The organism is Lacinutrix sp. Hel_I_90, from assembly GCF_000934685.1.
Classification (GTDB): Bacteria; Bacteroidota; Bacteroidia; order Flavobacteriales; family Flavobacteriaceae; genus Lacinutrix.
The window spans coordinates 1,215,515-1,273,185 of record NZ_JYNQ01000001.1 but is presented as its reverse complement, the minus strand read 5'-3'; the positions used below and the strand labels follow the sequence as shown (position 1 = coordinate 1,273,185).

The following is a 57,671-nucleotide window of genomic DNA, read 5'->3' as shown; positions in this document are numbered from 1 at the left end:
TGTCATCTCCTTTAAAAATTAAGCGACCATACCTATTGTATATGAGAAGTTCATGGTTCTCGAATATGGTATAAAGGCCTTGAATGTTGAAGAAGTCATTATAGCCATCATTATTTGGTGAAAAACCTTGTGGGATTTCTGGTGGACAATTTTTAGTGTTTAATTGAACGATAAAGATGTCAAAACAGATTGTTTTCTGTGCTTGAATATAAATATTATGAGGGGTTTGAGAAGACTGAAAGCTTTCAGGGTTTATAATTTCTGAAACACCTTGTTCCAAATCTTCTAAAGAAAGATAAAATGTAAAATTAGTATAGCGTGATGAATCAATAGTTGTTAGCACTTCAGTTAAATTAAAAACTGCAGTATTAGAGCCGATATCGCACTGTTCTAAACCTGGAAGATTTTGAGTTTCTGGTAATGGAATTAATGTAATGTTTTGTGTTGTTGTATTATTGTTTTCTAAAATTTCGGTTACTGAACTCATTCCAAAACCATCGTCGTCAACAGTAATATTTAAGGTGAAATTATCTGGAATGGTATTCGGTATTTCTACTGTAATTGTGCCGCTTTCAGAAGCATTAATTTCAATACTGTTTTGTGTTACCGCCTGGTCTATTAATACGCCATCAGCATAAAAAGCTATAGGTGTATTTGCAGGTAATGGATCTGTACTATTGAAATTGTTAACTGTATACTCTATGGTAAGATTTCTATTGCCGCAATTCAAGGGAATGTTGCCAACTGAAACTGTTGCATCTGGTAATTGACTGTTTAAAACAGTAATAATATTATTGATAAGGATTAAATCTGCCCTAAAGATTCCAGTATTGGGGTCTGTAGCGCCTGTTGTTAGCGTAATTTCTACTTGTGTATCTCCAATAGCAATATTATTTTCAATACTATACACATCTAAGTCGCCGTTGTAGAAATCAGTGGCATTAGTAAATGTATTGGTACCATTAAAAGCATTATCTGGTAAATTTAAAGGTGGATTTGAGATAACGTTTCCATTAATAGAAAGGCTCTCTCCATAATTTAAAGCATTGTCACCTTCCCAAGCTAAAAAACCGATTTTAGCATTATCGTTGTCTAAAACATTAACGTTATTAAGATAAATTGTTTTTTCTGGGATATTAGTATTAATTATTTCTAAACCTTGAAACAAATTAACCTGATTTAAAGGTAGTGTACTATTTTCGTAAATGACATATAAGCTCCAGCCGGCAAAATTAGTCCTTCTCTCACAATGCCCTGGATTGTTTATTAATGTTTCAGAAAGGTCTAAATCTGATAACTCGTAGATAGCATTTCCCTCAGTTAAAATTTGATTTGTGACGTTTGCATAACAGGCAAAATAATTTAACTCAGTAAAGTCATCTGCGATAAAAATGCTATTGTAGGTATCCTCAGCAACAATGGGTGTGCCATTAAAACTAACTTCAGTATCACCTAGACCAGATCCTGCCCAGTATAAATAAGCGGCAATTACCGTTGAAGAGGAATCTACATTTAATGTGGCTTGTGATGAGGGTAAAATTTCGCAGAAAGATTGGACGAGATTATTTTCTGCTGGATTAAGTGTGTTGCCAATAGCCAGATAATCATAACGTCCATTAAATTGTTGAAAAATTGAAATATCCTGACTTTGTACTTTAGAAGAAAGTAACATCATGGTGATGACAAAGACTGATAGTGTATTTCGCATGTTAAATTTTTAAAGACTTAAACTTACAAATATTTTGTGGTTTTACTTTGATAAAAAAAATCCCGAATATTAGTATTCGGGATTTTTTTATTCTATCGCTTCAAGGTAAAATGTGCTCTAAGTGCTTTCTTTTCATCTGTGTTGGGTTCTCTGTATTCTACAGTAAACCAGTAATCACTTGTTGGCATTGGGTTGTTGTTATAAGTTCCATCCCATCCTTCGCCTGTTGGACTAAGTTGTTTAAGTAACTTACCGTAACGGTCATAGATATAAATTACTGCGTCTGGTTGTGTGCCTATCGCATAAATATTCCAGGTATCGTTATAGCCATCACCGTTTGGTGTAAAGTACTGTGGGTAATCCATAACCATAATAATAATAGTACTCTCACCACAGCCATAAAGATCTCTTACGGTAATGCTATGCTCACCGGCGCCAACATCTGTAAAAGTATAGCTATTATTGTTTGGTACGTTAACCTCCCATGGACCGCCATCTAAACTAAACTCATATAAAGCAATCGTGTTTGCGGTGATGCTAGTCGTTGTAACCGCTATGTCATGCTGCTCTGCAAAGGCCTGACTAATTACCTCGGCGTTTACCACTGGTGGCTCACTCAGCTCTACCAGTGTGGTATCGCTACTGGCACACATCGTGTTTATACTCGTGCTAATATCGGTCACTACCACTGTGTAGTTCCCACCCTCGGTTGGTGTTATTGACGCTCCTGTTTCTCCTGGCATGGTGTTGCCTTCATAGAACCACTCAAACGTATAGCTAGCTGCACTCAGCCCTGTGTCTAATAATGGTGTGCTAATCACTTCTGTGCCATTGGTATTCAAACACAACACATAGGTGTCCTCCAAATTAAAGGCTGGTAAAGGGTTGACCTGTAAGGTTACTTCTGCTGTGTCATAACAATTTGAGCTATCTATCATACCTCCTGTACCTGTGCCATCATCCACCATCGTATCATTATCTACTCTTACAATGATTACTTGTGGGTTTATTGTATTGGTGTAATTTAATGGTAATGGATTCGTGGCTGCATCTGCATCCCCCTGATTGGCATAGTAGCTTACAGTGTAAATTGTTGGGTCTTGACCATCTAATACTAGTGGGTTTTGTGTAGCCAGATCAAACTGGACGGTATCGTTAGCCGGGTTAGTACCAAACACCATGTTGTCATCACAGACTTCATACACGATAGCAATACCATCTGGGTTGGCTTGTGCTGCTTCTTGGACTTCGATATTAAAGGAGAAGTTTGCCATATCACAGCCTGTTACCGTGTTGGTAATGTTTACATAAATGGGTTGTGGATTAGTCGTGTTGGTATAAGGGCTGTTAAGCGCATTCATTGCTGTTTCTGCCTCTGCTAATGTTTCGTGATAAGTCACTGCAAAAACTGCTGGATCCTGACCACTCAATATCTCAGGTGTCATACTCTCCAGATCAAAATCGTAAAACCCATCGGTGTTTAATTCACAAATGATATAATCATTATCTAATGGTATCATTTCTGGTAATGGATTAACGATCACATTAAAGCTCACCAAACTATAACAACCTGTACTGTTTAAACCTGTTGGGTCATCACCATTAGTCACCCGTACATAAATGGCTTGTGGTGTGATGCCTATTCCTGCATTATCTGGATCTTCATTAGTGTGCATCGCCGGATCTGCAATGGCATTGTTTGCTGTAATCGCATCCGTTTGACTCGTATAATAACTGGCGGTCACACCGGCTTCACCATTGATGATAAAGGCCTCGTTTTGCGTGAGATCAAAAGTCTCTATCAAATCGCCTGCATTCGTATCGTCACACAAAATCAAATCTGCTGGGGTTGGGCTTGGTGATGGATTTGGCAACACTCTTAAGGTTACTGTGGTGAAGGAAAAACAGCCTGTGTCGTTATCACTCACTCTTACGTAAAGCGTTTGTGAACCCATCACGCTATTAGTATAGGCTGTTGGGTCTGGTATCGCATTGGTGTCTGCCTGAGCATCAGCCTGAGTTTCATAGTACGTCACAATCCAACTGGAGTTGCCGTTCACAATCTCTGCATTTTCTACTGTTAGATCAAAGCTGGTAATCCCGTCATTGTTTTCCATATAATTAGCATCCAGATCATCACATTGTGAGAGCTCATTGTCATAGGTTGGATCCAGCACTGGTGGAAGGATTACTTCGATGTTAAATGTGCTGGTGGTTACACAGCCATTGGCATTACTGACCAAACGGATGTAAATGGTCTGTGGATTGCTTTGATTGGTATAGTTAGTGGTGTTCACTATTGGGGTATTGCCTGAATCGGCATCCACCTGTGTTGTGTGATAGCTTAAAGTGAAATTTGCTGCGGTTTGTGTGCCTGTAAATATTTGTGGTGTAATCTCTGCTTCAAAATCAAATAGATTGATGCCATCTTGATTATCATCACACACTTCCATTGGGGTAAGATCGGTAATCTGTGGCGTTGGGTTGACAATTAATTGCAGTTCTACAAAAGTGGCACAATCTGTGGCTATGGTTGTGCTTTCTACACGTACGTAAATGGTTTGGGTGTTAATCATCAAATTAGTGTACGGGCTGGTAAGCGGATTGACAGCATTCTCGGCATCAGCCATGGTTTCATGGTAACTCACTGTGAGTCCTGGTGCGCCGCCTGTAACCTCAGCATCGGCATCGGTTAAGGTGAAAACACCAAAACCATCATTGTCTGGATCACAAAATTCTAAGTCATTTGGCGTGAAGGCAATGGGTGTTTGTTCTACTACGAGATTAAGTGTTGTCGTGCTATAACATCCTGTTACATTATCTTCGACACGAACGAACAGTTGCTGCATATTTGGTATGTTATTCGTGTATGGTATCGCTAAAACATTGACTTCATTATCTGCATCAGCCTGTGTTTCGTAGTAGGTAACGGTATAATTCGTGTTATTTCCTGAAATTTCATCGTTTTTAATACTCAAATCAAAACTGGCCATTCCATCTATTATTGCATCATCACAGATTTCAAAATCTGTTGGTGTTACAGCTGTTGGATTTACATTAACTATGATATCAAAATTTATAGAACTAATAGAGCAAGCCGTTGTATTATCTTCTACTCTTACATAGAGTGTTTGCGGATTACTGATATTGTTATACGGACTTGTTAAGCTGTTATTCCCATTATCTGCATCAATCTGTGTTTCGTGATAGGTAATCGTAAAATCTGCTGCATTTTGTGTTCCTAATACTTCAGCGTCAAATTGCGTAAGGTCTATCGTGATTTCATCTGGCGTGTCGCTACAAGCAATAAAATTTGCAACCATATTATTTTGTGGTAACGGATCAACGACAATATCCATATTGGCAATACCAAAACAATCGTTGGCGTTTTCTACACGAATAAAAACAGTTTGAACAAAAGCTGTGGTATTGGTATAATTATCTGGTAATTGATTTATTTCTAATTGTGCATCATTAGCAGTTGCATAATAAGCAATGGTTAATCCAGGGGGCAAAGTGGCTAAAATCGTAGCATCTGCATCTGAAAGTGTAAACTCAGTAAAACCATCATAATCATCATCACAGGCATTTAAACCAGCATTGCCAATATCTGTTGCAGTCACATCGAGAACATACTCTGCCGTTCTGGTGCAGCCACTCGTAGTATTTTCGATACGCACATATATGGTTTGCGGATTGGTTGTGTTTGTAAAAGGAAATGGGTTTACTGCATTCATGTTAGTTTGAGCATCAGCTAAAGTAAGGTGATGTGTATAATTAAAACCAGTAGTGTCCCCACTAACCATTACATTTTCATTGGCTTCATTTAAGTTGTACTCTGTAAAGCCATCGGGAGTACCATCTTCGTCACATTGTACTAATGTAGCATTTTGCACTTCTGGTAATGGGTTAACAACAAGATTAAAACTTCCTGTTTGAACACAGTTAGTCATTGTATTTTCTAAACGAATATAGATCACTTGTGTATTGACTGTTATATTAGTGTAGGTTGTGGGATTTAGAATCACATTGGTATTGGCGTCTGCATCTGCTTGTGATTCAAAATATGCGATTGTCGTATCTGGCTGGCCGTTTATTATAAAAGTGTCCTGAGAGGTTAAATCAAATTCGGTAAAACCATTAGTGTCGTCTCCATCAGCAGCATCATCACAAACTTCGTAATCTGGAATCATAATAATTACAGGCAAAGCATTAACAACAAGATTTAAAGGCATAACGGAAAAACAACCGGTATTAGTATCGTCTAAACGAATGTGAATGGTCTGGAAATCTTGAACTGTATTAGTATACGTTGCAGGCACTGCAATGGCATTCATATTTGAATTTGCATCAGTAGGAGATTCAAAATAAGTTGCAGTTACATTGGCCTGACCATTTATAGCCGTTACACTTTGTGTGGTTAAATCGAATAACGCAAAACCATCATTATTCGTGTCACAAACTTCGTAGTTTGGAACAGGCGTGGTGGTGGGGTCTTGAGCCACTTGTATATTGAAAATTCCTGTGCTGTAGCATGACGTGTTATCATTATTTTCAATCCTTACAAAAATAGGTTCGGCAACATAAGCTGTTTGATTTGTATATGGACTTGTTAATGCATTAGTATCATTGTCTGCATTTACTTGATCAGAGTGGTACGTCACTGAATAATCGGTTGATGATTGAGTTCCTAAAGCGATTACATCATAATTGGTAAAATCAAACATCCAAAACCCATCATCATTGTCATCGCAAACCACTTGGTCTGGAATAGTATTTGTGGTAGGTACTTCATGAAAATCTATAATAAATTCTAGGGTAGAAATAACGGCGCCACCAGCATCAAGAGCTTCAGCAATATAAGTAGCATCGGGAGCTACAACATTATTCAATATTGGACCTGTTTCAGTTAAAGAAGCTCCATTCTGTGTCCAAAAGTAAGATGCAGCAGTGTTTGTGGTAGCGTCTAACGCTACTACTTCGCCATCACAATAATTAAATGTGTTTACAATAGAACAATCAGTTGATCCAGCAGTTGTTCCTCCTGTATTAACTTGTTCCAATTGAATAAATCCTGGCTGATTACTAAAATTTGTTATTAGGAGTACATATATTTCACCTGCCATGGCATTTGAAATCGTAAAATTCTCAACGAAATCAGGTGAGTAACTACAAGCGATTGTATTAGCTGCTGATAAATTTGAAGGATCACATACATTTGTGTTATTAAATGGGCCGTAGGTAATAAAATCCACATCAAGTCCAGTACCTGTGAAATCATCCTGAGTATTTTGTATAATATTAAAATCTAAATCACCTGATTGGTCAATTTGAATAAAATACCAAGCAGGATTAGGCTCGCTTCCTAAACAACCATAATCTGGACCAAATTCTGCATTTCCCGCGCCTGACGTATTTGGAAAAACTAAAGAGGTGTCTCCAGCACAAAATGGACTAGCGTCTGCACAGGTTGTTCCTTGTGCAAAGGTCAAACTAGTAAAAAAAAATAAAAGTATAAATAATAAATATTGTGATATGAATTTCATTTATGTCTTTTTTAGATTATTTAAACCTGAAGGTTAATTCTGGTTGATGTTCAGCAATTAATTTTAAGTATAAGGTGTATTTATTTTTTGATAATAAATCATAGACCTCAAGTGTTTGTGCCTTAAGATTAGCATTAAAAACACTAGCTTCTATGTCTTTTTTATTAAGTTTTTCGTGATAAGAGGTGAGTATGATACTTAGCTTTTTAGAATCATTACTATTGAGGTCTAACGCTGTAGTGTAAAGCGATAATAGTTCTTCAAAATTAGTTTTATTTTCTTGAGCAAAACTATTGAAACAGATAGTAAGAAAAATAATGATAAGAAGTCTTTTCATAATGCGGTGTTTTAATTTTAAATCCAGTAAAAAGAGCAAATATACAGTATATTAATTTTAGTTATTCTACTGCAATTAAACAGGAAATAATTTTAAAAACTCCTATGTATATAAAGTATTTTATAACACAGAAGCCCTTCCAAAAAAAAAGCGGACAGTACTTCTAATTTTTTTAGGGTCATGTTCATCTATCGTTTAAGCGTAAAGTGATCTTTAAACTGTCTACCATCATCTAGCGTCACAGAGAACCAATAATCACTTTGAGGTAAAGGGTTTCCATTAAAGGTGCCATCCCAACCTGGTCCATTTGGTTCTAATTGTTTGATGAGTTTACCGAAGCGATCATAAATATAGACAGTCGCATTAGATTGAGAACCGTTTGAAGCACCGTAAAAATGCCAACGATCATTTGTACCATCACCATTGGGTGTAAAATACAATGGGAAGCCAATAATTGAAATGGATGCTTCTGTTGTGCCACAATTATTTTTTATGTCTCTTACCAAAACGGTGTAAGTACCTGGGCGTAATGATGTAAATACATTACTTGATTGATAGGGTGTTGTAAAGCCTTCTTCATTTTGAAGTGCATATTGGTATACGCCTTCACCAGAAGTTATGATTAGAATACTATTATTTTGAAGTTCACCATCAGTAATAGTTATGGTTTCAATTGTGGCAATGTTAGACGCTTCGACGGTAATAATCCGTGTTTTACTACAACTAGTCGAGTTATTTGTTACTGTAACGGTATAATTTCCAATAGTATTAACCTCTATGTTTTCACTGGTTTCACCTGTATTCCAGATAAAACTAAAATTACTTGTATTGGTATTCAGTAAGCCAGGTTCTAAAGTCAATAATAATGACGTGTTATTAATACAGTATAAAACAGTTTCATCATTTTCTAAGTCTGGTAATGGATTAATAGTCAAAACAACTTCATTAATGCCGTAGCACACATTACCATTTTCAATTCTTGAATAAATAGTTTCGCTATAGGGTATTGTATTATTATAGGGTGATTGTAAACTGTTTTGTTCTAATAGCGCATCGTTGTAGGTTAAATAATAGGTAACGGTAAAGGTGTTTGGTAACCCTGTTAATATGTCTGGTGTGAAAGCCTCTAGGTTAAAAGCATTAATACCATCTTCAGAATCTGCTTCATCACATACTGCAGGAGCATTATAGTTCGCCACCTGAGAAGTACTTATCCCTATTGTTAATTCACTTAAACTGTAACAATTTGTTGTGTCATTAATAACACGCACATGAATGGTTTGTGGGTTAGTCAAATTGTTATACGACGAAGCACTAAGCATATTAGTGTTATTTTCAGCATCAGTTAATGACAGATAAAACTGAGTTGATAAATTCGTGTCTCCATTTGTAAGTTCGTTGTTGGCTTCATTCAGATTGAATGTCGAAAAATCTGAAGTTCCACATTGAAACAAACTAGCATCAAAAGCCAAAGGAGGTGAGGTATAAGCAACGATGGCTTGGCCATTTTGATCACCACAATTACTATTTGTTTCAATAAAAACCTCATAATTCCCAGGAGTATTTATAACCAATTCATAACTCGTTTCAGATAAAGGATTCCCGTCTTGCGTCCAGGTGTAAGTCGCTCCTAAAATATTTTCTGCAGTTAAAGTATAAACATCATCAGTACATAAAGTTAAATTCAATGTATCTGATCCATTTTGAATAATATCAATTTGTTGGGTAAAATAAGATTGTATAAAAGGGGGTAACCCTTGTCTGCCTGGATTCCCACCTAAACTAACATTTTGATGTTGGTAAGTACAGGCTGATCCAAGGTTGTTGGGATTAGCAATAGTACTTAAAAAAGGAATGCCTTCACTATAATTTAAGCTTAAAGAGCGGTATATTTTTCCGTTAGGACCTAATTGTAGACTGCTTCTGTAAAGCGGTCTTTGATCTATCGTGATTTTGCTTGCAGAAATATCGTTAGCAAAAATGTCGTATTGTAATAAGTAAGAAAAGTTTACCTGTGGGCCATTTGGATTATTTGGATCTGCTGCCGAAGTATAAGTCGAAGCATACAATAATTGGCTATTAGGAGAGAATTCGATACCGTAGGATAAATCTGAGGGGGATTGTGTGTCTAAAAATTCTGGATTAGTAACTAAACCTGTAGCGGCATCAAAATCGGCAATAAATAAGCCGTCCAAACCATTTGCACTGGCTAATTTTGAGCTGTCTGGCGAAAATTTTAAATTGCCACTAAAATCTGAAATCAACATTGAAAGCGAAGACTTTACAGCTACAGGATTAACACCAGTAGTGCTTACTTCAAAAGCATGGAACGTGTTCATGTTTGCTGCACTAGTACCTAATGCGTTAGAAAAGGCAATCACCCAAATAGAACCTGTTGTGCAATCTTTTAAAACAGCTGAAATTTTTTCGGAACAGTTTGTAAGTAAATTAGTGCTGCTACCAACAACCCTACCTAAGCCGCCATTAAAAGTTAAATCAATAGTATAAACGTTTAAACCAGTAGGGTTAGAGTTGGACCCTACTGTAAACACGTAATATATGTTTGGGTCGTTAGGTTTTGGAACAGTAATGGCAGATTGTGTACTGGACTCATCACCAAGAAGGTTACTCCCATTTTCCATAACAGCATGTGCTGCATTATAAATTGTTGATCCATCCGTGTATAATATCAAATTCCCATTGCTATCTGAAATACTCGTACAGCCTTCAGCAGTTGTTAACTGGCCATTGGATACAGAGGACACCGTATTATTTGCTAAGTCGAAAGTTATTCCTGCATTATTTCCAAAATACCAATTCGAAGCCTGTTGTTGAGCAACGGCATTAAAGGAGAAGGTCATAACACAGCTGAGCGCTATTATTTTTAAAAACGAATTCATTTATTAGCGTTTTAAAGTGAAATGATCTCTATAGGTTCGTCCATCTTGCAGTTTTACTGTAAACCAATAGTCATTTGTTGGCATGGGATTACCGTTAAACGTGCCGTCCCAACCTTGACCAGAAGGGTTTATTTGAGTTAACAATTTGCCATATCGGTCAAAAATTAAAATTTCAGAGTTTGCCTGAAAGGTTCTAGAAACACCATACACTTGCCAGGTGTCATTTTGGCCGTCATTATTGGGCGTGAAATATAAGGGAAAGCCAATAACGGAAACCATATCATTTGTAATGCCACAATTATTTTTAATATCTCTAACCACTATAGAATAGATCCCAGGCTGTAGTTGTGAAAATACATTACTTTCTTGAAATGAACTTTGGATGCCCTCCGCATCAATTAACGCATAGAGGTAGTTGCCCTCACCGCTCGTTAATACCGTAATTTGATTATTGTTTAAGCTACCGTCTATGACTTCAATATTTTCGACTGTAGCAATATTAGAAGGTTCAACGAGTATCGTTCTTGTTTTCTCACAGAGAGTATCATTGTTTGTTACTGTAACGGTGTAAGTTCCTGTTGTATTTATGGCTATTGTTTGAGAGACTTCAGATGTAGACCAATTCAAGCTGTAATTGCCAGAATTAGTATCATTTAATCCCGCATCTAAAGTTATGGTTTGAGGAAATTCGTTTAGACAATAAAAAATGGTTTCATCATCTTCTAAGTCGGGTAAAGGGGTAATTGTAAGTAGTACCTCATTTATACCATAACATGCATTGTCATTTTCAACTCTTACGTATATGATCTGAGAATAGGGTACAGTGTTTTCAAAAGCAGTTGACAATGCATTATTTTCTAATAAAGCATCATTAGGCGTTTCATAATAATTAATGGTTAGGCCAGCGGGTAATCCGTTTAAGATATCACTAGAAAAATCGTCCAGATTAAATGTGTTTATACCATCTTCACTGCCCAACTCATCACAAACAGGAGTAGCTATATAATCATTAATTTGAGTGTCGCTTGTTTCAAGAGTTAGGGTCGTAAAATTAAAACATCCTGTAATATCATTAGTCACGCGAACATAAAGTGTTTCTGGATTAGAAACGTTGTTGTATGCATTTCCGTTGATTGCGTTTGTATTATTTTGTGCATCATTTTGTGTTAAAAAAAACTGTGTGGATCTATCCGTTGCATTTCCTGTTAAATCGGAGTTCGCTTCAGTTAAATTAAATGTTGTAAAACCATCAATCATCTCCTGATCATCACATTGATATATGTCTGCATCAAAGACTTCAGGTATAGGATTTATAACAATATTGATACTGTCTGTAGTGTAACAAGTTGTATTAGCATTGTTTTCAATTCTAATAAAAATAGAATCTGTGAAAGCAGTTTGATTCGTGTAGTTGTTTTGAAGCGCCCCAGTTCCAGACTCGGCATCTGCACTTGTACCATGGTAAGTTACAGAAAATTGCATTGGGTCTTGACTACCTAGAATGACTGCACTATAATCTGAAAGAGTTAGAGTTGTAAAGCCGTCCATAGGATTAGCATCAGCGTCACAGCCAACAATATCAATAGTGTTATTTATAATTGGATTTACAAAAACAGTAATATCAAAACTTGTTATATCATAACATCGAATATTATTAACATTATCTATTTTAGCGTAAATAGTTTGGGGGTTACTTATATTTTGATAAGCTCCTAAAATAATATTTTGATTATCCATTAAATTTTGCAGCGACGGATAATATTTGACGCTAACCTCTGTTGGGTCTTGCACTCCAATAATAGCGGCTGTTTGGACAGTAAAATCAAATGTAGCAGTTTCATCATCACTACAAACGTTTATATCGCTAGGTTGATTGGCAACAGGAATGTCATAATAAATAACATTAGCTTCGCCTTCCAAGGAGCCACAACCCTCTCCAATCAATTCAATAAAAACTTCATAAAAACCAGGAGCTGTGATGTCTAAGTCAAAATCAGATTCTGATAAGAGCACACCGTCCATATACCAGGTGTAAACGGCATCAGTAATATCTTCTGCCATTAAGGTATAAACATCCCCTGTACATAAAGCAAGATTTATGCTACTAGTACCATTTTGAATTATGTCGATATTTTCACTAAAAAAAGAGGTAATAAAAGGAGGGAGCCCCTGCCTACTATCTCCAGTTAATGCAATGGCATTATGTTGGTAATTACAATTAACACCTATGCCATTAGGATTATTAACTACCGATAAAAAAGGAGAGCCGTCACTATAGGACTCGCTCATGGCACGATATAATTTTCCATCAGGACCTAGTTGTAATCCACCGCGGTACGTTTGTCTTTCATCTATAACAATTTCAGAAGCATCAATATTTGTAGCATTTAAATTGTACTGTAAAAGCGCGCCATATTGACTGTTTGGGTCGTTATTATTTCCGCCAGTTGTAAAATAGGTAGAAATATATAACAATTGATTATTAGGTGAGAACTCCACACCATAGGCTAGTTGTGGAGAACCATTTGGCGACGTTAAGTTTGGTGTAATGGTATTTAAATTAGAAGCAATTCCAGTCTCTAGATCAAAATCTAAAAGTAATATGCCTTGCCCTACGTTTGCGCAAGCTATTTGAGTGCCAGATGGAGAAAATTTTAAATAACCTCTAATTTCATTAATATTAAGATTAAAAGTTGATCTAACTGGCGTTGGATTAACACCGGTATCTGTAACTCTGTAAGCAAAAAAAGTATTGTTATTTTCACCACCGCTGATATCACCAAAAGTAATTACCCATATATCTTGAGATTCACAATCTTTTAAAACGGCACTTAATTTTTCGGATGTATTTTGCAAAAGATTCGTTCCATTATTATTTACAACCCCGCCTAAACCACCATCAAGCGTCATGTCAACTTCAAAATAATTAAACCCTGTATCAATATTGTCTAGAGCAGGAGTGTCTACGGTAAAAATATAATAGATAGTATCATCATTTGGCTTAGGGACAATAAGTGCAGATTGTGTGCTGGAAGCATCACCTTTTAATCCGGAACCATTGAGCATTATATTATGAAATGAATTGTAAACGGTTCGACCATCAGTATAAAATAACAGGTTTCCATCTGTATCCGAGATGCTTGTGCAGCCTTCCTCGGTAGATAAAGAACCATTATTTAATGGTGTGACAGTACCAGCATCAGTGTCAAAATAGACACCAGCGTTATTTCCAAAATACCAATTAGAGGCTTCTTTTTGGGCATTAACAACAACCGTAAAAAGCACACAACATGTGAAGAGTAAGTTTTTCATTCGTAATAGCATAGCTCTCAAAGATATTATAAATAGACAACTTTCCTGTCGAAAAACTGTTAAAAAGTCAATGCTAACAGACTTTGTCTACTTTTATTACAAATCGCGTTTAAGTAGCAGCCTGTAAGAGAAAAAGATAAATAGCGAAGACCAGGCTAAGACTATAACAACGTCATACCAGTGCACAGCATAATCAAAATCAAATTTTTCTCCAACTTGACTCGCTACTTCTTTAACGGCACCAAGTCTAGAAAATGGCTGTTTAATTAAATTGGACATAGAGTTTAAAGGTAAGAATTGAGTGATCGTATCGGCATATTCTTTAGTGCTTTCTACCACGTTTAATACAATTCTAATCAAGCCTTCAAACATATACCATACCAATAGAAAGCCTAAAGCAAAAGCTGATCGTTTGATAAGCATTCCTGCAAATAAACAGAACGAGAAGAAACCTAGTAGCTTTATAAAAAAGGCAAACAGATATTCTAAATCTGAAAAAACGATATAAGATTCAGTGAAACTTGAAAAAGCAAATCCTAATATTAGAGATAAAACAAATATAAAAAGTGTAGATATAAATGAAAACACTACAACCATATAAACCTTAGATAAAATAAATTCTTTTTTGCTCAAGCCGTCAATTAAATTCTGTTTTATGGTTTTGTTGCTGTATTCATTGGCAACCATAGATACGATGACAATGGATAGGAAAAATTTCAGACCTGCAGCTACGTAGGTATTAAAATGCCAGATGTATGGAAAATTGAAAATCCCTAATTCTGCTAAATGAAATTTTATGGGGCCAATATTAAATTTTATAGCTGCAATTAATGCGATAAAAGCTAAAAGAATAAAATAAGCAAGAATTAAAACTTTACTCGCTCTATTATTCCAAAGTTTAATGAATTCTATATTTAAAAGTCTTAACATGATGGGTTGGTTTTTTGTACTGAAATGAATCAGATTATTTTTGGATTGATGAGTTTTAGTTGTCTGTAAGTTGAAGAAATTGCTCTTCCAGGCTTTCTTTTCGCATCACTAAATGTGACAATGAAATTCCTTTGTCGAATAGCTGTTGGTTAAAGTCTGAAGCAGAAATAGGAGCCTTTAAAAAAGCCGTTATTAAATCCCCATTTTTCGTAGTCCTTTCAATATTAGTATGCGATTCTAAAAAAGTTAATAATGCGTTAGAATCCTCACTTTTGAGCTCGAAAAAACCATTACTTGAAATCATTTCATCTACCCGACCTGAATACAGTTTTTTACCTTTTCGAAGCACGACCACATGACTGCATACTTTTTCAACTTCATCCAATAGGTGAGAGGCTAATAAAATGGTAGTACCTTGACTTGCGATAAATCTTATAATGTCTCGTATTTTATGAATGCCTTGAGGATCTAAACCATTGGTAGGCTCATCTAGGATTAAAATCTCAGGATCATTTAATAATGCTGAAGCAATAGCCAGACGTTGTTTCATACCCAAAGAAAAGGTGCTGAACTTACTGTCTTTTCTTTCTAGTAAGCCTACGACTTCTAGTTTTTCTTCAATTTTAGAATAATCAATGTCTTTAATTTTACAAACCAGCTTTAGATTTTTATAAGCAGACATATAGGGGTAGAAATTAGGACGCTCGATAATAGCGCCAACTTTCTTTAAAGCATTATGTGTGGACACAGTTCCGTCGAACCAACTAAACGTACCACTAGTCTTATTAACAACATTTAAAACAATGCCTAGCGTGGTGGATTTACCACTACCATTTGGGCCTAAGATGCCATATACATTGCCTTTGTTTATGGTAAAAGATAAATCGTCAACAGCTGTTAAATAGCCAAATTTTTTAGTAAGATTACTTATTTTGAGAATAGTTTCCAATAGTCTGTGAATTTATGGTTGGTTTAAAAGTAAGACGATGTGTATCGATTTTTGTTACACTGTGAAAATAAAGTTTTAAATTTGGATGACATATCATGTTATGAAAGATTTAAAGATTTCCAAGAAAAAACCGTCTTACCCTGTAAATGAGAAATTGCATAAATATCTAACGGAGTACAATAGAAATACCAGAATATCAGTATTATACGATGATTTATTACGGTTTCAAGGCTCAGTTACTGTTTATGATAAGGACGATAAAGATACCTTATGGATTCGTGTCTATTATAACGATTATGAACGAGACGAAATTGACTTAAGTTTAAAACGGGTATATAATAATTTACATTCAGACGGGAATGAGAAAATCATCCCTTTTTTAAATGTCGATGCGGTAGATTACTGTACGTTTGGGAATTCAAAACCGTTTCGAGTAAAAGTGAGAAATGTTTTAAATGACAATTATACTTATTTTTATGTAAAAAAAGCAGATGCCTCTAGAATTTATGGATTAGAATTAGAGCATATGCTATCGCCATACAATTTAAATTTTATGGTCTATAAGGATACGTTAATAGAGGAGCATATTGCTGGGATTCCAGGTGATGAATTTATTGATAATATGCTTGAGGATTGTTCTGATTCTGAAAAATCTCAAATCGCTAAGGAATTTGTAAAGTTTAATGAGCGTTGTATGATTCGGCTTTTGGGAGACATGCGAAGCTATAACTACGTTATTGTACCTACGCATGATTTTGACCATGTTGTTTTTAAAATTAGAGCGATAGATTTCGATCAACAATCTTACGAAGGAAAATTTAATGTGTATAGGCCACAATTTTTTAAGGAAAATGCAACGATGGTTAATTTAGTGGCAAAGAAATTTCAAAAAGAATCTATTGATCAATATAAAGTTGAGGAACGCTCTATTATTGCTAAACGGATGATTAGTTATCACGACCGAATTTCAGCCTTATTAAATTGTATGATAAATGACACTATCTCACAACCAGAGAATATCAAATTATTGAAATCTAAAATCTACGATTACACCTTGGATTTAAAATTTAAGCGAAGTAAGAACATGGGAGAAATATTAAAAAATGCTTTAGATTATGTCAAGCGCAATTATGAAGATGTGAATACGAAAGAATTTTAAAATAAAAAAAAGCATTTCGTAGAAATGCTTTTTTTTATTTTATTTTAAGGACGAAGTGACCGTTTATAATACTATTAATTCCAATGCTCTTCAAAATCTAAATCGTCATAATCATCGATGTCATAATCGTCATCAAACTCACTATTCTTTTCAGCTTCAAATACTTTTTCTGGTGCGCTATCTGGAACCTGACCTTTAACAAACATTAAATTAGGGTAATCTAAACCTTCAGTTTCTTCAACAATTTCAGCGAGTTCCACGAAAAAAGTCCACATACTAAAAAAGTCGTAAACGTAAATGAGTTTCGTTTGTGCTTCGTGAACAGTATTGCTTAACGATGTTTCATTCATTAATCTTACATCATTTAAGCCGTCACTCATGTCAAATAATGAAATTTCTTCACCTTGATCCCATTCATCATTGCTTAAATAAAAGGATGCCATCTCAGTACCGTCAAAACCAAAAGATTGGGTGATAATATTGTGTAAATCCTCCATGGTATCGCTTTCTCTAATTTCTAAATCGCGAAACACATTTTCTTCAGTGTCGTTGTCAAGAATGACTCTAAATCTATAAATCATAAACCTATTTTTTTGGTTGGCGAAGATACAATCTCTTGCGTGTTGTTTTCAAGATTATGAATAAAATCTTTTCGGTTTTCTAAATATACATAAAATTGAATTCCGAAGAGTATTGTGGCAATAACTAAATGCAAGGTTTGCGATAAAAACGGAAAATCAAAATAATACATTGCGATACCTGTTAGTACTTCAAAAATAATGCATAGCATCACCAAATTCATTTTTCTATAGCCTAAATTTAAGACTTTGTTTCTAAATAAAAGCCAGGCATTTACAACAAAAACAACAAGAGAAAACGTGCGATGTAGATAGAATTCGAGCGTAGGATTTTGGAGCCATAGTACTTTTACATAGCCAACAGCTTTGATTTGCTCATCTACATGTTCCCGCACTTGCGTACCTAAAACAACCTGAATGAGTGTTAATACCAGTGCAAAAAGGAGTGCGTTTTTAAATGTGCTGTCTGGAACATGCGCTTTAAAAGTGCTTTTAGAAGCAAAAATAAGATACAAAATAAAACCAACGATAACCAATGCCATAACCATATGGATGGTGATTTTATAGGGTGCCAGATTGGAATCTACAACTGTTTTTCCCAGCCAGGCTTGAAAAGCCATGCCGAAAACGGTTAAGATGGAAAGGATTGTAATCCATTTGTTTTTTCGCCAAAACCAGAAGGAAAGGAAGGCAAATATGAGTATAGGAATTCCAGATAAAGCACCAAATAAGCGATTGATATATTCTACCCAGGTATGTGTTGCATTAAAGCTTGCGTAATCGTGTGCTTCATAAGGCTTCCAATTATTTAAGTTAAGGGCATTAGAAGAGGTGAATTCATTTTTAGCAACAAGTAGTCCTTCTTCTTTTATAATAACAATACCTTTTTTATAATTGTGATTAGGCTTAAATTCTAAGTCTGAAGCCTGAGTTGGTGGGATGTAATACCCAAAACATTTTGGCCAATCTGGACAGCCCATTCCCGATCCTGTCATACGAACAACAGCACCAGCAATAATGACTAAATAAACTAATACTAAAGCTGTTTTTGCTAGGGTTCTAAAGTGTTTTTTCATCTAAATCTTTTTTGTAACAAATGCTATTCTTCATGTTTTTATAAGGCCCATAATTAGTAATTATAGTATAACCGCATTTCTTATAAAACTGAACGGCTTCCACCTGTCGTGTTCCCGTTTCTAAAACGGCGTAGCGGTAGCCTCTTTCTTTCGCCCAAATTTCTAAGGCTTTTAATACATCACCAGCAATGCCTTTACCACGAGCTTCTGGTATGGTATACATGCGTTTGATTTCTACACTGTTGGTATCTGTGGGTTTAAATGCACCACAGGCCACAGGAATTGAATTAAAATACGCAACAATAACCTGGTTTATAACGTTTAGACCGTTGAATTGATTATAGAACGCGTGCTCATCACCGTCAGTTATTTTTAAATAGTTATCTAAGGATTTTACTAGATCAATAAAATCTGGGTTACTAGTATCTGTTCTAAGTATTTCCAGCATGGTTAACGACTTGTTTTCAATCCCAAAGCCTTTCCTTTCTCTAACATTAAATTAAAAGCAGCTTCGTGTTCATTAGGTATTTCACCTTCTAAAATGGCTTCCTTGATGGCTTCTTTAATAACACCTATTTCTCTTGAAGGTTTTAAGTTAAAGGTCTCCATAATCTCTTCACCAGATACTGGTGGTTGAAAATTACGAACCTGATCTTTTTCTTCGACCTCAATAATTTTTTCTCTAACAATTTTAAAATTGTCATGGTATTTATTAAATTTCTTTGGGTTTTTAGTGGTGATATCTGCTTCGCAAAGCGTCATTAAATCATCTACATAGTCTCCAGCATCGAATACTAAGCGGCGCACAGCAGAATCGGTAACAAGATCTTGTGCGAGCACTATAGGTCGCGAACTCATAAAGACTAATTTTTGTACAAACTTCATCTTCTCATTCAATGGCATCTTTAAACGCTTAAATAAATGATAGACCATTTTAGAACCTTCAAATTCATGGGCATGAAAGGTCCAGCCTACTTTTTTACTAAATTTTTTAGTAGGTGCTTTACCGATATCATGGAGCAGGGCAGCCCAACGTAACCAAACATCATCGGTATGTTTGGAAATGTTATCAACGACTTCTAATGTATGATAAAAGTTGTCTTTATGTTTTTGACCTTCAACTTCATCAATGCCTTTTAAAGCGGTTAACTCTGGTAGAATGTGTTTTAGTAATCCTGTATTTTCTAATAATAAAAAGCCAACGGAAGGTGTTTTGCTTTCTAGAATCTTATTTAGCTCAACAACAATACGTTCATTGGTAATGATTTTAATGCGAGCATTGTTTTGTGTAATCGCCTCTAGCGATGCCTTCTCGATAGTAAAGCCTAATTGCGTTGCAAAACGAATGGCACGCATCATTCGCAGGGGATCATCACTATAGGTGATATTAGGCTCTAAAGGTGTGCGAATGATTTTGTTTTTTAAGTCTTCAACACCATTAAAAGGATCTAGCAATTCGCCAAAATGCACTTCAGATAAATCTAAAGCCAGTGCATTAATACTGAAATCACGGCGATTTTGGTCATCTTGTAAGGTGCCATTTTCAACAACAGGGTTACGACTATCTTCATTATAGGATTCTTTTCGAGCACCAACAAATTCTATTTCAATGTCGTCATATTTCAGCATGGCTGTGCCATAGGTTTTAAAAACCTGAACTTTTGGTTTGTTTGGTAAGTTTTTAGCGACTTGTTTTGCTAATGCAATACCGCTTCCAATAGCCACGATATCAATATCTTTGGCATCGCCACGCTTCAATAAATAATCACGTACAAAACCACCAATAACATAAGCATCTACGCCTAATTCTTTTGCAGATTTCGAAATAATTTTGAAAATAGTATGTTGGAGGGCTTTTTTATGATTCATAGGAGATTTTGAATTCAAAATTTTAAATTCAGAATTAAAAATTCGTGTATTATAAGCTAATTACTCGCGAATGATTTTTACACCACCATCACTCCCTAATTTAATTATGGTTGATGGGTTCTTGGCTATTGTTTCTTTTTGCAAATTTACGACATAATCCACACCTTTTAAAATTGCTTCATTTATTTCTTTAAAGGATTTTGGCGTGGGTTTTCCCGCTAAATTGGCTGAGGTTGATACTAATGGGCGACCTAAGTATCTAATGAGTTTTTTGCAGAACTCATGATCAACTATGCGTATTGCTAGTGTGTTATCACTGGCGACTAGATTTTCGGCAATTCCAGCTGGCGAATCATAAACAACCGTGGTAGGGTTTACAGCAATGTCTAAAATAGTATAAGCCATTTTAGGAACATTATCAACGTGCTTTTCCAGCATACCATAGTTATTTACTAAACAAATCATAGCTTTAGAATCTTGTCTTTGCTTTAGTTTATAAATTTTTTGCACCGCTTCGGCATTAGTGGCATCACAACCAATACCCCAAACCGTATCTGTTGGGTATAATATTATGCCACCTCTTTTTAATACTTCCAGTGTTTTTTCTATTTCTTCTCGCATTGCTTTTTATTCTTCTGCAAAATTAATTTATTTTGATGGATATGTTTACTTTTATGCTTCATTAATAAATTATGACTATTAAAACTATATTAGTTGCAACTAACCATCTTGAAGCGGTTGGTGGCTCTGAAACGTTTACTTATACATTAATTGAATCTCTTGTAGATAAAGGGTATTACGTAGAATATTTTACTTTTTATAAAGGATTGGTTTCCAGTAAAATTGAAAATGAATTACAAGTAAAATTTAAAAGTTTGTCACACTATGATTTAATTTTAGCTAACCACAATTCTTGTGTTAGACATCTGAGTTTTTATGGTTTGACCATACAAACCTGTCATGGTGTATTTCCAGATTTAGAACAGCCTAATTCGTTTGCAGATGGTCATGTGTCTATTTCTCAAGAAGTAAAAGATCATTTAAAGGATAAAGGTTTTTCATCAAAGGTGATTTTAAATGGAATTAATTGTAATAGATTTAGAGATGAAAACCCTATTAATAATGAATTAAAGCAGGTGTTAAGTTTAAGCCAATCTTCAGAAGCAAATAATAAAATCGAAACTGTCTGCAATAAATTAAACGTTAGTTTTAATAAACTAAACAAGCATTTGAATCCCATTTGGGAGGTGGAGAAGGAGATAAATAGTGCAGATTTAGTAGTAGCTTTAGGCAGGTCTGCCTACGAAGCAATGGCCTGTGGTAGGCCTGTTTTAGTTTATGATGATAGAGGCTATTTCGAGTCTTACGCAGATGGTTACTTGTCAAAGGATGTACTAGATACTTGTATTTATAATAACTTATCAGGAAGAACTTCAAAGTTAAAATTTGAGGAGAGTGATATTGAACGTGAGCTCCTTAAATATAATGAAAGTGATGGTGATGTAATGAGAGCGTATGCCCTGAAAAATTTAAATATGGATTTGCAGGCAGAAAAGTATATAGATTACGCACAAACCTTAAAAAAAGAAATAAGTTCTTTTAAACTACTTTTGGTGAAATGGTCTCAAAAATATTATTCTTATTTAGAAAATAAACATAGAAGAAAAATTGCAAGAAGACTTAAACGAAAACAAAAAATGAATAATTCCTAAAAACGAATACTCTGCTTTTGTTTAAGTGATTGAGATAAATGTGCCCCTTTAATTATTAAAGGAAATAAAAACCATTTTTTTGGCTTAAATATAAAAGTAAAGATGTAATACATTCTTATTAATACGTATTTCAAATACGAATAATTCTTTTTAGTAATATATAATTGTGATAAAAACCCCTCCTTACTAATTGCCTGAGAGACGCCAGTACTGACCCCTTGATAGTGTAAAATTTTTGCTTTCGACACAAGGACACTTTTGTAACCTAATTGTCTTAGTCTATGACAAATATCCATTTCTTCAAAATATAAGAAAATATTGGTGTCAAAACCACCAACTTGAGCAAAACAATCACTTCTAAAAAACATAAAAGCACCATTTACAAAGTTAACGGATACGGGTTCTGTATATTCTTTTTTTCTTTGTGGGTATAAACTCGGGTTCGTTTTTTCTAAATAACTTCTCCCAAATACTAGTTTTCTAAAACCTTTATCATGGTCAAAAGAAGGAACAAATTCACCTTTCTCATCATAATTTTGAGCCGTAGATACTCCAATTTCTATATTAGATTCCATATAATCGTATAAGATGCCAATACAATCATTTTTTAACATGGCATCATTATTTAAGAAGAGCAAATACTTAGAGTTTGCAAATTGTGCACCCAACATATTGCCACCACCAAAGCCCGTGTTTATTACACTTCTAAAAAGTGAAATATGGTCTTGTTTCGGGAAATTTTTTTCTAGAATTTCATAATCACTAGGATTTGAGTTATTATCAATAACTATAATGTCGATACTCAATTTAGGGGTGCTAAACTCTAGAACAGATTTGATGCAGTCTAAGGTGTATTTAGCGGTGTTGTAATTTATAATAATAACAGAGACATCTTTCATATTACAAATGTATACAATCAACTTTAATTTTTTACTTTAGGATGGTTTTTTAGTATTTGAATAAATAGTATACATTTACAGCTTATTTTTTATGATAAAATGAGTTTATGACCAAAAAGAAAATTTTAATTATTGGCCCACCAAGTTTAGGGTATTTAAAAAAAATAAGTAAAGCGCTTCAAACCTATGAAAACGTGGAGGCTTCTCTTGTGCTTATTGATCGTTTCACTTTTAAATATAAAAATTTTGCACACCGCATCTCTAATTTTTTATCTAAAATTTTTTTAGGTAGAAATTTAAAGAAAGAATACGTAAACACCCATATTATTGAGAGTATCGATGCTTTAGGGAATCAGGACATTATTTTTATTATTCGTCCCGACTTATTAAAACAGAAAACATTAAAATATTTAAAAACGAAAACGGAACGCTTAGAAGCCTTTTATTATGACAGTACCAGGCGCTTTCCAGGGAAAGTAGATATCATACCGTTATTTGATAAAGTGTATAGTTATGATAGAATAGATGTTGAAAAATATAACTTAGAATTTCTTACAAATTATATATTTGATACGAGTAATGAAACCAATCACGAAAGCATTTTTTTTAATATATCAACCCACGATTATAGATACGAAGCCATGGAAAAATTGGCAAAATATATTCATAAAAAGAAATGGACGAAAGAGATTTTAGTTTTAGGACCAGATGAATTAACATCGCCCTATTTAACTATTATTCATGAGCAAATTCCTGTAGACGAAGTTGCCGAGAAGATAAAAAAATCAAAAATAATTATTGAAATTCAACGCAAGGAACAAGTTGGTTTATCCTTTAGAGTTTTTGAAGCTTTAGGCCATAATAAAAAGTTGATTACTACTAATGCAGATGTTGTGAATTATGATTTTTATAATCCACAAAATATTTTAGTTATTGATGAAGATGATATTGAAATTCCTGAAGATTTTGTAAACACACCATATGCGCCTGTAGACAAAGCGATTCTCGAAAACTATTATCTAGAGAATTGGGTAAAAAAAGTGTTTCATCTACAATAAACTCCTGTAAACATTGGCATATTCTATGGCGGCTTGATCCCAATTAAAAGATTGTGCATGGGTCATGTAGCTATTTTCATAAAGCGCTTTATTGCTTTCAAAAACAGCCATGCCCGTCTTTAAAATAGTGGCCATATATTCTGCGTCAAAGTGATCCCAATAAAAAGCGTGGACACCACCAATTTCTGGTAACGAGGTTAAATTCGATAAAAACACAGGCTTCCCAAAGCGCATGGCCTCAATGGGTGGGATGCCAAAACCTTCTAAAAGCGAGGGGAAAACAAAGGCAGTACAATTTTGTAAATAAAACTGTTTTTCTTCAGCATTTATTTTACCAATTATGTGCACTCTGTTTGCCGTTTTAGTTTTGGCAATCGCTTCTGCTAAAGTAGTTTCTGCATAAGTATCTTTAGGGTCTCCAGCTAAAACCAAATCGTAATCTGGTAAGTGCTCTAGCATGTTTACTAAAGTATGTACATTTTTGCGTTTGGTTAATCCGCCAATAAAAAATAAATACGGTCTTTTGGAAACTTGCTTTATCTCTTGTTTTATTTCTATAATATCAGCCATGGGATTCCCATTATAAATCACATATTCCGGTACTTTTGGCACGTCAAAATGTTGGTGTGTTGAGGCTTTAGCGAATTCAGAAATATAGGTAATAGCATGACTTCGATTTAACTTTTCTATAAATCGTTTATTGGTTTTATGGTTTAAATCACTAGAGACTTCACTAATAAAATTCACATCGTGAACCGTTAATACATAAGGGGTTTTATGGTAGGGTTCAATTTTTATATTCTGATTTAAAGAATGCCAAACAGCGTACTTTTTCCGGATTCTAAACAGGGGTTGTCGTGATATTGATTGATACGTTTTGTAATCAAAATAATTGCCAAATTCATCCTTTAACCGTGAAATGTCTTTAGCATGAAGCGTCATTTTAAAGTCTGAAATACTTGCATTATAAAGCCCTTTAATTAAGTGATAATTAAATTGCCCAAAACCATTAAACTGGTTCTTTATATTATGAGATTCTAAAAAAACCTGTTGCATCTAATCAATATTTCTGTACATCGCCCATAAATGAATATAACGTTTATAAACAGAAAAAGCATGCACATAACTTATAATAAACCCTTCTTTACCATCCAGAAAACCCAATCGTAAAAAGTATTGGTGCATAAACCGGTACCATGGTCTGAATAAGAAATGATATGCATTTGGGCGCACGTTTTTTTTAAATAATTCCTCAGCTTGTAGCTTGCTGTATTTGCTTAGTTTTTCGTTGTAATTATCAAAAGATTTATACGTTTGGTGATCTACAGATTGTTTGAGCATTCCAACGGCTTCATCAGTTTCTATCGTTTCATGAACGGCTTTACCATTATACTTACAATAGTTTTTATTGAATAAACGAACAGCAACATCAGTCTGGAAACCGCTGTGCTTTATACGCTTACCCATAAAATGGAACTGACGTTTTACGCGATAGGCTTTTAACGGATTTTTAGAATGTACTGTAGCAACAATTTCTTCTGCTAAAGCGGTTGGGATTTTTTCATCTAAGTCGAAAAAAACAATCCAATCATGATGAGCTTGTGTAATGGCAAAGTTTTTCTGGTCAGAAAAATTCTTAAACTCACGTGGTATGATTTTAACATTGTATTTTTCTGCTAATGCTACCGTTTTATCGGTGCTAAACGAGTCGACAATAATAATTTCATCAGCAAAAGAGAGACTTTTTATATAGTCTTCGATGTGGGTTTCTTCGTTGTAGGTTATTGCTAAAGCGCTTATCATTTATCTAAAATCGGTTAAATCGATTATATTTGTGTCAAAAGTAGTGAAACTCATTTTTTTCAAGCCAAAAGCGAAGAAAAAAATGTTTAGTTGAACTATCCCAAATTTATTTTGGGATCTTTTTCAATAAAATGAAGATGTTTATTTTCGTTCAAATGAATTGAAAGCATGTAATTTCAAGCCAAAAGCGAAGAAAAAAATGTTTAGTTGAACTATCCCAAATTTATTTTGGGATCTTTTTCAATAAAATGAAAATGTTTATTTTCGTTCAAATAAATTGAAAGCATGTAATTTCAAGCCAAAAGCGAAGAAAAAAATGTTTAGTTGAATTATCTCAATTTTTTTTGGGATTTTTTGAATGATATCTAAATGTCACATTGAGCACTAGCGAGAAGCAAAATAAATTTTGCTGCGAATGTAGCAAGCATAGTTTGTCGAAATGCTTTAAGAAGCAAGATTGAAGGACTTCGACTGCGCTCAGTCTGACAATTGTAAAACAATTAAAAATAAATGCCAAAACTTCCCATTTTAATGTATCACGGTGTGAGTGCTACTACTAGCGATAGTAAAGGACTTACTATTTCTATTGAAAATCTAGAGCGGCAATTTCAGTTTTTAAAAGTAAATGGTTACACCTCGCTACATTTTAGTGACTTGAAAACGATGAAATCACCAACGGATTTTCCAGAAAAAGCAGTGATTATAACGTTTGATGATGTGTATGTTAATCAGTTGGACTATGCCTACCCGCTACTGGAAAAGTATGGGCTAAAGGCTTGTTTTTATATTCCATTCAATTTTGTTAATGGCGTAAATGAGTGGGATGAAGGTCAAGAACCTATTATGAGTGTTGAGCAGCTTAGGTCTTTAGATTCTGAAATCATTGAGCTTGGTCTACATTCTTTTCAACATAGGCCTTATAATGACCTGCCCTTAGACGCTATTCAAGAGGATTTTGATGCCTGTAAAACCTTTATTATTAACAATAAGTTGGCCGTGCATAATACATTAGCCTATCCTTACGGTAAGTATCCGCGAAAAGGAAAAGCGCAGTCAGACTTTTTTAATGTCTTGAGCGCTAATAAAATAGCTTATGGTTTGCGCATAGGAAATCGCGTAAACACCTTTCCGTTTAAAAATAATTACGAAGTACAGCGTTTAGATATAAAAGGAGAAGATACTTTAAAGGTTTTTGAGAGGAAGTTGAAGCGAGGTAAAGGGTGGTTTTAAGAATTATGAGTGATTTCTAGATACTAAATATAATTATGGGCTATTTCTTGATTCTATTTAGAATATGGGTAATAGGTTCTTATCAGAATTAGAAGTAAAAAGTGTTTTAAGTTAAGAACGGTAGGTCTTTGCTCAATTAATTCTTTTTACAAAGAATTTTCATTACTTATTGGATTAGGTGTCTTACCTAATCCCACGCTGTAACAGCAGTAACTTCACATAACGGGAAAACACACCATAGGCATTTATAGTCGCTACCGTTAAACCAGGGATGCCATCTTTAAAGCCGCCACGTAAAATATAACTATTAAAAAAACGGTAAAACGGTTTAAAGGCTAAATGAAAATAGGTGACTTTCTTTCCTTTTTTTAGCATTTGTTCCGCTTGAAACCAGGCATAAGTATCTTTTTTACTAATGTAATGTTGTAAGCCTTTGTAGGTAAAATGGAGGACTGGATTTTTAAGTTTCCCAATACTGCCGTCTATGATTAGTTTTTCGTGAACCAAACCTTCAAAGCGACAATTTTCACGTTTAACCAATCGCAATACGTTATCGCTATGGTGATATAAAAACCGGTTCATATAAAAATGAGGGAAATTCAGTTTGTAACCAGCATGTTTTTCTGAAGTTATAGCTTCCAGAATTTCCTGCCTTAATGGATAAGGAATGCGCTCATCGGCATCAATAAATAAAACCCATTCACCAGTGGCAAAGGCTAGTGCATGGTTTTTCTGATTTGAAAAATTATCAAATTTCCGAGAGATTACTTTGCAACCTGATTGTTCTGCAATAACAACAGTACGATCTGTACTCATAGAATCAACCACAATAATCTCATCTGCAAAACGAACAGAACGCAACGCGTTTTCAAGATAATCTTGTTCGTTATAGGTAGGGATAATTACAGAGAGTTTGGTCATAATGTTTTGATGTTGCAAACTTACATAAAATCTGTGATGTTATGAATTATGTTTACCTTTGTACTGCAAAAAAATGAATACTATGAGCGGTTTACCAATTTCTGTAATTGTAAGTACGTATAACTCTGAAGACTATTTAAGTAAGGTTTTAGAGAGTTATAAACATCAGGATTATGATAATTTTGAGGTTATAGTGGCCGATGATGGTTCGCGGGAAACAACCAAAACACTTATTGATAGCTTTGCAGCAGATTACCCTGTAAAATTACGCCACATTTGGCATGAAGATCAAGGCTATCGCAGACAAGAATTATTAAATAAATGCATTCTACAAACCGAGTATGATTATATTTTAATGACTGACGGTGATTGTATCGCACGGCCAGACTTTGTATCAACCCATGCTAAGTACGCTGAAAAAGGCTTCTTTTTATCTGGTGGTTATTGCAAACTCGATAAACTAACCAGTGATGCTATTGTTTTAGAAGATATTGAAAACCAAAATTGTTTTAAACCAAAATGGTTAAAGCAGCAAGGTGTTTTAGGTAAAAAGCAACAACTAAAATTGAGTGTTGGTGATAAATTAGCAAATTTTTTGGATGTGGTTACGCCAACAGGAGCTACGTTTAATAACTGTAATTCGAGTGCTTGGAAAGCAGATTTAATAGCTATTAATGGCTACGACGAACGCATGCAATATGGTGGCCCAGATCGTGAATTAGGAGAGCGTTTGGTAAACCTCGGTCTGAAGTCTAAACAAATACGTTACAAAGCGATTTGTTTGCATCTAGATCATCCTAGAGGTTATAAAACCAAAGAATCTTTAGACAGAAATTTGGCGATTAGACGCAAAACAAAAGATAATAAGGTAATAAAAACACCTTATGGAATAGAGAAATTAGAGGATACAAAAAGTAAAGATTAGTTTAATTTATAGGCGCCAATTTTCCAATAGGTTTTTTCTTCGTTGGTAGTAATGGTGCTAAAGTCTAATTCTTCAAAGCGGTCATTTTTAAAATACTCCCAACAACCCAGACCTTCTCTATAAATAGAGACAAGAATAATACCGTTAGGTTTTAAGTGTTCGGCCATGGTATCTATCACCGCTCTTTTTTTAGTTTCATGAATATAATAAAAGGCTTCATTTAGTACGATAACATCATAGTGCATCTCTGGTGTGAAATTGTGAAGATCTGCACAAATAAAAGTGGCCTTGTTTCTATTCTCTTTATTTGCTTTTTTTATTGAAACTGACGAAAAATCCATACCATAAAAAGAAGTAATATTTTCAACATTAAAATAATCGAGTAAAACACCTTCTCCGGAACCTAAATCTAAAATATTTGGATTCTTAGTCCCATGTTTTTCAGTAAGTTCTACAATTTTCTCATATCGTACACGCTCTTTTTCGCCCTTTAAATTTTCCCAACGCCCGCTTCTATATTGTTTATTCCAACGTTGTTTACGTCTCCAGTTATGAAATCTATCTGCTACATTCATTGCTTGGTTTTTAGGTGTTTAGAAAGAAATATATTTAGTTTGGGCATTATAATTTCAGGTGTTAATTGTTTATACATTAACGAAGGATCTTCTTCTATTTTTCGCCGCTCCTCTCTATCCGTAGAAAATAAATCAGGTTTTTCCTCTAATAAGTGAATAGAAGTATGCCGCTCACCATCTTCAAAACTGGCCCAATGTTCCTTGAGAACGTAAGGAGAGAAAATAGTAAAGGTTGGTTTGTTTAAAGCTTTAGCAATATGGACGGTTCCGCCCTCATTACCTACCAGTAAAGTACATTTGTTCATGAGTTTTATAAAACCGCGAATGTTATCTTCATAAATATCAACAATAATTTGATCTTTATTGGCGCATTGTTCATAGATGCTTAAGGCATCCTCTTTTTGATGCGGTGCATAATTGAATAACACATTCACATCGTAATTGGTGGTTATGTGGTTAATCAAGGCAACAATATACTCGTAAGGCATCGATTTTTGAGGGGTGCTTCCTAAAACACCAAGCATTACAAATGGTTTGTCGTAAGCCTCCAGTTTATTGTATTCCTGTTCTTTTTTTGTTAAATATATTTTTGGTTCGTAATCAACTTCAGATGGGGCAATGTCAAAAAAGGAAGTCACCAGATTTACTCTATCTTCAATGACTTTTCCACAATTTTTTGTTTTTTCTTCTAAAAAAGGAACGGTGTGCGTATAAAAAGGCAATACAGTGTTTTTATCTCGCTTTTTAAAGCTAATCCGCATGGGTGCTTTTGTAAAGAGACAAATTAAGCGACTTTGTAGTTTTGCATACGGATCAAAAATAATATCATAGTCCTCTTTTTTAAGGCTATTTATAAGCTTGGTAAGACCACCAAACTTTTTTAACTCCGTTTCATTTATTGGGAGGATTGTATCAATATTAGGGTTGTTTTCTATAACACCAGAGGTGTAATCGTAAACCAAATAATCTATAATACTATCTGGGTAGATTTTTTTCATGTTTTGAGCAATCACCGATACGATCAGTACATCACCGATACGCTTGTTTTGTATAACTAGAATTTTCTTCATATTTATTTCCCTGAAAATTGGGGGCCTGCTACATTATTTTTGCTTCGATGCAAAATATTGTTTTTTGAGCTTTTATTAAAATTTAGTTTCATATATCTTTGAAAAAAACCAACAACATATGCAAACCATACATATTCACGATAAATTTAAAGCTATAGAAGCTCAATTATTAGCCTGTATTTCTAATTTCGAAACCCAAGGCGAATATGTAACAAAAGGGGAGAGGAACGTTATTAAAAGCTTTGAAATTGGTGCCGAAACCATCACTATTAAATCGTTCAAAACACCTAAGGTGATTAATAGCTTCGTGTATAAACACCTGCGTAAATCGAAAGCAAAGCGTTCTTTTGAATATGCCGTAAAGTTGCTGGACTGTAACATTCTAACACCTTTTCCTATTGGTTATGTTGAAGAATCGTCGGCTACAGGATTAAAACACAGTTTTTATATTTGTAGACATCTAGATTATGATTTCGATTTTAGAGTCTTAATTCACAATCCAGAGCTCGACCATCGTGATGAAATTTTAAAACAATTCACCCACTTTACCTATCAGTTGCATGAAAATAACATCAACTTTTTAGACCATTCTCCTGGCAATACATTAATTGTTGAAAACGGACCAAAATATGATTTCTATCTCATTGACTTAAACCGGATGCAATTTGAGGTTATGGATTTACCAAAGCGCATGGAAAATCTAAAAAGACTCTGGCTTTCAAAAAAAATGATTCGTATTATCGCTACAGAATATGCACTAATAAGTAATGAGCCCTTCGAAAACGTCTATAATTTATTGTTAGAATCTTCTCAGGCATTTAAGCGTAGAATCAATCGCAAAAAATACTTGAAACGTAAATATTTAAATAATAAAAAGTAGCTTTAGCAGCAATCAGTCTTCAGTTTGAGTGCTACGACTTACTGAAGACTGCAGGCTAGATGTTACTTTAAACCGCTACATTATGCTCCCGAAGCGCATCATTTAAAGACGTCTTTTTGTTCGTGCTTTCTTTACGTTTGCCTATAATTAACGCACATGGCACATTATAATCGCCAGCAGGAAACGATTTAGTATAACTCCCGGGAATCACAACAGAGCGTTCTGGCACACGACCTCTAAACTCAACAGGTTCGTCTCCAGTGACATCAATAATTTTAGTACTCATGGTTAATACAACATTAGCACCCAAAACAGCTTCTTTTTCTATATGAACCCCTTCAACAACAATACAGCGAGAGCCAATAAAAGCACCATCTTCAATAATAACTGGTGCCGCTTGTAAAGGCTCTAACACGCCACCAATTCCAACACCTCCAGATAAGTGTACATTTTTACCAATTTGTGCACAACTTCCAACGGTTGCCCAGGTATCTACCATAGTTCCTTCATCTACATAAGCACCAATATTAACATAACTTGGCATTAAAATAGTCCCCGCACTAATATAGGCGCCATGTCTAGCAACCGCATGAGGTACCACACGAATGCCTTTTGCAGCATAACCTTTTTTTAGTGGGATTTTATCGTGAAATTCAAAAATACCAACCTCAATAGTTTCCATTTTTTGGATTGGAAAATACAAGACCACCGCTTTTTTCACCCATTCGTTTACCTGCCAGCCACTGGTTGTTGGCTCAGCAACACGAAGCGTGCCTTCGTCTAATAAAGCAACTACTTTTCTAATAGCAGTTTGGGTATTTTCTTCGGTTAGTAATGCACGATCATTCCATGCATTTTCTATAGTAAGTTGTAAATCTTTCATTATAAAATAGTTGTTTTTATGTAAATCTTAAACGGCATTACGCGCTTTTTTTATAGAAAAAGCATGGTAATTTTTTTAATCGTTATTTAAGTATAAAATTCATTTTCATTCATGAGATAGCCACTGCTCTCCTTTGTCGTTCATCGCAAAGACAGTATGCTTTTTTAATTATAGCGTGACCAAAAGGTCAGGCTGTCCGCTATATCTTTTTTACGAGTCGCCCTATAATTTTGCTCATGCTTCACAAAAATAGGCCAACAGATGTAAAAAAGGATGCCACTTCCATCCTTCACGCAAATATAAATTCAATTTAAATAGGACACAATAATTTATAGTATTAAGATATAAACCTTAAATTTGCACAAAAAAAATAATAATGGCTCAAATTCTAGCAATAGATTATGGTAAGGTAAGAACAGGCTTAGCGGTCACAGACGATATGCAAATTATCGCCTCTGGTCTTACTACTGTTGCTACTAAAGTGCTGTTAGATTTTTTAAAAGACTATACAAAAAAAGAACAGGTTGAATTATTCTTGGTTGGCGAGCCCAAACAAATGAATAACCAGGCCAGTGAAAGTGAAGCGCTAATAGCCCCATTTATTAGTCAGTTACGCACCTTTTTTCCTGAGATTCCTGTAAAGCGTGTCGATGAGCGGTTTACCTCAAAAATGGCGGTACAAACCATGATTGATAGCGGACTCAAGAAAAAAAAACGACAAAACAAAGCACTTATTGATGAGATAAGTGCAACCATAATATTACAAAGTTACTTGTATAATAAATAGTATAATACAGAAAGAATGATATTACCAATTGTTGCATACGGCGATCCCGTTTTAAAAGTAAAAGCAAAAGATATTACTCCGGAGTATCCTAAATTTGAGGCGCTTATTGAGAATATGAAGGAAACCATGCACAACGCTTTTGGTGTTGGATTGGCAGCACCACAAATAGGCTTGCCTATCCGTTTGTTTTTAGTAGATGCCTCACCTTTTGCTGAAGATGAAGTGTTGGATGACGAAGAAAGAGCGTTCTTAAAAACATTTAAACATATCTTTATCAATCCTATTATTACAGAAGAAACGGGAGACGAATGGGCTTTTAATGAAGGCTGTTTGAGTATTCCAGATGTTCGTGAAGATGTGTTTAGAAAACCAAATATTAAAATTGAATATTTAGATGAAGCTTTCGAACCACATACATTAAAATTAAGTGGTTTGGCAGCCCGTGTCGTTCAACATGAATACGACCATATTGAAGGGGTGTTGTTTACCGATAAATTATCGGCATTGAAAAAACGTTTAATAAAAAGTAAACTAACCAACATTTCAAAAGGTAAAATTAGCGTCGATTATCGTATGCGTTTTCCTAATATGAAAAAGAAGCGTTAAAAACTTGCAAAACAGAAAAGCGTACAAGATATTTGCGCTCCATTGAAAAAAAACAAAAGCATGGCATTAGATAAAATATTAGCAATTTCAGGAAAACCGGGATTGTATAAATTAGTAACACAAACGCGTGGTGGTTTTGTAGCAGAATCATTAATCGATAACCGTAAAATCACTGTTGGTATTCAGCAAAACGTAAGTATTTTAAGTGAAATTGCTATTTATACCTTAACAGAAGAAGTGCCTTTGCGTGAGGTGTTAAAGAAAATTAAGGCGAAAGAAAATGGGGCGCCAACGGCTATTAGCCATAAGGACAGTAAAGACAAATTAGAAGAATACTTCTTTGAGGTTTTACCAGACTATGATGAAGATCGCGTATATGCCAGTGATATTAAAAAGGTAGTGCAATGGTACAATATGCTTCAAAAAAATGATTTAATGGATTTTGAAGCGCCAAAAGCGTCACAAGAAGAGGAAGAATAGTTTTTTTTAGACAATTTTAAAAATCCAGCAACTCTGCTGGATTTTTTTGTTTTCAATTATCTTTACCAAAACACCAATAACCTATGAATTCTAGAGAAAACCAACTTAAAGCTTTCGATCGATTATTAACCATTATGGACGAGTTGCGTGCGCAATGTCCTTGGGACAAAAAGCAAACTATGGAAAGTTTACGTCACTTGACTATTGAGGAGACTTACGAATTAGGGGATGCCATTTTAGAGAATGATTTAGAAGAAATAAAAAATGAAGTGGGCGATTTACTATTGCATTTAGTGTTTTATGCGAAAATTGGAAGTGAGACTAATAGTTTTGATATCGCAGATGTGTGTAACAGTATTTGCGAAAAACTCATTCATAGACATCCGCATATTTATGGTGATGTCAAGGTGAAAGATGAAGAAGAGGTGAAACGCAATTGGGAAAAATTAAAACTAAAAGAAGGAAAAACAAGTGTGCTTGAAGGGGTGCCTGTAAGCTTACCAGCTTTAGTAAAAGCCAATAGAATACAGGATAAAGTTTCGGGGGTAGGTTTCGACTGGGAACAACCAGAACAAGTGTGGGAGAAAGTAGAGGAGGAGCTAGAAGAATTTAAAGTGGAAGTCGCTAAAAATGACCGAGATAAAATGGAAAGCGAATTTGGTGATGTGCTTTTTTCTATGGTAAATTATGCACGCTTTTTAAATATTAATCCAGAAAATGCCTTAGAGCGTACCAATAAAAAGTTTTCTAAGCGATTTCAGTATTTGGAAGCTAAAGCAAAGGCATTAAACAAAGATTTAAAAGACATGACCCTTGGTGAAATGGATGTTTTTTGGGAGGAGGCCAAAAAACTGTAATTGGAAAATCTGTGATTTTCAAATACTAACATTTGGGAGGAGGCCAAAAAACTGTAATTGGAAAATCTGTGATTTTCAAATACTAACATTTGGGAGGAGGCCAAAAAACTGTAATTTGAAAATCTGTGATTTTCAAATACTAACATTTGGGAGGCCACCAAAAAAACTGTAATTGGAAAATGGGTGATTTTCAAATACTAACATTTGGGAGGCCACCAAAAAACTGTAATTGAAAAATGGGTGATTTTCAAATACTAACATTTGGGAGGCCACCAAAAAACTGTAATTGGAAAATGGGTGATTTTCAAATACTATACAGCGGGAAAATAAAAAAACTTTAATTTTATTTTCAGTCTTCGTGATCCAAAATAATCTTTACTGCGTATATAATAACAAATGACATCATTCTTCATAGGAAATTGGTTAATAGCGTAAACTTTTTAGTATGTCATTTTATAAAAATAGATTATTTCTAGTAAGCGAAATAGAAATAATTGGTTAGTTTAGTTAGGAGCCAAAATCCTGTTTGTTGTAAAAAACGAACAGGATTTGGTTTTTTTATGATGTTTTGTTTCATCGCGCACTGCGATGTCATAAATAATAAGATATTACGTTTAAGGACCTCTTATACATGTCTTCTTGGTGGTGGAGTAAGTAGCTCCGGATTCCTAAAGTGTAGGATAGGAGAAATACTTTTAAACAAAAAAATGCTCACCAAAAAGTGAGCATTTTTTATATTAACAATAGATAAACATCTAAAAGGAGGGGTTATTCTTTAGCTGAATTAGCCTCAGAAGCGTTTTCTGCCTCAGCTTCCTTTTTGGCTTTAGCTTCAGCTTCCGCCTTTGCTTCCGCATTATAAATAACTTTTATTTTATTGAGTTTGCTTTTCCAAATAGCTAATTCGTCTTGATGTTTTTTAATAGTATCGTGTACCGATTTAACTAGCGGATTCTTTTCATCAGCATGTTTAAAAAACAACAAGTTATTTTGCAACTGATTAATTTCAGCTTTTATTTCACTTACTTTTTTTCTAATAAAAGCGCGTTCATTTTCCAATACTCTCGGATCGTCTGCACTTGATAAATCTTGAAGCTTATTTTCAAACTTAATCAATTCCACTTCCGTTTTATTCATATCTAATGATTTGAATAAAGTATCTAAAGCCGAATTAAAATCGCTCTCAATTTTACGTTTCTTGCCAGGCACACGACCAATCGCTTTCCATTTAGAAATATACTCTTTAATTTTAGCTAGATCTGCTTTTTGTTCGCCAGAAAGAGTGGTGTCTTTTACGGTTTTTAAAAGGGCTTCTTTTTCTACTAATGCGTTTTCTTCTTCTTCACTGGCGGCATTACGTTGTTGATGAATACGATCAAAATAATGATTGCAGGCTGCTTTAAATTTTTTCCAGATTTTGTCACTATCTTTTCTAGGTACATGCCCAATATGTTTCCAATCCCCTTGAATTTTCTTCATTAAGGGGGTGGTTGCTTCAAAATCGTCACTGTCTTTATTGGCCTCAGCAATGTCAACAAGCGCTTGTTTCTTTTTTAAATTTTCGTATTGCTCATTTTTCAATGACTTGTAAAAATCATTTTTTTTATGATTGAAGTTTTTAACCACTTCTTTAAACTTTGCCCAGGTTGCTTCATTGACTTTAATGGGCACCTTTCCTGCTTTAAAAAAACCGTCACGTAGAGACTCGACTTCTTTTATTTTTGTTTGCCACGCTTTGTGCGAGTTGTTTTTTACGTCGTTAGTGATGGTTTCAATTTCAGCAATAATGGCTTGCTTAAATTCTAAATTCTTTTCATATACCGCGTCTAAATGTGAAAAATAGACCTGACGCTTGTCATTAATTACTTTTGTAGCGAGTTTAAAACGTTCCCAAATCACTTCGCGATGCTCTTTTGCAACCGGTCCTAGATCCTCTTTCCAAAGTTTATGGAGATTCTGTAATTCTCTAAACGCACGATTTGTGTTCTCTTCATTTGCCAACTCTTCAGCGCGTTCGATAATTTTTGTTTTTTGCTCTAAATTGTGCTCAAAATCTTTATCGCGTAAGTCGCGATCTAAATGTAGTAGGTCATAAAACCGTTCAACATTAAAATGATAACTGTTCCAGGCATTGTTGTATTTATCACGCGGAATTGATCCTGCATGCTTCCAGCGCTCCTGTAACTCTTTAAACTGCTTGTATTTTGTGTTCATTGTTTCATCAAGGTCTGTTAATGCCTTAATGTCTTCAATAATCTCTAAACGAGTCGATAGGTTGTCTTTTAAACCTTTTTCTAAGCCTTTATAATGCGCAGTAAGCTTAGAGCGGTATTCTTTATACGAGTCTTTAAAACTACGTTGTAATGGATTGCTATAATGAAAGTCTATTTCGTTTCCCCCTTTACTTAAGAAATCTTCTTTTTTGTCGTCTATAAGAGCATTGAATTTATCTGTAAACTCCTCTTTAATGGTGTCAACCTGCTTTTTTATAGTTTGTACTTTTTCATTTTTCACCAGTTTTTCCAGCTCAATAACCAATTCATCTAAGGACATCGCATGGTAGTCTTTTTCTTCAATACTGTGCCGTTCACTATTGCTAGTATCTTCTGCATCTTCCGCATTAGACTCGTCAATTTCGTTGATCACATCATCTTCAGTCGATTCATTAACAGGCGGTTGGGTATTTTCTTCCGCTTTAGGCGTTTCTGTTGGTTCTTCTTGTACTGATGTGTTTTGTGTAGGATTTAAGTCCTTTTTTCCGTCTGCGTTTTGCAGGTTATCTTGCTCTGACATTTTATAAAATGTTATGGTTCTAGTGAAAATTTTGACCTTAAAGATAGTAAAAGTTAACCATTAATAGGTGTTGCCATTTTTTTCAAGGGCTTATTTATTCCAAATACGCCATGCCTTTTCGGCTTGAAACGCTAGCATCTTGTGGCCATTTATTGTTATTGCGCCTTTATCGTGTCCATATTTAAGGAACTTGGTTTGCTCTGGATTATAGATTAAATCGAAAAGGATGTGTTTATTACTAATGCCTTGGTAAGGAATGGTTGGACAGCGATCAATTTCGGGAAAAGTGCCTAAAGGGGTACAGTTAATTATGATCGTATGGTCTTTTATGTCTTCTACAGAAAGCATATCGTATGTAAAATGAACCCCTTCGGCAGCGCTTCGTGAGACAAAATCATACCTTATGTTTAAAGATTTTAAAACGTAGGCAATCGCTTTACTCGCACCACCAGTGCCTAAGATGAGTGCTTTTTTATGATGCGATTCAAGATGCGGCTTTAATGCTTTTTTAAAGCCATAATAATCTGTATTGTAACCAACACATTGTCCTTTTTTATTGATTTTAATGGTGTTTACTGCACCAATCGCTTGTGCTGTTTTATGGAGCTTATCTAAATAAGGAATAATAGCTTCTTTGTATGGAATAGTAACGTTAAAACCTTTAATGTTTGGTAACTGTTTCAGTTTTATGTCAAAAGCTTCAATGTCCTCAATATCAAAATTTTCGTATGTGGCATCGTCTATTTGTGCTGACTCAAATTTATTTTTAAAGTAATTTCGAGAAAATGAGTATGAAATATTTTTTCCTATTAATCCAAATCTACGCATTGACTGTTCTTGTTTTTTTATCGTAATATGCTAAACCTAATACAATAGCAATTCCAAAGATTACAAAAGCAATGGCAATAAAGGTTTCTGTATTTAATTCAGGTATAAAACGTTTGTAGTTTTTAACAATATAGGTTCCGCCAGAATCAAACAAGAAGGCGCCATTAGGATCTTTTTTATAGATGGTCTCTTTCCAGGGCCAAACCACACCAAGCGAACCGACTATAAAACCAATAATAGAGGCTGTAGTCACGCTTTTATAGTGTTTTAGAATATAGCTGAGGGCGTGAGAGAAGGTGACTAAGCCAAAAACAGAACCCAAGGTAAAAACAGCTAATACTTTAAGCATTCGAAGGCGTTCTACGTTTGCTGTAAAGCTAAAATTTCCGCCCAATACCTCATAGAACGTATCATATAAGGCATTCACAGAATCGACTAAAAGCAACACATAATTACCTAATAAAATAAGAATGAAAGAGCCTGAAAACCCAGGTAATGTCATGCCTGACACGCTAATAATACCACAGAAAAAAACAAACCATAAATTGTCGTTTTCGGTTGCAGGGTCTAGAAAGCTAATACCAATGCCGATAGCCGCACCGATTAATAGTGCCAAGTAGGTGGTTAATTTCCAATCTTCAAAATCTTTACTAATGTAATATATAGAGCCTACAATCATTCCAAAAAATACACTCCACACATAGAGTTCGTAATGTTCTATAGCAAAATCTAAAATTTGGGAGACGCTAAAATAGCTCACCAGCATGCCAAAAAACAGTAAACTTAAAAACCGACCATTAACATAATGGAAAAAGGACGAAAATCGACCAGAGAGCAATAACCGTAAAGCAATAAGATTAAATCGTTTAAGCGAATAAATAAACTCCTCATAGAATCCGGCAACAAAAGCAACAACACCACCAGAAACACCAGGCACTTTGTTAGCTGCACCCATTCCCAGTCCTTTTAAAACTAGAAAAAATTTATCGCTTAAGGTTCTTGTACTCTGCATTTATACTTTTTTAGCGCCTATTTTTTCTAATATAAATATGGTTAAGAATCCAGCAACCATTAGCACAAGAGCCAGAGTTAATTGGTGGTCTATACTATTAATTTCTGAATATTGAAACGGAGAAATACTCTGTTCCATAACTGTTTTATAGCTATCAAAATCATTTTCGTTTTTTTGAAAAACAGAGAGTGTCCCTAATTCTGAAATGACATTGAAAGGCACTTCTTTCCCTGTGGTTTCATTCATTACAGAAACAGTTTGCTTCCAAGGCCACATTTTGTTTAAAGACCCTAAAATAAAACCAGTAAGTAAGGCTAATGTTGTGTTATGATAGTTTTTGAAAAGCCATTTTAAGAGTTTACTGAAACTAAGTAGACCAACAACAGCACCCATAGCAAAAATGGCTATTTTTTTAAAATCGAAATCATGCATGGCATTGCTCAATGCTTTATAGGCGCCTAAAATGATAAGAATAAATGATCCTGAAATGCCTGGTAAAATCATGGCACAAATGGCAATGGCTCCAGCTATAAATAAGAACCAAGGGTTGTTATTCGCTGCTAGACTGGGTAGGCTGGTCACGTAATACGCGATGGCAGCTCCAACAATAACAGCGATAATGGTTAACGGTTTCCATTTGGTAATTTGTTTACCTACAAAATAAATACTAACCACGATGAGACCGAAAAAGAAAGACCAAATCAAGACCGGATGTTGTTCTATAAGATATTTTGCTAAGCGCATAAACGAGGCAAAACTTATAATGATACCTGTTAATAAGGCTAATACAAAACTGCCATTGGCTTGTGCCCAGAACGCTTTAAAACCTTCTGTTTTTAGGGTTTTAAAAAGAGCGATATTAATATTACTAATGGTCGTAATTAATTCTTCGTAAATTCCAGAGATGAAGGCAATCGTGCCACCCGAAACGCCAGGAACAGCATCTGCCGCACCCATGGCGATGCCTTTAAGCGAAATGAGTAAGTAGTCTTTAAATTGTCTTGGCATGCTTTAGTTTTTTACTAAACCAAAGGTATGTATTTTTGAGAGAACTGTTTTGGTTTTATTGCCCGAGATTAGTGATTATTAATCAATTAATCTCATTTTTTTTGGGCATTTCTTCTTATAGTCTTCGCTTTTTCTTTGACTTGACTATCATTCAATTCGTAAAGCGACATTAATTTACCTGCTAATCACACTATTTACTAGCAAAGACTCATAAACCTCTGGAAATAGCTCCTCTAAAATAATCACATGCTCAGCATCAAAACGCAGGGCATTTTTTAAGTGATAGCTGGCTTTTTCTGTTTCCAAAAGGGAATAGTATAGTCCCGCTAAACGAAACTCTATTTCAGCATGCTCAGGATAGAATTCTGCAGCTTGAATTAAATTAAAACTTGCCGCTTCTGGTTCTCCTAGTTGTGTTAATAAATCACTACGTATTAACCAGGTTTCTAATTCGTAGTTACCTAATTCAATGGCGCGTTTATAACCGCGTTCAGCTTCTTCTAGTAAATTTAATCTATGATTAATCTTAGCATAGAGTTTCCAGTAGATGACATTTTCACTATCAATATTTATAGCTTTATTAATGTAGTATAAGGCTTTTTGAGCATTTTTTTGCCTCACATAAAATTTAGTGATTGCAATCCATCCTTTGTCTAATAACGGATCTTCATGAACCGTTTTATAGTAATATTGTACCGCTAAATCATCTTGACCTAATTTTTCATGACAATTACCAATACGCAATAAAGCGAACGAAGTGGGGTCATCTAAAGTTAAGGTAATGCTATAATTTTCAATGGCTTCGTTGTAACGTTTTAATTTTTCTAGAACTTTACCTTTTTCAAGATAAGCCCCAACAAAAGTATCATCAGAAATAATGGCGAAATCATAAGCGCTTAAGGCTTTTATAAAGTCTTTCATCTCATAATACTGTCTGCCTAATTGATGCCAGGCCACTTCACAATATGGATTGCTATCTAAATAATTGTTTAAATAGGTGATAGCAGCTTCGTTTTGATCTAAAAAATCAAAGCAATAAACGATGTTGTATAGAGAGGCATAATCTTCTGGATCTTCCTCTAGACATTTCATAAAACTCTCTTTAGCCGCTTCAAACTGATCTAGAAATAAATGCTCCATCCCAATTAAGGAATAGAGATCTGCAGTATCTTCTGCTAATTCTAAAGCACGATGTAATACAGAAATGGCTTCTTCGTGTTTGTCATCTTTTGATAGGATATTTGCTTTTTGTATATAGATTTCTTCGTTTGAAGGCTCTAAAACATACAGGCTATCTAAAAGAGAATGCGCTTTTTCAAGCTCGTTTTCAAAAACAAAAACTTCAACTTTAAATAGTTTGAGGTTAGTAGAAGTAGGGTGTTGTTCTAAACCGAGTTTGATGGCTTTTTTCGCTAAAGCAACCTTACCTTGATTAAGATAGTAGTGTATGATATTTTCAAATTCATTCGAATCAAAAAACAAAACATTGTTTGTTTTTAGCATCGATTCAAACTTAGTGAGCGATTTATTTTCGTAGTCTTCTTGGCTAAATTCCATAGGCTAATGTTTAGCGTTGCGTTACTCTAAATGTAATACTCAATTCCTTTTTTACGGGTATTTAAACCCAAATGTTTTTAACAAAGTAATGAACAACTGTTAGTGCGCTTACGTTTTTAAGGGGCTTAATAACTGAAAATTAACACCTTGCTAAGGAATTAATGACGTTGTATTGTGTTTAATACTGCAATTATAATGCCACAGCCTTTTATGAGTTCGGCATTTGAGATTGTTAAAGGGGGCGTAATACGAATGGCTTTAGGTTCAAATAATAACCAAAACAAGATTAAACCTTGATCTTGAGCCTTTAAAACCAATTGATTGGTGATTTCTGCTGAGGGCAGTACCGCTGCCAACATCAAGCCACGACCACGAATTTCAGTAATTAAGGGATGCTGTAAATGTTTTCTAACCAGTATTTCTTTTTCAAGTGTTTGTGCCATTAAGTCACTTTCAGTAATTTCTTGTAGTGTTGCTAAAGCTGCAGCAGCGATTACTGGATGGCCCCCAAAAGTGGTGATGTGTCCTAATTTAGGCGTGTCATATAATACATCCATTAATTTACTCGAGGCGGTAAAAGCACCAATAGGCATGCCGCCACCTAAACCTTTGCCTGTAACTAAAATATCTGGAATGCAGTGGTAATGTTCAAACCCAAAGAGTTTACCTGTGCGCCCTATTCCTGGTTGAATTTCATCTAAAATTAATAAAGCACCGACGTCATTACAGCGTTTCCTGATTTTTGTAAGAAAGCCATTTTGTGGCTCAATAAAACCTGCACCGCCTTGAATGGTTTCTAAAATCACACAAGCTGTTTTGTTAGTGATGTGTTTTAAATGAGGCTCGTGATTAAATGTAATATGACTTACATCTGGGACTAATGGTCTAAAAGGGGCTTTGCGTTCTTCATAATCCATTAAGCTAAGCGAACCCATCGTGTTGCCATGGTAGGCGTTGTGCGCGGCTATAATCTGGCTTCGCCCTGTGGCACGTCGGGCTAATTTAATGGCCCCTTCTATAGCTTCTGTGCCCGAATTAACCAAATAGGTTTTTTCTAGTGGTTTTGGTAAATGTCTAGCTAATAGTTTAGTGAGGTCAACAGCTGTTTTTTGAATGTATTCACCATAAACCATAACATGTAAATACTTATCGAGTTGGTTTTTTATAGCAGAAACCACTCGGGGATGCCGATGCCCAAGACTACAGGCTGAAACACCAGCTACAAAGTCTAAATAGGCTTTGTTGTTTGTGTCATAGATATAGGAACCTTCAGCATGAGAAATCTCCATCGCTAAAGGATGTGGTGTGGTTTGTGCTTGATATTTAAAGAAATCGGTTTTCACTAATTTTCATCTTTCTCTATAATAGGTTTGCCTAATAGTGGTTTTTTTACGGTCGGATTTGGCGTGCGCTTCTCTTCTTTACTCTGTTTTTTTAATTGCTTTGGAAGTTCTCTTGACGCTTTTGGAAGCGCTGATTTCTGTCCGTCATATCGTACTTTTGGTTTTGCAGAATTGTCTGCATCTTCAACACGACCTAGCAAGTTGTTGTCAAAAAACTCTTCTTCAGGCACAAAAGGTTCTAAACCTTTTATTTTTGGCAGATTTAAAGGTAAGTCGTCTTTAAATAAATCTGCAACACTCAAAGGTCTCTCTTCTTCACGCCAATCGAAATCTTTTAATTTTCTCAGGTTTTCTGGAAAATCTTCTTCAGGATACGTTTTGGCTTCTGGCTGAATAAGTCGTTTGTAAATAGAGATATCACCAGCTTCAAAAAACATTTCAATATTTGCAGAACGGGCTTTATCGTATCCAATCAATTCATCGTCTTCGTTTCTCAACACAAAAATAGACTCAGAATTTTTAAAGATATTAACTTGTTTTAACTGATTTTCCTCATCGAATAAGCCAACCAAGCGCTTGCCTTTAACCTGGCTGTAGTCGTTAACACCTATAGAGTCCTTACTAATTAGAAACGCATTTTCGAAAAGGAGTAGCGAGTCTAGTTTTTCGGTTTCTGGATTTGATTTTAGATGAATGGTATCGCCAGTCATTTGGTTTTTTAAACTCCAAAGAATAGGTCTGCGTTTTACTGCAAAAGGATCTGTTGAAGATAATCGAGACAGATTAATCAATTGTGTTAAACCCGATTGATGATTCACATGAATAGAATCAGATTTCCCGCTTAAATCTGATTTAAAAATCTTTGCATTTCTAAAAGCTCTCGTAATACGGTTGTCTTCCTTTCCAGTCACCATCAAGGTATCTGCATGAATGTAAACCGAGTCTTTTTCCTGAACTGAAATCGCCAAAGCACGTTTAGTAACAAAAGCAGAATCTTTAGATTTATAGACTTCAGCATAATGCCCTTTAATAATACTATTATTTATGGTGTCTGTAATTTTAATGTTGTTGGTAGCAGAAGCGAAATCAAGTTTCCGATCAAAATACATACTGTCGCCAACAACCTCTCGATTGTCGTAATCTATTTTTGAATTCTTAATAAAGTAGCCCGTATCTGCATTGGTATCATAAAAACCACGTTCGCAGTAGATAGTACTCGTTTCTCCAACAATTTTTGAAGGGCCGTACATGTAGGCGTGGCCGCTTTCAGAATAAAAGTCCAGCTGGTTCGTTGTTAAGACATATTCTGGATTAACCAGTTTTACTGTATTTAAAAAACGGTATTTGCTTTCTTGCATATAGTAACGTCCAACAGTACTGGTAATGGTGCCCGAAGAATCGCGAACCACCTGGCCTTCATTATTATAAAACGCTTGTTGCTTTAGGCGATCGAAAAATAGTTTTTGAGTGGTTAAAACCGAACTGGGTTCTGTAAGTACCACATCGCCTTTAGCGATTGCTAACTGTGTTTTTCCGCTATATTCGGCATATTTAGCAACCATTTGTATGGTGTCACCTTGTTTCATTAACACATTGCCATAGGCTTCTACAAAATTTTCTTTACCATATAAAATGGCTTGATCGCACCACATATCTATACCATCATGATACACATGCACTTGTCCGGCATCACTACGTGTTAAAATACGCGCGCCAGGATATTTTTCTTCATCAATGTCACCAAAAGCACCAGACTCTTTAATCTCAATATTTTTGCGTTCTTGTGCAAAAGCATTGAAGGAGATTAGGCTTAGGAATGCTATTACCAATAGATTTTTAAACATTTCTTATTATCGTGTTTGAGCAAAAATAATGATTAATCTGAGTTGTTATTAGCTATTAAGATATATTTACCAAAAAACCTGCCGAAGGTTGGGGTTGAGCAGGTTTTCTATTTAAATAAAAGGAATCAACTAGTCATAATTTCTTTCATAATATTCTTTTTCTACTAATAGCTTGGAATCATCACCAGCTCCTGTTTTAAATTTAGTTTCTAAATGATCACGACCATTAAGTCTTTGAAAGAATACAGAGAAGTGTAAATGCGGACCAGTAGACCAACCAACATTACCACTTAAAGCAATCAGTTGTCCAGCTTTTACTACCTCTCCAACCTTAACTTTAGCTCCTTTTTGTTTAATATGGGCATATTCGGCAAAAGTACCATCATCATGATGAATTAAGATGTAATTAGCATATTTTTTGCATGCTTCCTTAGGACAGGTTTTATTATTTACGTCTACCACTTTAATTACTGTACCTTTTCGAGCAGCGACTATCTTTGTTCCTATTGGCATTTCAAAGTCTAATTGCTTTTTGTTTTGGTGAGAAAAAGTCCCGTTGTAGCCTTGGTTAACTTTTATCGCTTTATTTTTTTCAAAAGGCAAATAATAACTTAAATCTTTGTCATAATCAGTATCTAAATGATTACCGTAGTTAGATTTTTCCTGAGTCGAATAACCATATTTTTTGCCTTTTTTTATAATAGAAAGGGTGGCTAGTTTGTTCTTTATGCTGTTAGCGGGTAGAATGAAAACGTTCTCAGTTCCTGCTGAGGAGTTTAAGTTTTTAAGATCAAATGTTATTTTAATAGAAACTTCGCAGGGTTCATTGTTATCTGCAAAAAAGGCGAAACCATTTTCAATGGACTCAGAATACGTTTTTACTTTAATCTGAGCGAATGCGTGTGCTGCGTTAAGAATTAAGAATAGACAAAGAATGCTTTTTTTCATAGTAGGATTGTGTTTTATTCCAGAGATAAAAAAACCTGTCAGGCTTTGAAAACGTGACAGGTTTGAAATGATATGATATGATGTGTTTTACCTAAAAATCGTTTGTTTTCTATCTGGACCAACAGAAACAATCGTAATAGGGATTTCTAATTCTTTTTCTAAAAACGCGATATAATCGTTAAGCGCATCTGGCAATTGAGACGCTTCGCTCATTGCTGTTAAATCTGCAGCCCAACCCTTAAAATCAGTATAAATAGGTTCTACGTTTTCTGGTTCGATATTGAAGGGGAGATGGGTTATTGTTTCTCCTTTATATTTATAAGCCGTTGCTACTTTTAAGGTTTTGAAACCAGAAAGTACGTCACTTTTCATCATCATGAGTTGCGTCACGCCATTAATACGACAGGTGTATTTTAAGGCGACTAAATCTAACCAGCCACAACGTCTTGGTCTTCCTGTAACCGCTCCAAATTCTTGTCCTATCTTAGCCATTTCGGCACCAACTTCGTCAAATAATTCGGTTGGAAATGGGCCAGAACCTACGCGAGTGGTATAGGCTTTAAAAATACCAAACACCTCTTTTATTTGATTTGGTGCAATGCCTAAGCCAGTACAAGCGCCAGCAGCAGTGGTGTTAGAAGAGGTTACAAAAGGATAGGTTCCAAAATCGATATCTAAAAGCGAACCTTGAGCGCCTTCGGCTAAAATGGTTTTATTATCTTTTAACGCCTGGTGTAAATACGCTTCACTATCTATAAATTGTAATTCTTTTAAGCGTTCAATAGATTCGAAAAATTCAATTTCCATTTCTGCTAAATCGTATTGTACATCAACATTATAGAAAGCAATCATCGCTTCGTGCTTGTTTGCTAAAGCTCTGTATTTTTCTTTCCAGTCAGGCATTTCTAAATCACCCACACGAATACCATTTCGGCCAGTTTTATCCATATATGTTGGACCAATACCTTTTAGGGTTGAGCCAATTTTGGCTTTCCCTTTAGAGGCTTCACTAGCTGCATCTAATAAACGGTGTGTTGGTAAAATTAAATGAGCTTTACGCGATACAATTAACTTTGCTTTATAATCGATGTCAAACTGGTCTAAACCTTCTAATTCTTTAATGAAAACCACTGGATCGACCACGACGCCATTTCCAATAACGTTCATGGCATCTTTATGAAAGATTCCAGAGGGAATTGTTCTTAAAACGTGTTTTATGCCATCGAATTTTAGTGTGTGGCCTGCATTTGGACCGCCTTGAAAACGTGCAATGATATTGTAATTAGCGGTTAAAACATCGACAATTTTTCCTTTGCCTTCGTCTCCCCATTGTAATCCTAGTAGTAAATCTACTGCCATTATAGTAAGTTGTTTTTAGTTGTCTGTTGTATTTTTTGTGCCGTAAAAATAGAGCGAATGATTATTGATTTTTATATCAAAAACCTCTTCTATAGTTTTTTTTATGGATTGTATTCTTGGATCGCAAAACTCAATCACTTCGCCAGTGTCTGTTAAAATAACATGATCATGTTGCTTATCGAAATATGATTTTTCGTAGTGGGCCTGGTTTTGTCCGAACTGGTGTTTACGCACCAAACCACAACCTAATAATAATTCGATGGTATTATAAAGCGTAGCACGACTCACGCGATACTTTTTATTTTTCATCTTTAAATACAACGATTCGATATCAAAATGCTCTTTATTATTGTAGATTTCTTGAAGTATAGCGTAACGTTCTGGCGTTTTGCGATGGCCATTGCTTTCTAAGAAAGCTGTAAAAACGTTTTTTACAATCTCTTGATTTTTACTGTCTGTATTTGCGCTCATATATAACGGAACAAATTTACGTATTTTTTTGAGGTGTACTATTAAAAAAGGATGAGTTTTGATGAGGTGTTATCAGACAGTTATTAACAACCACATGCTAAACACGTGTCACCTTTTCAATGCCGTTAATTTTCTTCAGGTTATCCATGACCTTTTTAAGCAGTGTTTTGTTTTTAACACTGACATTAATTTTTCCTGAGAAAATACCGTCGTCGCTTTGAAAACTAATACTCGACATATTAACGTGCATGTTTGATGAAATAACTTTAGTGATATCATTTACCAAGCCTAAATTATCAATTCCTGATAGTATAATATTAGCATGGTATTCTTCTTGTGAAGAATCAATCCATTTAGCTTGCATGATTCTGTATGCATAATTAGATTGTAAACTCAAGGCATTAGGACAATTTTTCTTGTGCACTTTTATGCCCTCAGACACGGTTAAGAAACCAAAAACAGGATCACCTGGTATGGGGTTGCAACAGGTTGCTAATTTGTAATCCAGATGCTCTTCTTCTTTACCAAAGACCAACATGTCGTACTTGTTGGTAATCTCTTCTTTTTCTATCTCTTCTTTAGAAATTGTATTTTTTCTGTTGATTTTACTCTTGAAGAAGGTCATTAAGGCATTGCTACGAGACGCGGCATACTCCTTTAACATGGGGTTAGTAATGGTACCAATGCCTACGCGATAAAACAAATCGAGACTCGTTTTTAATTTAAAATGGCTTACCATTTCATTAACCGATTTCTCGTTGAGTGTAATTTTTAATTGTTTTAATTTTCGGCGCAAGATTTCTTTACCATCTTCTCCTATTTCTTTCTTTTCCTCACGAAGCAACGATTTAATCTTTGCTCGCGCTCGGGATGTAGTAGCATAGTCTAACCAGTTAGGATTTGGTTTTATGTTTTCAGAAGTTAAAATATCGACCTGATCACCACTTTGTAGCTCATGACTTAAAGGCACTAGCTTACCATTGACTTTCGCGCCACGTGTTTTCATACCAACTTCTGTATGAATATTAAAAGCAAAGTCTAATGGAGTGGCTCCTTTAGGCAGGGATTTTAAATCTCCTTTTGGTGTGAAAACAAAAATTTCTTTAGAGTATAAATTGAGTTTAAACTGCTCTACAAAGTCAACCGCATTCGTTTCTGGGTTTTCGAGGGCTTCTTGCAAGCGATTAATCCAGATATCGAGGTTGTCTTCTTTATCGTCTTCATTTTTGTATTTGTAATGCGCAGCATAGCCTTTTTCGGCAATTTCATTCATGCGTTCACTACGAATTTGTACTTCTACCCAACGCCCTTTAGGGCCCATTACGGTAATATGCAGGGCTTCGTAACCTGTAGATTTTGGAGAAGAAATCCAATCTCGTAAGCGAATAGGGTTCGGTCTAAAATGATCTGTAACCACGGAATAGATTTTCCATGCTATAAACTTTTCATTTTCAGTATCTGTTCTGTAAATAATTCGAACAGCAAACTTATCATAGACTTCATCAAAAGTGACGCCTTGCTTATCCATTTTTCGTTTAATAGAAAAAATAGATTTAGGTCGCCCTTTAATAGTATAATTTAAACCTTCCCGATCTAAAGCTGTTTTAATAACATCGTTAAACTCTTTTATGTAAGCATCTTGTTGCTGCTTACTTTCTTTCATTTTCAATAAAATGTCGTCGTAAACTTCTGGCTCAGTATATTTTAAACTTAAGTCCTCGAGTTCATTTTTTATATTGTATAAGCCTATTCTATGCGCTAAAGGCGCATAAATATAAAGCGTTTCACTCGCTATTTTCACTTGCTTGTCTGGACGCATAGAGTCCATGGTTTGCATGTTGTGAAGTCTGTCTGCAATTTTAATAATGATCACACGCACATCGTCATTGAGCGTGAGCAACATTTTCCTGAAATTTTCGGCTTGCAAAGAAATGTCCATATCTTTTTCTTTGCTCATTGAGGCAATTTTAGTTAGGCCATCTACGATTCGGGCAACCGTTTCACCAAATAGGCGTTCAATATCCTTAATAGAATAGTTTTCGTTATCCTCAACGACATCATGAAGTAGAGCGGCAGCAATAGATGTTGCGTCCAACCCAATTTCTGAAGCTACAATACGCGCTACAGCAATAGGGTGAAAAATATAAGCTTCTCCGCTTTTTCTACGTTGTTCTTTATGCGCATCAACAGCAACCTCAAAGGCTTTACGAATCAATTTTTTGTCTTCGGTGGTTAGTGTTGTGTAGCTAACTTTTAGAAGGTTCTTGTAGGCTTTTGCAATAGCAGCATTTTCATTTTCAATTTCCACTTCTGTCATAGTATTAAAAATAATATAAAAATGTTAATCAGCAAGCTGTTTTTTTGTTTTTTAGTTGAAGTGTATAGAGGCTAATTCAAACGTATAATACGCTGTAGATTGTGCTTAGATACTCTGAAACACTCGGATTGTTTTTTTGTCGCTTTTTCGAACTAACGATTACGCTATTGTATTGATTTAGAGTCTTGTTTTAAAACTGTGCTACTGAAGCTATTGCGAGCGTATTTACGTATTTATTACTCTACCAATATAGGGCAATGCCCAATGAGCCGTCTTTTTCCAATACATACAATTATTCCTCCGTTTTATAGACTTCCATTTTAAAACCTAATCCGTAATTGTTTAAACCGGCTTTTAGTAAGTTAGAGTTGTCAATGTTTTCTTTTTCATAGCGCACCCATGCGCCGCCATTTAAAAACACGCGTTTTACAAACGTTCTTTTTTCTACAATGTCATCTGTAAAAGGTAATAAAGGTCTAAAGGTTGTTGATACTTTCACTATGCCACGCTTGGTTTTTACTTCTTGGTATTTTTTATTAGGCAGCAATTTTCCTTTGTTATCGGTATAGCCTAAAACCTGTAAAGAAATAAATAGCCCTTCTTTAGGCATGATAAGGTTGTGGTCTAAAACATCCAATTCATAAATGTCTTCATTCTTTTCAGTGGCTATAAATACAATCTTATCATAAGTTATTACCTCACCAGGGAATCCGTTAGCATTCTCATAAAAATTGACCTTAAAAAGTGTTGAAAAGGGTCTTTTTTCACTTGTTTTTTGCTTGCGGTCACCCCAGTTTTTCGATTCTACTTTTATCGGGATTTCTAGTGTTTTTAGACGTTTAATGTGTGCTGATTCGTTTGGGAAAAATACAGCGATTTCGCTTTCAATGGTTGGTAGCCAGCACTTAAAATAATCGTCGTGTGTAATCGGTTCTATTTCTTCAATTTTAAATTTACCTTTTGGTAAACCACTAATAATAATTTCCTGAAGTTTGCTCACTTTAGATTCCAAAACGATAGTGCTTGGTAAATTTATTGTAGACAGCGTTAGTTTTTTATAGCCTAAGGCAGAGATGTATAAGGAATCAATATCACTGTACAACTTTTTTGTAAAGTAAAATTGACCGGCATCATCTGCGAAAAGCCCATTGCCATTACCAAAAGAGATGGTTGCATACGAAATAGGCTCTTGATTTTCAGAGATTAAAGTAGTGTTTTGTGCTCCACTAAAAAGTGTAACAACTAACATTAGTAGTACGGGAATTTCTTTTTTAAGCATAGATCAATTTATAATATTACCTGTCATTTAATCCACTCAAGAACTATTCCAAGACTTAATAAAGACTATTTATAATTAGCAATCCAGGTATCAATTTTAGTTTCTAATAAAGTCAGCGGTACGCAGCCAGGTTCTAATACCTCATTATGAAATTGCTTAATATCAAAAGTGTCTCCTAAAGCCTTTTCTGCTTTAGCACGTAATTCTCTAATTTTTAATTGTCCGATTTTATAAGACAAGGCTTGCCCTGGATTTGCCATATAACGCTCTATTTCTGAGGTAATACTAGCTTCGCTCTCGGCTTCGTGCTCTAAAGAATAGTTGATGGCCTGTTCTCTTGTCCAGCCTTTAGCATGCAGACCAGTATCAACCACCAAGCGAATGGCTCTATGCATTTCCATACCTAGCATCCCGAAGTATTGATAAGGGTCGGTATACAACCCTAATTCTTTGCCTAAAGATTCGCTATATAAAGCCCAGCCTTCACCATATGCACTGTACCATAATGTTTTTCTAAATTTTGGTAAATTGGTGTCTTCCTGTTGTAATGAAATTTGGTAATGGTGTCCAGGAATGGCTTCGTGTAAGAACAAGGCTTCATCACTAAAGATGTTGTATTTTGTAGCCTCCGGAATTGGTGTATAAAAAATACCTGGGCGTGTGCCGTCTAAAGAACCTGGATTGTATTCTGCACTTGCAGAGGCTTCCCGAAAGGCTTCGGTTCTTCGTACTTCGAAGCCTGTTTTTGGTTTTACATCAAAAAGGATTTCAATTTGCGGTTTCATGCGCTCATGAATGGCATTAAAATGGGCAATAATCTCCTCAGGTGTTTTATAGGGCATTAACGCTTGATTATTTCTAACATAATCGAAAAATGAAATAATATCACCCGTAAAGCCCACTTCGGTTTTAACTTTTTCCATTTCAGTAAGAATACGTTCGACTTCTTTTAAGCCAAGATTATGAATGTCGTCTGCAGACATATCTGTCGTCGTGTACAACTTTATTTGATGCTTGTAATAGGCGGCTCCTTTAGGTGTATCATCAATACCACTGGTTAATCGGCCAGCATTCATATAATCAATATTCATAAAGTTATATAGTTTGGCATAGGCCGGAATCACTTTGTTTTCAACCATAGTAGTATACGCTTCGGTGATCCGTTTTTTGTCTTCAGCAGAAAAACTTTCCGGCAGATTTTTAATCGGCTGATAGAATAAATGGTCTTCTAATGGTGTGTCTGCAATTGTTTTTAATTGCGGTACGACTTTAACAATCAGGCTTTTTGGTAAAACATGGTTTGCAGCCATACCTGCCTTCATCTTTTCTTCGGCAGAAGCCACCCATTCTAAATACTGATCTATGCGTTCTAGCCAATTATCATAATCTTCAACCGTTTTAAAAGGTTGGGAACTAGCCCCACTTGCTAATTGACCAATGGTTAATTGCTTGGTCCACATTTGGTTAATTGGCGTTAAATCTTCTCTAAAATCAAAACGCTCTAAGTTAACTTCACAATCCCAAATAAGAATGTCACGACTAAGTTGTTCACTAGCATTAAGAGTTGTATTAGTATAGCTTTCGGCTTTTGTTTTAAAGGTTTGGTAGTAGGCTTTTTCTTGAGCAACATAGGCCTCTGTTAGTGTGTTTGGTAAGCTATTGTTATAGCGGTTATCACCAGCAGCTGTGGCATTAAGCGGATTTAGTTTCAAGCCTTCTTCATAAAAATCATCCAACATGTTGCTGAAGGCTTCATTTTTTTCAGACGTGATTTCTTGAGTTTCTGAACTTGTGGTGTCTTTACAAGAAGCGAATAATAAGATAGTAGAAAAGAGTATGAGATAGTTTTTCATGTTTATTTCAGTTTTGGAAGACTAAAATACTATTTAAAACTAACATGAAATAATGTATCTACATTTTATCTAATACGGGAAGTATCTGTTTCATCTATAGTAAAAAAGAAGCACAATGCACAGTGCTGTATGGCTGTTTTAAAAACAGTTAATTGGGCTTCGTTTGATACAATTTTAGGGGTTTCTTACTAATTTAAAATAAAAAGCCACTTTATTTTGAATAAAGTGGCTTAATTAAAACGAAGCGTTTGTTATTACTTGTCCAGTTGTTTAGTCATCTTAAAACCTGCAAATAAGGCTAATCCGGCCATTAAAAAGATACAAGCCGGATAGATAGCACCTTCATCTATAGTGGTATAAGTTTCTAATAGCATGGCGATAAAAATACCAGATCCAATACCCATTAAAAGTAATGCGATATTCAAAATAAGTACTTTCCATATAGGCGCAGTATGTTCTTGACCTTTGCCAAAAATACTGGCGTCTGCACCTTTCTCTATTAAGGCTAAGCGTTCTCTATTTCTAGTTGAAAAATACAAATAAAATATTCCGAAAATTGATCCAATTATAATTGGCATAATAATGACTTCTGATCCCATAATGATTGTTTTTTAATTGATTATTTTTAATGTGTTCTTAGCTTAAGACGATAACATTTAACTGATGGTTACAACTTTTTTAAACTATTTTTTCTTTCAGGGTGTAACCGCGGGTATTAAGTGGTCGTCTAATGAGCAGATGACCACCAACGACCAACATTATATTACTAAAGTATTAGAAGGCGATACCCATGCTTATGCAGTACTGGTAGACCGTTACAAAGATTTGGTATTCACCTTAGCCTTAACAATGACTAAGAATAGGGAAGAAGCTGAAGAAGTAGCGCAGGATGTATTTGTAAAGGTATATAAGAATTTAGCGAAATTTAAAGGAGATTCAAAATTTTCAACCTGGGTGTACAGAGTGTCTTACAATACCTGTTTAGATCGTATTAAAAAGTTAAAGCGGACGCACAGCACTGTTACTATTGATGCGTTTACAGAACATCAAATCCAGACGATAGACGATACCTTATTTGCTATGGAAATTAAAGAACGAAATGAAGCCATACTAAGGTGTTTAAACCAGTTGCCAATCGCAGATTCATTTATACTCACCTTGTATTATTATGAAGAACAATCTTTAGATGAGATAGCAAAAGCAATGCGTTTAAAAGCGAATCATGTTAAGGTCAAATTATTTAGAAGTCGAAAAAAGTTAGCTGCTATTTTAAGAGCACAGTTAGAACCAGAAATACTAGAACATTATGAGCGATAATAAAGAAAAGCAATTAGATGAATGGTCTAAGAAATTATTTGATACCGCATCTTTAGAATCCCCTTCGTTTAATTTTACTGCTCAGGTAATGCAAGAAGTGGTCCTACTATCAGAAAATAAAAGCGTAAAATACACCCCACTTATTTCTAAAAAAGTCTGGTATATACTAGGCTTAGTTTTTAGTGGGTTGTTAGGTTTTGCTGTATTTGCTAAGGTGCTTACTACTGAAAGTTGGTTTAGTACAAGGTCTAATATTAAGATGACAGCATTAATTCCTGAGCTTAATATTTCAAGTACAGCACTATATGCCATTGTTTTATTTGGCATCATGCTCCTGGTACAATTGCCGCTCCTTAAACAGTATTTTAATAATCGCTTAGAGGTTTAGTACCAACGTTTCTTTTTCTTTTTCGAGCCTTCGCTCTTCCGTCCTTTTCTGTGCTTACTTCCAGTTTTATTAGAGGTATGCACTTCTTTTTTAGCTTTGGGATCTAAAGGATACGGATGGTCTTCTACGACATTTAACTGAAGATTTATAAGTTGTTGTATCGCTTTTACATATTCTTTTTCATCAGCAGAGCAAAAGGAATAAGAGGCACCAGTATTACCGGCACGCGCCGTTCTTCCAATACGATGCACATAGGTTTCAGGTACATTTGGCATATCGAAATTAATAACCGCATCCACATCATCAACATCAATACCACGCGCGGCAACATCAGTTGCAATTAAAATATCCACCTTATTTTTCTTAAAATCACTTAATGCCTCTTGACGTAGTGTCTGGCTTTTATCACCATGAATACTATCTACTTTATAGTTGTTTTTAAGTAGCGTTTTTTCTAGTTTATCAACACCATATTTTGTTCTACGAAAAATAATGATGCGTCCTTTTATTGTATCGCGGAGCAAGTGCAAACACAATTCGATTTTTTTTGGTTTAGGCACGAAATATAAGGCTTGCTCAACATTTTTAGACGTTGAAGAATTCTGGGAAACTTCAATACGTTTAGGTGCTTTTAAGATGCCATTCGCTAATTGTTCAACCTTGTAAGGGATTGTTGCTGAAAACAAGAGTGTCTGTTTTTCTTTAGGGCAGAGTCTTTCAATCTTTTTGACATCATCTATAAAACCCATGTCTAGCATTAAATCTGCTTCGTCTAAAACTAAGGTTTCTACATAATCTAAATTGAGACTGTCTTGCTTATGTAAATCGAGTAAACGACCTGGTGTCGCAATTAAGATATCGACACCTGCTTTTAAGCGCTCTTTTTGAGGCTCAATAGCAGTTCCTCCATAAATAACAGCAGAGGTTAAATTAGTATATGTGGCGTAACCTTCAAAGTTTTCCTGAATTTGGATGGCCAATTCCCGAGTAGGACTAACCACAACCGCACGTATTTTTTTACCTTTTTTTGGAGCTTCTTGTTTATCATACAGCAACTGCAAAATGGGCAAGGCGAACGCCGCTGTTTTTCCAGTTCCCGTTTGTGCAGAAGCAATGACATCTTTTTTATCTAAAACTAACGGAATGGTACGCTCTTGAATAAGCGTTGGGTTGTCGTAGCCTTTTTCGGCAATGGCACGTAATAATGGTCTGTTAAGCTTTAGGTCTTTAAATGACATGTAAAAAATATTTACTGCAAAGGTAGTTTTTTTACCACGCTTTTTTATTAAAAAATGAATAATAGAAGCAGGCTATTAATTTAACGTTTAGAGACTTCTACGGTGTAGGTCGCTACGATATCGTTATTTATTTTTAAATGTACATCGTAATACCCTTTATGTTCAAATCGGTATTTAAAATTCACTATTTTGTTTTCGGTTTTAAGGGCATAAATTTTTAGAGGCCGCGTGTTACTGCCAGAAAAGAGCACTAGAGAAACAGTATCAAGAGTGCTGTTCTTTAAATGTTTAAAACTAAAGTAGATTTCGGCATTCTCTTTTGTTTTTATTTGCATCTGTTCAGGACTTATAAGTATCACTTTATGCTTAAAAATGTCACCATACACTAGTGGGGATGAAACAAAATCTGTAGGTGTCACGGTAGCGTTAAGCAACCACTTTTGAAGTGTTGGATAATGATTTTTAGCAAATAATGTAGGGTCTGTTAAAAAATAGCCTTCATTATAGTCGTTAACAAAATTATTGTTTTCATCAGTATACCCACTAGACCATGTGGCGTCACAGAGATACCATTTGTTGTTTAATTTCACGGCATTCCAAGAATGGTTAGTCATTTCAAATTCTTCTACATTAGCGTTTATAGAGCGCCCATAACCATCGACAATTTCACAGGCTATATTGGCTAAAAAACAAAGTTCTTTTATTAAATAAGCATAGCCGGTACACATGGTTTTTTTGTGCTTTCGTAACGTTTTGAAGGCGGTTTTTTTGTAACCATTACTCCATTTAATATACCCTAGACTATCGTTTTGAAATCTTTTTCGTGTTCTATTTATTTTTTCATGCTGATAGTAATCGCCTTCAATATTATTACAAACCCATGTATATATGGCTCTAAATTTTTCAACTTGGGTAGGAAGTTTGTGCGTTAATTTATACGCTAATAATGGTAAGTTTTCCAAGCTGCTACCTTCATTTAAGGTCGCTACATTATCTGCAATGGTAAAATTTATAGATTTAAAATCTGAGACTTGAGCCATCGTACTATTGAAGACAAAAAGGACGA

The 57,671-nt window shown here is 35.0% G+C and carries 47 protein-coding genes (2 of these 47 running past the window's edge); 12 read left to right on the top strand and 35 right to left on the bottom strand.

The features are described 5' to 3' along the window. The 7 genes from GQ46_RS05665 to GQ46_RS05635 all read right to left on the bottom strand — a co-directional run. A protein-coding gene (locus GQ46_RS05665; protein ID WP_044399155.1) for a gliding motility-associated C-terminal domain-containing protein crosses the window boundary here: on the bottom strand, nt 1-1,708 show its 5' portion. It extends 137 nt beyond the left edge of the window; only the first 1,708 of its 1,845 coding nucleotides appear in the window; it begins with the start codon at nt 1,706-1,708; the stop codon falls past the left edge of the window. A 92-nt stretch (nt 1,709-1,800) separates the two neighbouring features. Next, the gene (locus GQ46_RS05660; RefSeq protein ID WP_044399153.1) at nt 1,801-7,254 is read right to left on the bottom strand and encodes a T9SS type B sorting domain-containing protein; all 5,454 of its coding nucleotides are present in this window, start codon (nt 7,252-7,254) and stop codon (nt 1,801-1,803) included. Nucleotides 7,255-7,270: 16 nt separating this feature from the next. Then, nucleotides 7,271-7,591, bottom strand: a complete 321-nt coding sequence (locus GQ46_RS05655; RefSeq protein WP_044399151.1) for a hypothetical protein — start codon at nt 7,589-7,591, stop codon at nt 7,271-7,273. Between the two features lie 188 nt (nt 7,592-7,779). After that, nucleotides 7,780-10,491, bottom strand: a complete 2,712-nt coding sequence (locus GQ46_RS05650; RefSeq protein WP_044399149.1) for a T9SS type B sorting domain-containing protein — start codon at nt 10,489-10,491, stop codon at nt 7,780-7,782. 3 nt (nt 10,492-10,494) lie between these two features. Then, on the bottom strand, nt 10,495-13,803 hold the full coding sequence (locus tag GQ46_RS05645; protein ID WP_044399148.1) for a T9SS type B sorting domain-containing protein: 3,309 nt from the start codon (nt 13,801-13,803) through the stop codon (nt 10,495-10,497). A 96-nt stretch (nt 13,804-13,899) separates the two neighbouring features. Continuing rightward, a complete protein-coding gene (locus GQ46_RS05640; protein WP_044399146.1) occupies nt 13,900-14,733 on the bottom strand; it encodes an ABC transporter permease in 834 nt (277 codons plus the stop codon). Between the two features lie 55 nt (nt 14,734-14,788). Next, nucleotides 14,789-15,682 carry an ABC transporter ATP-binding protein gene (locus tag GQ46_RS05635; RefSeq protein ID WP_044399144.1) on the bottom strand — a complete coding sequence of 298 codons (894 nt, stop codon included), beginning with the start codon at nt 15,680-15,682 and terminating at the stop codon, nt 14,789-14,791. A gap of 100 nt (nt 15,683-15,782) precedes the next feature. Between GQ46_RS05635 and GQ46_RS05630 the strand changes: the two genes are divergently transcribed. After that, complete coding sequence (locus GQ46_RS05630; protein ID WP_197077338.1) at nt 15,783-16,841, top strand: hypothetical protein; 1,059 nt, start codon at nt 15,783-15,785, stop codon at nt 16,839-16,841. Between the two features lie 74 nt (nt 16,842-16,915). Here the strand turns inward: GQ46_RS05630 and GQ46_RS05625 are convergent, their stop codons facing one another. Genes GQ46_RS05625 through GQ46_RS05605 form a run of 5 tightly spaced genes read right to left on the bottom strand, consistent with a single transcriptional unit; the run spans nt 16,916 to nt 20,985 of the window. Further along, entirely contained in the window at nt 16,916-17,422 is a 507-nt protein-coding gene (locus GQ46_RS05625) for a hypothetical protein (protein WP_044399140.1), read from the bottom strand. Further along, complete coding sequence (locus GQ46_RS05620) at nt 17,419-18,495, bottom strand: heme A synthase (protein WP_044399137.1); 1,077 nt, start codon at nt 18,493-18,495, stop codon at nt 17,419-17,421. The genes GQ46_RS05625 and GQ46_RS05620 overlap by 4 nt, the downstream gene beginning before the upstream one ends. Continuing rightward, nucleotides 18,479-18,943 (bottom strand): GNAT family N-acetyltransferase, encoded by a 465-nt coding sequence (locus GQ46_RS05615; RefSeq protein ID WP_044399135.1) that lies wholly within the window; start codon nt 18,941-18,943, stop codon nt 18,479-18,481. The genes GQ46_RS05620 and GQ46_RS05615 overlap by 17 nt, the downstream gene beginning before the upstream one ends. Nucleotides 18,944-18,945: 2 nt before the next feature. Continuing rightward, entirely contained in the window at nt 18,946-20,364 is a 1,419-nt protein-coding gene (locus GQ46_RS05610) for a CCA tRNA nucleotidyltransferase (RefSeq protein WP_044399133.1), read from the bottom strand. Between the two features lie 60 nt (nt 20,365-20,424). Further along, on the bottom strand, nt 20,425-20,985 hold the full coding sequence (locus tag GQ46_RS05605; RefSeq protein WP_044399131.1) for an L-threonylcarbamoyladenylate synthase: 561 nt from the start codon (nt 20,983-20,985) through the stop codon (nt 20,425-20,427). Nucleotides 20,986-21,056: 71 nt separating this feature from the next. Between GQ46_RS05605 and GQ46_RS05600 the strand changes: the two genes are divergently transcribed. Continuing rightward, nucleotides 21,057-22,076, top strand: a complete 1,020-nt coding sequence (locus tag GQ46_RS05600) for a hypothetical protein (RefSeq protein ID WP_044399129.1) — start codon at nt 21,057-21,059, stop codon at nt 22,074-22,076. Here the strand turns inward: GQ46_RS05600 and GQ46_RS05595 are convergent. Continuing rightward, entirely contained in the window at nt 22,073-22,975 is a 903-nt protein-coding gene (locus tag GQ46_RS05595; protein WP_044399127.1) for a glycosyltransferase family 2 protein, read from the bottom strand. The genes GQ46_RS05600 and GQ46_RS05595 overlap by 4 nt on opposite strands. 107 nt (nt 22,976-23,082) lie before the next feature. On the opposite strand from GQ46_RS05595, the gene GQ46_RS05590 reads away from it, so the two are divergent. Beyond that, entirely contained in the window at nt 23,083-24,033 is a 951-nt protein-coding gene (locus GQ46_RS05590) for a hypothetical protein (RefSeq protein ID WP_044399125.1), read from the top strand. On the opposite strand, the gene GQ46_RS05585 is transcribed toward GQ46_RS05590, so the two are convergent. Further along, on the bottom strand, nt 24,025-25,089 hold the full coding sequence (locus GQ46_RS05585; RefSeq protein WP_044399123.1) for a glycosyltransferase family 1 protein: 1,065 nt from the start codon (nt 25,087-25,089) through the stop codon (nt 24,025-24,027). The genes GQ46_RS05590 and GQ46_RS05585 overlap by 9 nt on opposite strands. Further along, the gene (locus GQ46_RS05580) at nt 25,090-25,836 is read right to left on the bottom strand and encodes a glycosyltransferase family 2 protein (protein ID WP_044399121.1); all 747 of its coding nucleotides are present in this window, start codon (nt 25,834-25,836) and stop codon (nt 25,090-25,092) included. It abuts the gene before it with no gap. Nucleotides 25,837-26,346: 510 nt separating this feature from the next. Here GQ46_RS05580 and GQ46_RS05575 point away from each other — a divergent pair. Then, nucleotides 26,347-27,066, top strand: a complete 720-nt coding sequence (locus GQ46_RS05575; protein ID WP_044399119.1) for a polysaccharide deacetylase family protein — start codon at nt 26,347-26,349, stop codon at nt 27,064-27,066. 183 nt (nt 27,067-27,249) lie between these two features. On the opposite strand, the gene GQ46_RS05570 is transcribed toward GQ46_RS05575, so the two are convergent. Next, nucleotides 27,250-27,987, bottom strand: coding sequence for a glycosyltransferase family 2 protein (locus tag GQ46_RS05570; protein ID WP_052503415.1), 738 nt, complete (start codon nt 27,985-27,987; stop codon nt 27,250-27,252). Between the two features lie 82 nt (nt 27,988-28,069). Between GQ46_RS05570 and GQ46_RS05565 the strand changes: the two genes are divergently transcribed. Further along, nucleotides 28,070-28,912 (top strand): glycosyltransferase family 2 protein, encoded by an 843-nt coding sequence (locus GQ46_RS05565; RefSeq protein ID WP_156133106.1) that lies wholly within the window; start codon nt 28,070-28,072, stop codon nt 28,910-28,912. Here GQ46_RS05565 and GQ46_RS05560 read toward each other — a convergent pair. Then, a complete protein-coding gene (locus tag GQ46_RS05560) occupies nt 28,909-29,487 on the bottom strand; it encodes a trans-aconitate 2-methyltransferase (protein ID WP_044399115.1) in 579 nt (192 codons plus the stop codon). The genes GQ46_RS05565 and GQ46_RS05560 overlap by 4 nt on opposite strands. Further along, on the bottom strand, nt 29,484-30,557 hold the full coding sequence (locus GQ46_RS05555) for a glycosyltransferase family 9 protein (RefSeq protein ID WP_044399113.1): 1,074 nt from the start codon (nt 30,555-30,557) through the stop codon (nt 29,484-29,486). Before GQ46_RS05555 ends, GQ46_RS05560 begins: the two co-directional genes overlap by 4 nt. A gap of 118 nt (nt 30,558-30,675) precedes the next feature. Here GQ46_RS05555 and GQ46_RS05550 point away from each other — a divergent pair, with 118 nt between their 5' ends. Beyond that, on the top strand, nt 30,676-31,437 hold the full coding sequence (locus tag GQ46_RS05550) for a lipopolysaccharide kinase InaA family protein (protein WP_044399111.1): 762 nt from the start codon (nt 30,676-30,678) through the stop codon (nt 31,435-31,437). Between the two features lie 67 nt (nt 31,438-31,504). Here the strand turns inward: GQ46_RS05550 and GQ46_RS05545 are convergent, their stop codons facing one another. After that, the gene (locus GQ46_RS05545) at nt 31,505-32,320 is read right to left on the bottom strand and encodes a 2,3,4,5-tetrahydropyridine-2,6-dicarboxylate N-succinyltransferase (RefSeq protein ID WP_044399109.1); all 816 of its coding nucleotides are present in this window, start codon (nt 32,318-32,320) and stop codon (nt 31,505-31,507) included. 376 nt (nt 32,321-32,696) lie between these two features. Between GQ46_RS05545 and ruvX the strand changes: the two genes are divergently transcribed. The 4 genes from ruvX (at nt 32,697) to mazG (ending at nt 35,050) form a co-directional block, all read left to right on the top strand. Then, a complete protein-coding gene (gene ruvX, locus GQ46_RS05540; RefSeq protein WP_044399107.1) occupies nt 32,697-33,107 on the top strand; it encodes a Holliday junction resolvase RuvX in 411 nt (136 codons plus the stop codon). A 15-nt stretch (nt 33,108-33,122) separates the two neighbouring features. Then, complete coding sequence (def, locus tag GQ46_RS05535) at nt 33,123-33,713, top strand: peptide deformylase (RefSeq protein WP_044399104.1); 591 nt, start codon at nt 33,123-33,125, stop codon at nt 33,711-33,713. A 60-nt stretch (nt 33,714-33,773) separates the two neighbouring features. Then, nucleotides 33,774-34,193 (top strand): DUF5606 domain-containing protein, encoded by a 420-nt coding sequence (locus GQ46_RS05530; protein WP_044399102.1) that lies wholly within the window; start codon nt 33,774-33,776, stop codon nt 34,191-34,193. An 83-nt stretch (nt 34,194-34,276) separates the two neighbouring features. Next, nucleotides 34,277-35,050 (top strand): nucleoside triphosphate pyrophosphohydrolase, encoded by a 774-nt coding sequence (gene mazG, locus GQ46_RS05525; protein ID WP_044399100.1) that lies wholly within the window; start codon nt 34,277-34,279, stop codon nt 35,048-35,050. Between the two features lie 768 nt (nt 35,051-35,818). Here mazG and GQ46_RS05520 read toward each other — a convergent pair. From GQ46_RS05520 to GQ46_RS05455, 14 genes are all read right to left on the bottom strand, one after another. Beyond that, a complete protein-coding gene (locus tag GQ46_RS05520) occupies nt 35,819-37,843 on the bottom strand; it encodes a DUF349 domain-containing protein (protein ID WP_044399098.1) in 2,025 nt (674 codons plus the stop codon). Between the two features lie 90 nt (nt 37,844-37,933). Further along, entirely contained in the window at nt 37,934-38,671 is a 738-nt protein-coding gene (locus GQ46_RS05515; RefSeq protein WP_044399096.1) for a shikimate dehydrogenase, read from the bottom strand. After that, on the bottom strand, nt 38,664-39,683 hold the full coding sequence (locus tag GQ46_RS05510; protein ID WP_044399094.1) for a DUF368 domain-containing protein: 1,020 nt from the start codon (nt 39,681-39,683) through the stop codon (nt 38,664-38,666). Before GQ46_RS05510 ends, GQ46_RS05515 begins: the two co-directional genes overlap by 8 nt. Next, nucleotides 39,684-40,691 carry a DUF368 domain-containing protein gene (locus tag GQ46_RS05505; RefSeq protein ID WP_044399092.1) on the bottom strand — a complete coding sequence of 336 codons (1,008 nt, stop codon included), beginning with the start codon at nt 40,689-40,691 and terminating at the stop codon, nt 39,684-39,686. It lies immediately after the preceding gene. A gap of 174 nt (nt 40,692-40,865) precedes the next feature. After that, nucleotides 40,866-42,248 carry a tetratricopeptide repeat protein gene (locus GQ46_RS05500; protein WP_044399090.1) on the bottom strand — a complete coding sequence of 461 codons (1,383 nt, stop codon included), beginning with the start codon at nt 42,246-42,248 and terminating at the stop codon, nt 40,866-40,868. A 158-nt stretch (nt 42,249-42,406) separates the two neighbouring features. After that, nucleotides 42,407-43,591 carry an aspartate aminotransferase family protein gene (locus tag GQ46_RS05495; protein ID WP_044399088.1) on the bottom strand — a complete coding sequence of 395 codons (1,185 nt, stop codon included), beginning with the start codon at nt 43,589-43,591 and terminating at the stop codon, nt 42,407-42,409. Beyond that, nucleotides 43,591-45,435 (bottom strand): OstA-like protein, encoded by a 1,845-nt coding sequence (locus GQ46_RS05490; protein ID WP_044399087.1) that lies wholly within the window; start codon nt 45,433-45,435, stop codon nt 43,591-43,593. Before GQ46_RS05490 ends, GQ46_RS05495 begins: the two co-directional genes overlap by 1 nt. Before the next feature lie 129 nt (nt 45,436-45,564). Next, entirely contained in the window at nt 45,565-46,383 is an 819-nt protein-coding gene (locus GQ46_RS18045; RefSeq protein WP_044399086.1) for a M23 family metallopeptidase, read from the bottom strand. 87 nt (nt 46,384-46,470) lie between these two features. Continuing rightward, nucleotides 46,471-47,742, bottom strand: a complete 1,272-nt coding sequence (locus tag GQ46_RS05480; RefSeq protein ID WP_044399084.1) for an adenylosuccinate synthase — start codon at nt 47,740-47,742, stop codon at nt 46,471-46,473. A 15-nt stretch (nt 47,743-47,757) separates the two neighbouring features. Then, on the bottom strand, nt 47,758-48,213 hold the full coding sequence (locus GQ46_RS05475) for a Fur family transcriptional regulator (protein WP_044399083.1): 456 nt from the start codon (nt 48,211-48,213) through the stop codon (nt 47,758-47,760). 97 nt (nt 48,214-48,310) lie between these two features. Further along, the gene (locus tag GQ46_RS05470; protein WP_044399081.1) at nt 48,311-50,530 is read right to left on the bottom strand and encodes a bifunctional (p)ppGpp synthetase/guanosine-3',5'-bis(diphosphate) 3'-pyrophosphohydrolase; all 2,220 of its coding nucleotides are present in this window, start codon (nt 50,528-50,530) and stop codon (nt 48,311-48,313) included. A 292-nt stretch (nt 50,531-50,822) separates the two neighbouring features. Further along, the gene (locus GQ46_RS05465) at nt 50,823-51,809 is read right to left on the bottom strand and encodes a hypothetical protein (protein WP_044399079.1); all 987 of its coding nucleotides are present in this window, start codon (nt 51,807-51,809) and stop codon (nt 50,823-50,825) included. A gap of 65 nt (nt 51,810-51,874) precedes the next feature. Continuing rightward, nucleotides 51,875-53,662 (bottom strand): DUF885 family protein, encoded by a 1,788-nt coding sequence (locus GQ46_RS05460; RefSeq protein ID WP_044399077.1) that lies wholly within the window; start codon nt 53,660-53,662, stop codon nt 51,875-51,877. Nucleotides 53,663-53,916: 254 nt separating this feature from the next. Then, on the bottom strand, nt 53,917-54,261 hold the full coding sequence (locus GQ46_RS05455) for a DUF6249 domain-containing protein (protein WP_044399075.1): 345 nt from the start codon (nt 54,259-54,261) through the stop codon (nt 53,917-53,919). Nucleotides 54,262-54,325: 64 nt separating this feature from the next. Between GQ46_RS05455 and GQ46_RS05450 the strand changes: the two genes are divergently transcribed. Continuing rightward, on the top strand, nt 54,326-54,979 hold the full coding sequence (locus GQ46_RS05450) for an RNA polymerase sigma factor (RefSeq protein WP_369793428.1): 654 nt from the start codon (nt 54,326-54,328) through the stop codon (nt 54,977-54,979). Beyond that, nucleotides 54,969-55,367 (top strand): hypothetical protein, encoded by a 399-nt coding sequence (locus GQ46_RS05445; protein WP_044399073.1) that lies wholly within the window; start codon nt 54,969-54,971, stop codon nt 55,365-55,367. The genes GQ46_RS05450 and GQ46_RS05445 overlap by 11 nt, the downstream gene beginning before the upstream one ends. Here GQ46_RS05445 and GQ46_RS05440 read toward each other — a convergent pair. Both GQ46_RS05440 and GQ46_RS05435 read right to left on the bottom strand, forming a co-directional pair. Beyond that, on the bottom strand, nt 55,364-56,605 hold the full coding sequence (locus GQ46_RS05440) for a DEAD/DEAH box helicase (protein WP_044399071.1): 1,242 nt from the start codon (nt 56,603-56,605) through the stop codon (nt 55,364-55,366). The two genes, GQ46_RS05445 and GQ46_RS05440, sit on opposite strands and share 4 nt — an antisense overlap. An 80-nt stretch (nt 56,606-56,685) precedes the next feature. Continuing rightward, on the bottom strand, nt 56,686-57,671 hold the 3' portion of the coding sequence (locus GQ46_RS05435) for a transglutaminase domain-containing protein (protein ID WP_044399069.1). 22 nt of this gene lie beyond the right edge of the window; the window shows 986 of its 1,008 coding nt (coding positions 23-1,008); its start codon lies beyond the right edge, outside the window — the gene reads right to left on this strand; it ends in the stop codon at nt 56,686-56,688.

Coding starts and splice junctions, on each gene's coding strand:
- GQ46_RS05660 (WP_044399153.1), bottom strand. CDS start 7,254: ATGAAATTCATATCACAATATTTATTATTTATACTTTTATTTTTTTTT.
- GQ46_RS05655 (WP_044399151.1), bottom strand. CDS start 7,591: ATGAAAAGACTTCTTATCATTATTTTTCTTACTATCTGTTTCAATAGT.
- GQ46_RS05650 (WP_044399149.1), bottom strand. CDS start 10,491: ATGAATTCGTTTTTAAAAATAATAGCGCTCAGCTGTGTTATGACCTTC.
- GQ46_RS05645 (WP_044399148.1), bottom strand. CDS start 13,803: ATGAAAAACTTACTCTTCACATGTTGTGTGCTTTTTACGGTTGTTGTT.
- GQ46_RS05640 (WP_044399146.1), bottom strand. CDS start 14,733: ATGTTAAGACTTTTAAATATAGAATTCATTAAACTTTGGAATAATAGA.
- GQ46_RS05630 (WP_197077338.1), top strand. CDS start 15,783: ATGAAAGATTTAAAGATTTCCAAGAAAAAACCGTCTTACCCTGTAAAT.
- GQ46_RS05625 (WP_044399140.1), bottom strand. CDS start 17,422: ATGATTTATAGATTTAGAGTCATTCTTGACAACGACACTGAAGAAAAT.
- GQ46_RS05620 (WP_044399137.1), bottom strand. CDS start 18,495: ATGAAAAAACACTTTAGAACCCTAGCAAAAACAGCTTTAGTATTAGTT.
- GQ46_RS05615 (WP_044399135.1), bottom strand. CDS start 18,943: ATGCTGGAAATACTTAGAACAGATACTAGTAACCCAGATTTTATTGAT.
- GQ46_RS05610 (WP_044399133.1), bottom strand. CDS start 20,364: ATGAATCATAAAAAAGCCCTCCAACATACTATTTTCAAAATTATTTCG.
- GQ46_RS05605 (WP_044399131.1), bottom strand. CDS start 20,985: ATGCGAGAAGAAATAGAAAAAACACTGGAAGTATTAAAAAGAGGTGGC.
- GQ46_RS05600 (WP_044399129.1), top strand. CDS start 21,057: ATGACTATTAAAACTATATTAGTTGCAACTAACCATCTTGAAGCGGTT.
- GQ46_RS05595 (WP_044399127.1), bottom strand. CDS start 22,975: ATGAAAGATGTCTCTGTTATTATTATAAATTACAACACCGCTAAATAC.
- GQ46_RS05590 (WP_044399125.1), top strand. CDS start 23,083: ATGACCAAAAAGAAAATTTTAATTATTGGCCCACCAAGTTTAGGGTAT.
- GQ46_RS05585 (WP_044399123.1), bottom strand. CDS start 25,089: ATGCAACAGGTTTTTTTAGAATCTCATAATATAAAGAACCAGTTTAAT.
- GQ46_RS05580 (WP_044399121.1), bottom strand. CDS start 25,836: ATGATAAGCGCTTTAGCAATAACCTACAACGAAGAAACCCACATCGAA.
- GQ46_RS05575 (WP_044399119.1), top strand. CDS start 26,347: ATGCCAAAACTTCCCATTTTAATGTATCACGGTGTGAGTGCTACTACT.
- GQ46_RS05570 (WP_052503415.1), bottom strand. CDS start 27,987: ATGACCAAACTCTCTGTAATTATCCCTACCTATAACGAACAAGATTAT.
- GQ46_RS05565 (WP_156133106.1), top strand. CDS start 28,070: ATGAGCGGTTTACCAATTTCTGTAATTGTAAGTACGTATAACTCTGAA.
- GQ46_RS05560 (WP_044399115.1), bottom strand. CDS start 29,487: ATGAATGTAGCAGATAGATTTCATAACTGGAGACGTAAACAACGTTGG.
- GQ46_RS05555 (WP_044399113.1), bottom strand. CDS start 30,557: ATGAAGAAAATTCTAGTTATACAAAACAAGCGTATCGGTGATGTACTG.
- GQ46_RS05550 (WP_044399111.1), top strand. CDS start 30,676: ATGCAAACCATACATATTCACGATAAATTTAAAGCTATAGAAGCTCAA.
- GQ46_RS05545 (WP_044399109.1), bottom strand. CDS start 32,320: ATGAAAGATTTACAACTTACTATAGAAAATGCATGGAATGATCGTGCA.
- ruvX (WP_044399107.1), top strand. CDS start 32,697: ATGGCTCAAATTCTAGCAATAGATTATGGTAAGGTAAGAACAGGCTTA.
- def (WP_044399104.1), top strand. CDS start 33,123: ATGATATTACCAATTGTTGCATACGGCGATCCCGTTTTAAAAGTAAAA.
- GQ46_RS05530 (WP_044399102.1), top strand. CDS start 33,774: ATGGCATTAGATAAAATATTAGCAATTTCAGGAAAACCGGGATTGTAT.
- mazG (WP_044399100.1), top strand. CDS start 34,277: ATGAATTCTAGAGAAAACCAACTTAAAGCTTTCGATCGATTATTAACC.
- GQ46_RS05520 (WP_044399098.1), bottom strand. CDS start 37,843: ATGTCAGAGCAAGATAACCTGCAAAACGCAGACGGAAAAAAGGACTTA.
- GQ46_RS05515 (WP_044399096.1), bottom strand. CDS start 38,671: ATGCGTAGATTTGGATTAATAGGAAAAAATATTTCATACTCATTTTCT.
- GQ46_RS05510 (WP_044399094.1), bottom strand. CDS start 39,683: ATGCAGAGTACAAGAACCTTAAGCGATAAATTTTTTCTAGTTTTAAAA.
- GQ46_RS05505 (WP_044399092.1), bottom strand. CDS start 40,691: ATGCCAAGACAATTTAAAGACTACTTACTCATTTCGCTTAAAGGCATC.
- GQ46_RS05500 (WP_044399090.1), bottom strand. CDS start 42,248: ATGGAATTTAGCCAAGAAGACTACGAAAATAAATCGCTCACTAAGTTT.
- GQ46_RS05490 (WP_044399087.1), bottom strand. CDS start 45,435: ATGTTTAAAAATCTATTGGTAATAGCATTCCTAAGCCTAATCTCCTTC.
- GQ46_RS18045 (WP_044399086.1), bottom strand. CDS start 46,383: ATGAAAAAAAGCATTCTTTGTCTATTCTTAATTCTTAACGCAGCACAC.
- GQ46_RS05480 (WP_044399084.1), bottom strand. CDS start 47,742: ATGGCAGTAGATTTACTACTAGGATTACAATGGGGAGACGAAGGCAAA.
- GQ46_RS05475 (WP_044399083.1), bottom strand. CDS start 48,213: ATGAGCGCAAATACAGACAGTAAAAATCAAGAGATTGTAAAAAACGTT.
- GQ46_RS05470 (WP_044399081.1), bottom strand. CDS start 50,530: ATGACAGAAGTGGAAATTGAAAATGAAAATGCTGCTATTGCAAAAGCC.
- GQ46_RS05465 (WP_044399079.1), bottom strand. CDS start 51,809: ATGCTTAAAAAAGAAATTCCCGTACTACTAATGTTAGTTGTTACACTT.
- GQ46_RS05460 (WP_044399077.1), bottom strand. CDS start 53,662: ATGAAAAACTATCTCATACTCTTTTCTACTATCTTATTATTCGCTTCT.
- GQ46_RS05455 (WP_044399075.1), bottom strand. CDS start 54,261: ATGGGATCAGAAGTCATTATTATGCCAATTATAATTGGATCAATTTTC.
- GQ46_RS05450 (WP_369793428.1), top strand. CDS start 54,326: ATGGTTACAACTTTTTTAAACTATTTTTTCTTTCAGGGTGTAACCGCG.
- GQ46_RS05445 (WP_044399073.1), top strand. CDS start 54,969: ATGAGCGATAATAAAGAAAAGCAATTAGATGAATGGTCTAAGAAATTA.
- GQ46_RS05440 (WP_044399071.1), bottom strand. CDS start 56,605: ATGTCATTTAAAGACCTAAAGCTTAACAGACCATTATTACGTGCCATT.